Origin of the sequence: Anoxybacillus sp. ST4, from assembly GCF_019448545.1 — a bacterium.
In the GTDB taxonomy this organism is placed as follows: domain Bacteria; phylum Bacillota; class Bacilli; order Bacillales; family Anoxybacillaceae; genus Anoxybacillus; species Anoxybacillus pushchinoensis.
On the sequence record NZ_JAHZOE010000002.1, the window covers coordinates 1 to 57325 of the forward strand.

Below are 57325 nucleotides of genomic sequence, written 5' to 3' on the forward strand. Positions count from 1 at the left end.
GGGTTCAGAACGTCGTGAGACAGTTCGGTCCCTATCCGTCGCGGGCGTAGGAAATTTGAGAGGAGCTGTCCTTAGTACGAGAGGACCGGGATGGACGCACCGCTGGTGTACCAGTTGTTCCGCCAGGAGCACAGCTGGGTAGCTATGTGCGGAAGGGATAAGCGCTGAAAGCATCTAAGCGTGAAGCCCCCCTCAAGATGAGATTTCCCATCGCGTCAAGCGAGTAAGATCCCTTGAAGATGACAAGGTTGATAGGTCCGAGGTGGAAGCGTGGCGACACGTGTAGCTGACGGATACTAATCGATCGAGGACTTAACTAAGCACACAAGAAAAGCAAGGACGTTAGTTCGAAGCTAGACAGCAAGAAAAGCTGAGACCTGTTATCTAGTTTTGAAGGAATAAAAAAGCTTGACAACAAAAAATATTCCGTTATAATAACATTTGTCTAAAGCATTATTGCTCGGTGACGATGGCGGAGAGGTCACACCCGTTCCCATCCCGAACACGGAAGTTAAGCTCTCCAGCGCCGATGGTAGTTGGCGGGACACCGCCTGCGAGAGTAGGACGTTGCCGGGCGAGATTAGTGATGGAGGATTAGCTCAGCTGGGAGAGCACTTGCCTTACAAGCAAGGGGTCGGCGGTTCGATCCCGTCATCCTCCACCATAGATGAATTTGTGTGTATTTTATCATCGCGGGGTGGAGCAGCCAGGTAGCTCGTCGGGCTCATAACCCGAAGGTCGCAGGTTCAAATCCTGCCCCCGCAACCAAAATGGTCCCGTAGTGTAGTGGTTAACATGCCTGCCTGTCACGCAGGAGATCGCGGGTTCGAGTCCCGTCGGGACCGCCACTATATGACTCGGTAGCTCAGTCGGTAGAGCACGACCGAGTAAGCTTCTTTGGGAAACTGCAGCGTCCGCTCGAGCCTCTGCTTGATTAATCATACTGAGAGCGGGACGAAGGACGTGTTGTTTCAAACTCATTAATAAAGGTAAGGGAATTACTTAAACGGCTCGGTAGCTCAGTCGGTAGAGCAAAGGACTGAAAATCCTTGTGTCGGCGGTTCGATTCCGTCCCGAGCCACCATGTTAAATGATGCCGGCTTAGCTCAATTGGTAGAGCAACTGACTTGTAATCAGTAGGTTGCGGGTTCAAGTCCTGCAGCCGGCACCAGCTTGTGTGAAGAGCCATTAGCTCAGCAGGTAGAGCATCTGACTTTTAATCAGAGGGTCGGAGGTTCGAGTCCTCCATGGCTCACCATTATGCGGGTGTGGCGGAATTGGCAGACGCACCAGACTTAGGATCTGGCGCCTCTGGCGTGGGGGTTCAAGTCCCTCCACCCGCATTGTGCGGAAGTAGTTCAGTGGTAGAACACCACCTTGCCAAGGTGGGGGTCGCGGGTTCGAGTCCCGTCTTCCGCTCCAATATGCCTATGCCGGGGTGGCGGAATTGGCAGACGCACAGGACTTAAAATCCTGCGGTAGGTGACTACCGTGCCGGTTCGAGTCCGGCCCTCGGCACTTTACATGCGCCCGTAGCTCAATTGGATAGAGCATCTGACTACGGATCAGAAGGTTAGGGGTTCGAATCCTCTCGGGCGCGCCATGTCGGGAAGTAGCTCAGCTTGGTAGAGCACATGGTTTGGGACCATGGGGTCGCAGGTTCGAATCCTGTCTTCCCGACCAGTAGTAAGGGGCCTTAGCTCAGCTGGGAGAGCGCCTGCTTTGCACGCAGGAGGTCATCGGTTCGATCCCGATAGGCTCCACCATCTATGTTACGATAATGGCGGCGTAGCTCAGCTGGCTAGAGCGTACGGTTCATACCCGTAAGGTCGGGGGTTCGATTCCCTCCGCCGCTACTAGCTTAGGACCTTTAGCTCAGCTGGTTAGAGCAGACGGCTCATAACCGTCCGGTCGTAGGTTCGAGTCCTACAAGGTCCACCATGTTTATATTACACGGAGGAGTACCCAAGTCTGGCTGAAGGGGTCGGTCTTGAAAACCGAGAGGCGTCGAAAGGCGCGCGGGGGTTCGAATCCCTCCTCCTCCGCCATCACTTTCGTTTGCTTATATTGTGCCGGCTTAGCTCAATTGGTAGAGCAACTGACTTGTAATCAGTAGGTTGCGGGTTCAAGTCCTGCAGCCGGCATCATTGTGGCGGCTATGGCGAAGTGGTTAACGCACCAGATTGTGGCTCTGGCATTCGTGGGTTCGATTCCCACTAGTCGCCCCATAACATCACATTTTACTTCATTATGCGGGTGTAGTTTAGTGGTAAAACCTCAGCCACGAGCGACGCTTCGTCGAGTAAACTACGAGTTGCCTCGACGCATCCATCATCTTTGAATATGCTAGTAGAGGAAGAGGCATGACTGAGCGAGATGAATGTTGTTGCTTATTATAAAATTCGACGTGCGGGTGTAGTTTAGTGGTAAAACCTCAGCCTTCCAAGCTGATGTCGTGGGTTCGATTCCCATCACCCGCTTACGTGGGCCTATAGCTCAGCTGGTTAGAGCGCACGCCTGATAAGCGTGAGGTCGGTGGTTCAAGTCCACTTAGGCCCATTTGTATTTCTAAATGTTATGTTTTTATTCCGCAGTAGCTCAGTGACGAGCGATGCTTCGTCGATTAAGCTTCGAGTTGCCTCGACGCATCCATCATCGTGGAGTATGCGAGTAGAGGAAGAGGCAGAGGCAGTAAAGTTACGCAACATGTTGATGAAGCACAAATGATTAACTTTAACGGATCATTCCGCAGTAGCTCAGTGGTAGAGCACTCGGCTGTTAACCGAGCGGTCGTAGGTTCGAATCCTACCTGCGGAGCCATTTGGAGAAGTACCCAAGTGGCTGAAGGGGACGGTTTGCTAAACCGTTAGGTCGCTTTTTGCGGCGCGCGGGTTCAAATCCCGCCTTCTCCGCCATTGCCACATATGGCCCGTTGGTCAAGTGGTTAAGACACCGCCCTTTCACGGCGGTAACACGGGTTCGAATCCCGTACGGGTCACTAATAAAAGTAGGGCTAACCTTGCAAGGTTAGCCCTACTTTTTTGTATTAGATGCATCGTTTTTCTAAACAAACTGACTTTAAAAGTCCGCTAAGTTATCCTCATTTTCGTACGGTTCACTCACGTCATTTCTCTTTTCTAAAAACTTTTTTCCATACTCGCCATGTTGATGAATAGATGGATGTTCCACCTGAACAGTTACATGAGAGAGATTGTATTTTTCCTTTAGCAGTTCATTAATAGCTAAAATGATGCAAAATGGCTGGATGCATTCGTTGATAAGAACATGCGCTGTTAAAGAATAATGATCGGTTGAAATGGCCCAAATATGCAGTTCATGTACATCTTCAACCCCTTCAACAGCGAGAATATCGGTGCGAATACGCTCGATGTCAAATTGAGGGGGCACGGCATCCATTAAAATAAAATATGATTCACGAACAATTTTTGCACCGCCTATAAAAATAATAGTACCAATCACGATGCTAATAAGCGGATCGAACATATATAGCCCTGTAAAGTAAATGAGTATGGCTGAAATAATGACACCGATGGAACTTAATAAATCACCAATGAAATGCCATAATGCGCTTTTTACATTTAAATTTTCTTCTTCCTTTATGCTCCTACTTAAGACGATGGTTAATATGAGATTAACGACAAAACCGATCGTTGCGATCGTTAACATGAGTGAAAACTGAATGTTTTCAGGATGAATAAAACGACGAATCCCTTCAATGAAAATCCCAATAGCAATAATCATGAGTGCTAGGCCATTCAAAAATGACGCAATAATTTCAAAACGTAAATAGCCAAACGTAAATCTTTCATTGGGTGGACGGGAAGCTAAGTAAATCGCAATCATGCTTAAGCTTAATGCAATGACATCAGAAGCCATATGTGCTGAGTCTGACAACAAGGCGAGGGAGTTGGATAAAATGCCTCCAATGATCTCCACAATCGTGAAAAAAGTTGTTAATATCAATGTCGTCCAAAGCGCCTTTTTTGACGCAGTTTGTGCTTTCATATGTGGCAAGTGATGATAATCGTACATTATGCATTCCCCTTATTTAAATTTAATATTAAAAAATATAAATAATAATTACTATAAACTATTTTATATAATTATCATTTGCTACTCAAGTGATAATTATATGAACGTTCATATTGATTTTCATTTCGTCACATTTTTTATGTGATTTGTTGAACAATGTCGAAAAATATCTTAATTTTCTTACAGGAATTTTATATAGCCTTGTGTAATATATTCAGTACGTAATTGTTTTTGAACATTTTATTTCAGAAAGGGTGAGAAGGCGCTTGTTAACGATGAGTCCAACTGATTTGCAGATGCATTTATTCCATGAAGGAACATTTTATCAAAGTTATCAATTATTTGGCGCGCATTTAGTGAAACAAGATGGAACAATTGTCACTCGTTTTTGTGTATGGGCTCCACATGCTAAAGAAATTCGGCTTGTTGGAACGTTTAACAACTGGAACGGGGAACAACATAAATTAACAAAAATAAATGAACAAGGAGTATGGATGATTGTTGTCCATGAAAATTTAGAAGGGCATCTATATAAATACGAAATTATAACAAGAGATGGACGCACCTTTCTTAAAGCTGACCCATACGCGTTTTATGCAGAAGAACGCCCCAATACTGCCTCTATTGTATATGAATTAGATGGATATAAATGGAATGATCAGGCGTGGCAAAGGAAGAAAAAACGTAAACGGGTTTATGACCAACCTATGTTTATTTATGAAGTTCACTTTGGTACATGGAAAAAGAAAGATGATGGGCAGTTTTATACATATAGGGAGATGGCAGATGAGTTAATTCCTTATGTTGTTGAACATGGATTTACTCATATCGAGTTGTTACCACTTATTGAGCATCCGCTCGATCGCTCGTGGGGATATCAAGGAACAGGTTATTATGCTGCAACAAGTCGGTATGGAACGCCACACGATTTGATGTATTTCATCGATCGGTGCCATCAAGAAGGAATTGGTGTCATTTTAGATTGGGTTCCTGGACATTTTTGTAAAGATGCACACGGATTGTATATGTTTGATGGTGAACCGACGTATGAATATGTGAATATGCAAGATCGCGAAAATATTGTTTGGGGAACGGCGAATTTTGACCTAGGAAAATCGGAAGTGCATAGTTTCTTAATTTCAAACGCTCTGTTTTGGCTGCAGTATTATCATATTGACGGTTTTCGTGTCGATGCTGTTGCGAACATGCTTTATTGGCCGAACAGCGATGTGCTGCATCCAAATCCATATGCGATTTCATTTTTAAAAAAGCTGAATGAAGTTGTATTTGCTTTTGAGCCAAGCGTGTTAATGATTGCAGAAGATTCAACTGATTGGCCGAAAGTAACAGCGCCGACGTATGATGGCGGGTTAGGATTTAACTATAAATGGAATATGGGCTGGATGAACGACGTGTTAAGTTATATGGAAACGGGCATGAGTGAACGAAAACATATGCATCACAAAATGACATTTTCTCTACTTTATGCTTATACGGAAAACTTTATTTTACCTTTATCTCATGACGAAGTAGTACATGGAAAAAAATCGTTGTTGAATAAGATGCCCGGCGATTATTGGGATAAATTCGCCCAACTTCGCTTGCTTTACGGCTATTTTATGACTCATCCAGGAAAAAAACTATTATTTATGGGTGGAGAGTTCGGGCAGTTTGATGAGTGGAAAGATTTAGAACAACTCGACTGGGTGCTATTTGATTTTGATATGCATCGAAAAATGAATGATTACGTGAAATCCCTCACGTATTTTTATAAAAAACAAAAGGCACTATATGAATATGATCATGATCCAAATGGGTTTGAATGGATTGATGTGAACAACGCTGAACAAAGTATTTTTTCTTTTATTCGGCGCGGAAAAAAAGAGGAAGATACGCTAATTGTTGTTTGTAACTTCACAAATGTTGTATATGACAATTACAAAATTGGTGTGTCATTTCTGACATCATATCGGGAAGTATTCAACAGCGATGATGTGATGTACGGTGGTGCGGGACATATAAACAAAAAGCCACTTAAGGCATGTGAAGAACCATATCACGGAAAGCCGTACCACATTCGAATGACGATTCCGCCGTATGCTATCACTATTTTACGGCCAACTAGAAAAAGAGAAGGGAAGGAAAGCTATGGTACGAAAAAAGTGCGTCGCTATGCTGCTCGCAGGGGGACAGGGAAGTAGGTTAAGTTCATTAACAAAAAATTTAGCTAAGCCCGCTGTGCCGTTTGGGGGAAAGTATCGCATTATTGATTTTACATTAAGTAATTGCGCCAATTCCGGTATTGATACAGTTGGCGTGCTGACTCAATATCAACCGCTAGAGTTAAATACGTATATTGGAATTGGTAGTGCATGGGATTTGGATCGGAAACATGGAGGGGTGGCCGTTCTTCCACCGTATGCAGAATCTTCTGAAATGCGGTGGTATAAAGGAACGGCAAACGCGATTTATCAAAATCTAAACTATTTAGAGCAATACGATCCGGAGTATGTGCTCATTCTTTCAGGTGACCATATTTATAAAATGAACTATGCGCATATGCTACAATACCATATCGAGAAAAAGGCAGATGTGACGATTTCTGTTATTGAAGTGCCATGGGAAGAAGCGAGTCGTTTTGGCATTATGAACACAAATGAGGAGATGGAAATTGTTGAGTTTGAAGAAAAGCCAGCTCATCCGAAAAATAATTTAGCCTCCATGGGCATTTATATTTTTAAATGGTCTGTTTTAAAAGAATATTTGGAAATGGACAATCGCAACGATCGTTCGAGTCATGATTTTGGCAAGGATATTATCCCTTTACTTATCGATGAAAAAAAGCGACTTGTTGCCTATCCATTTAAAGGATATTGGAAAGATGTCGGTACAGTAAAGAGTTTATGGGAAGCAAATATGGATTTACTCGAAGATACCCCGGCATTAAACTTATTCGATCATACGTGGCGCATTTATTCTGTCAATCCGAATGAGCCACCGCAATATATTGCTCCATATGCGCAAGTAAAAGAATCTTTAGTGAATGAAGGATGCATTGTTGAAGGGCATGTAGAGCATTCTGTATTGTTCCAAGGGGTGCACATTGCACAAGGTGCAACGGTAAAAGATTGCGTTGTTATGCCCAATGCGGTTATTGGGAAAAATGTATACATTGAAAAAGCGATTGTTCCACCGAACATAGAAATTCCAGACGGAACTTCCATTTATGCTAGTTCATCTGAAGGGGAAGTCATTCTTGTAACAGAGGGGCTTTTGGGACATTTTTCAGAGAGAGAGGATGAAAAGCTGTGGGAAAATTAATGCTTGGGGTCATTGATGCTACAACATATAAGAAGGAAATGAACGATTTAACGCTCCAGCGTTCGATTGCGGCTGTCCCGTTTGCTGGGCGTTACCGATTAATCGATTTTGTTTTGTCGAATATGGTAAACTCAGGTATTGAAAGTGTCGCTATTTTTCCAAAGTATCAATACCGCTCGTTAATGGATCATCTTGGTTCGGGGAAAAATTGGGATTTGAACCGAAAACGTGATGGATTATTTTTTTTTCCTTCGCCTGATCTTCCGATTTCCCATATAGGCTCGTTTCAACATTTTCAACAACATATTGACTACTTTTTGAGAAGCACGCAAAAATACGCTCTCATTTGCAATAGCTATACAGTGTGTAACATTGATTATGAAGAAGTGTTAAAGCGTCATATTACCAACCATTGCGACATTACCCGCATATGTCATCGTGGTCAATCACTTGATATGTTTATTTTAGAAACATCATTGTTGCTTGATTTAATTGCAAATCAACAAAACAATCGCTACCAAAGTATTGTCGACGTCGTCAATGATGAAACGAACGGATTAACGGTATGCGACTATGAATATAATGGGTACGTTGCGGTCATTGATAGCATCGAGCGTTATTTTCATCATAGTTTGGAGCTTCTTCAACCAGATGTGTGGAAACAATTGTTTTTAAAAGGGAGACCTATTTATACGAAAGTAAAAGATGAGCCACCGACAAAGTATACATCGCACGCTTGCGTTCGTAATGCGATGATTGCGAACGGATGCATCATTGAAGGAAAGATTGAAAATAGCATTATTTCGAGGGCAGTTAAAATCGGAAAAGGAACCGTTGTCCAAAATAGTGTCGTCATGCAAAAAAGTCAAATTGGAGAAAATTGTTACCTCGAGTATGTCATCATAGATAAAGATGCTCGTATTGGCGATGGCGTTCAATTGATCGGGACGCCGAAGCAGCCAATCGTCATTCGAAAAGGGACAATACAAGGAGCGCTGATGAAATCGTGAAAGTGTTATTTGTTGTATCAGAATGTGTACCATTTGTGAAAACAGGCGGTTTAGCCGATGTTGCTGGTGCGCTACCAAAAGAGCTGAAAAAGCTCGGAACCGATGTGCGTGTCATGTTGCCGAAATATGGATTGATTCCGCAACATATGCGTCAAAAAATGAAAAAAATAGCTGAACTCGTTGTTCGCGTTGGCTGGAGAAGGCAATATTGTGGAATTGAACAGTTAGAACATGAAGGAATCACATACTATTTCGTCGACAACGAATATTATTTTAAACGCGATTCATTGTATGGGCATTACGATGATGGCGAGCGTTTTTCATATTTTTGCCGGGCCGTTCTGGACTGTCTTCCGGTCATCGACTTTCAGCCAAATGTCATTCATTGTCATGATTGGCATACAGGAATGATCCCGTTTTTGTTGCGTGAAGAATATATGAGAAATTCATTTTACGCACAGATGAAAACGGTATTTACAATTCATAATTTGCAGTTCCAAGGCATTTTTCCACGCGAAATTTTGGGGGACTTGCTAAATTTAAGCGACCGCTATTTTTCAATTGAACATTTAGAGTTTTACGGACATGTCAGTTTTATGAAAGGGGCGCTCGTCTCCGCACATCTGATCACTACTGTTAGTCCGACGTATAAAGAAGAGATTCAAACACCGTATTACGGTGAGCGGCTTGACGGACTGTTGCGTGCGCGAAGCTCACATTTAGTTGGTATTTTAAATGGGATTGATGATGAAATATATAATCCGAAAAAGGATCCATATATTGCAGTGCCATATGATGTGACGACGATTGCGCGAAAAAGCATAAATAAACGGGCGCTTCAACAACATTTTTCGTTACCGTCAGAGGAAGATGTTCCGGTAATTGCGATCGTTTCGAGATTAACAAAGCAAAAAGGGTTGGATTTGGTCAAATGTGTATTTCATGAAATCATTGCTGAACACGTGCAAATGATTATTCTCGGAACAGGAGAGTGGGAATTTGAACATTTCTTTCACGAAATGGCAATGACGTATCCGGATCGTGTGCGGGTATATATCGGCTTCTCGGAGCAGCTTGCCCATCAAATTTATGCCGGTGCTGATATGTTTTTAATGCCATCTCAGTTTGAGCCGTGCGGTCTTGGGCAGCTCATTGCGATGCGTTACGGGGCCGTGCCGATCGTCCGAGAAACAGGTGGATTAAACGATACGGTGCAGTCATTTAACGAATTCACGAAAGAAGGAACAGGTTTTACGTTTAAAAACTTTAACGCCCATGACATGTTATATACGATTCAACGAGCTCGTTCATTTTATGAACAAAAAGAAATATGGGAAAAAATTGTAGAGCAGGCGATGAGTCGCGACTACAGTTGGGCCAAATCAGCATTTAAATACAATCAACTATACGACGAACTAATGGCTGGGAGTGGCATCTATGTTCACGAATAAAGAAGAGTTTAAACAGACATTTTTAAAACGATTAGAAATGATGTACGGAAAACGTTTTTGGGAGTCAACCGTTCTTGATCAATACAATACGTTAGGTCATATGATTCGAGAGTATATTAGCAAACATTGGATTCAGACGAACGAACGATACCGTGCTGAGCATAAAAAGCAAGTATATTATTTATCGATTGAATTTTTGTTGGGACGGTTGCTAGGAAGTAATTTAATGAATCTTGGCATACGAGATGTTGTCGAAGAAGGGTTGAAAGAACTAGGGATTGAATTGAGCCACATTGAAGAAGTCGAAATCGATGCGGGACTAGGAAATGGAGGGCTCGGGCGCCTAGCTGCTTGTTTTTTAGACTCGCTTGCTTCGCTTGACTTGCCCGGGCATGGTCAAGGTATTCGATATAAGCATGGGTTGTTTGATCAAAAAATTGTAAATGGTTATCAAGTCGAACTCCCGGAACAATGGTTGCGTCATGGAAACGTTTGGGAAGTGAAAAAAGAGGATTTAGCGGTAGAGGTCAATTTTTGGGGGAAAGTGGAATGCTACGAACAAAACGGTCGGTTAACGTTTCGACATTATGATACGGAAAAAGTGATGGCCGTCCCTTACGATATGCCTGTTATCGGATATGATACGACGACTGTAAATACGTTGCGACTATGGAGTGCCGAGCCTGCCAAATTTCCGCTTCATAAGCATGTGATGCAGTATAAAAGGGAAACGGAAGCAATTTCTGAATTTTTATACCCTGATGACACGAATGATGAAGGGAAAATTTTAAGACTAAAACAACAATATTTTCTTGTTGCTGCAAGTATCGGGAGCATTGTACGTGATTATCGTCAGCGGTACGGACATTTACATCATTTCCATCGCCACGTAGCTATTCATGTGAATGACACGCATCCTGTATTAGCGATTCCAGAACTTATGCGCATCTTGCTAGATGAGGAAGGAATGGGATGGGACGAAGCGTGGCATATTACGACGAATACGATTTCTTATACGAATCATACAACATTATCTGAAGCGTTAGAAAAATGGCCAATCTACATTTTTCAACCACTTTTGCCAAGAATTTATATGATTGTGCAAGAAATTAACGAACGGTTTTGTCGTGATTTATGGAATCGATATCCTGGTGATTGGAAAAGGATTGAGGAGATGGCCATCATTGCTCACGGATTAGTGAAGATGGCTCATTTAGCAATTGTAGGAAGTTATAGTGTAAATGGGGTCGCGAAAATCCACTCTGAAATTTTAAAGCATCGCGAAATGAAATGGTTTTATGAGTATTTTCCAGAAAAATTTAATAATAAAACGAACGGTATTACACATCGACGTTGGCTATTAAAAGCGAATGATCAGCTTTCCACACTCATTAGCGAAGCCATTGGAACGGAATGGATAAAACAACCAGATCAGCTCATTCAACTAAAAAAGTATACAACGGATCGCTCGTTTCAAGAGCAATTGGCAAAAGTGAAGCACTTCCATAAACAACAATTAGCAACATATATTCAAGAAAAAACAGGGGTTATTGTGGATGATTCGTCGATTTTTGATGTGCAAGTGAAGCGGCTGCATGCATATAAACGGCAGTTGTTAAATGTGTTGCATATTATGCATTTATATAATCGTCTAAAAGAAGATGAGCATTTTGACATGCATCCGCGCACGTTCATTTTTGGCGCAAAAGCATCACCAGGATATCATTATGCGAAACGAATCATTAAGTTAATTAATTCCGTGGCGCAAAAAGTGAATGGTGATGAGCAAATTAACGGGCGATTAAAAGTCATTTTTTTAGAAAATTACCGTGTTTCGTTAGCAGAAAAGATTTTTCCAGCTGCTGATGTGAGCGAACAAATTTCGACAGCTAGTAAAGAAGCATCTGGAACGGGAAATATGAAATTCATGATGAACGGAGCGATTACGATTGGAACACTTGACGGGGCAAATATTGAAATTTTGGAGCGTGTCGGTCATGATAATATGTTTATTTTTGGGTTAACCGCGGAAGAAGTGTGGCATTATTATGTAAATGGCGGTTATCATTCGTATGAATATTATCATCATGATCAGCGCATTCATCAAGTGGTCAACCAACTTGTGAATGGCTTTTTCCCTGATGCATACGACCATTTTGAACCGATTTACGATTCGTTGCTCGCCCATAATGATCAATATTTTGTTTTGCGCGATTTTGCATCGTATGCTGATGCGCAACAGCGGGTTGGGACAACGTATGAAAATCGCAATAAATGGCTAGAAATGAGCGTCGTAAACATCGCTTGTTCGGGATATTTTTCAAGCGACCGAACCATTGAAGAATATGCTCACGACATTTGGCGCATTCACTAGCAAAAAGGGATTGTGGCATTAGCCCACAACTTTCCGAAAGTAGCCGGCATCCGTCAGCTACTTTCATTAAACATCGAGAAAATATAAAAGCAAGTGGAGAGAAACGAATTGTTTTTCTCCACTTGCTTCATTTTAGGGACTTATCGGACAGTCCTTTTTTAAGAAGTATAAGGATCTTTCTCATAAGCAGGAAGATCACCGAGCGGGGACATAAGCTGTTCATCATCAAGCATTTGTTCGTATTGCTCGTGGACGATATTTGGATAAATGGTAATACCTGTTCCGTAAAGGTCTGTTGCTGCAAATGTTTCAAATGGCTCTACGTATCCAATTTGTTCCCCTGCGTCGATATACATTCGATCATAATGTTCCGCATCTTCTTGCACGTCGGAAGGTGTATCGGACGTACCGAAGCGAGCAACCTTTTGCCAGCTATCTTCGGCATCAAATGTTTCTGCGTCTTCATGAACGACAAATTCGCCGAATGGGGGAGACAGCACGCTTTCTTCAATGGGACGCTGTTGTGAAACGGCTTGATCGGTGCTATGTTCTTTACAAAACGTCGTTGTTGGAATGGCTTCAAGACGCTCCAATGGAATTGGTTTTCCACATACTTCACAAATTCCATATGTCCCTTCTTCCATCGCTTGTAATGCGCGCTCGATATCGTGAAGTTCTCGTTCCGTATGCTCGTTTAATGCGAGATCTTTTTCCCGCTCATACAGCTCTGTTCCGCTATCTGCGGGATGGTTATCGTAATTCGATAACTCCCCAACGGAATCATGGGCAGACGTTTTTGTGAGCCCGAAATGGTCGTTTTGCTTTAGTCGCTGTTCGATTTGTTGTTTTTCTTGCAATAACCGTTTACGCAAAGCGGCTACATGATGCAATATCATCCCTCCTTAACGTTTCGCTACGTATAGTATTTACTAAAAAGAAAAAACCATAGCGCGAAGGCTATAGTTTTTTTAGCTAGCTATTGTATCCAGTAATGAATGAATAGACCGACGACAAGTAAAAAGCCGAATTGTGTATTTGTTTGAGCTGTTGCTTTCATGGCTGGCATCATTTCGATTGGTTTTGTTTTTCCAACAAATCCTTTCGTCGCTTGCCACGCCTTTGGTACGCTGAAAAATACGAGCAACGTCCATGGAGAGATGGTTTTGCTAAAAACAAGCGATGCGATCCATAAAAACGATGCAATAAACATGCTACCTAATAGCCAAATGGCGCGTTGTCTTCCAAGCAAAATAGCTAATGTTTTCCGACCGCTTTTTTTATCCCCATCTAAGTCGCGAATGTTATTGGCTAACAAGATGGCTCCGACTAAAATAGAGATAGGGACGGAGACAAGCATAGGCGTCGTTGTAATCGTGCCTGTTTGAATAAAAAATGAAATTAAAATAATAGTAAATCCCATAAAGAAGCCTGCCGCTAACTCTCCAAACGGCGTATAAGCAATTGGAACAGGTCCCCCCGTATAAAAATATCCAGCAGCCATGCAAACCGTGCCGATGACAGCTAGCCACCAACTGCTATTGGCGCAAATGTAAACGCCGAGTAGCATAGCGATCGCAAAGAAAGACCAAGCGAGCAATAAAACAGTTTTTGGTGAAATGCCATCGCGAACAATAGCTCCACCGATCCCGACAGATTCGGGTGTATCGAGCCCTCTTTTATAATCGTAATATTCATTAAACATATTTGTTGCAGCTTGGATAAATAATGAGGCAACGAGCATGGCAATGAATAAAGGGAAGTGAATTGGTGCTTCATCTACGGCAAGCACCGTACCAATGGAAACAGGAACGAACGCCGCAGTCAGCGTATGTGGTCGCAATAGGCGCCACCAAACGCGCCAGTCTCGTTTATAGCGAACAGTTCCGATATTTGAACGTACTGGTGTTGGCATACCCTTCTTCTCCTTTAAGTAAAATGTCGTTCACAATAAGTTTAGGGAAGAGGGGAAAATGTGTCAATGTCTTGACAACATAAATTGTTTCCTATCTCTAAAAAACAATATTATAATGGAAAAGGGATAAAAAGTTTAAGTATAGGCGTGATACAAGGTGGTTACTTTATATCAAAGCAAAGTTATTGACCAAGTGCGTGATGCGTTAAACAAAAAAAGGCATATGGCTAGTGTCGCTGTAAAAATAGAACAAATCGACCCACTCACCTTTTTTGAAGCTGGCGCAAAGTTATTCCACGGTCAGCGTTTTTACTGGTCAGATTGTTTGCGTGAACAAACGTTTGTTGGGCTTGGACATGCGTACGTCATAAAAAGCGAAGACAAGACGAGTGAGCGGTTTCGTGAAGTGGAATATGCATGGAAACAAATGGTGGAAGGCGCTTTCATTCAAGGTGAAGGACCGCTTATGTTTGGGGGATTTGCTTTTGATCCGATGAAGCGATCAGCTGAACATTGGGATAACTTCCCTTCTGCTCAGTTTGTTGTGCCTACATTTTTGTTGACGAAGAAACAAGATGAAACGTGGCTTACAGTTAACGTCGTTCATGAATCCCTTGAACAAATCGAGCATATGATAGATTCGTTATTTGCACAGCACGAGGAAGGGGAATGGGGCGGCTCGTACGTTGTAAAAAAAGAGGAAGTCGCGCGCGATCATTGGCTTCATGCTGTTCATCATGCAACGCGTCTCATTCAGCATGGAGTCATTGAAAAAGTTGTTTTAGCTCGTGAACTGTTTCTTTCCTTTTCTGAGCGGCTAAACTATGCTCATGTGTTGCGCTCGTTGCGCGAACAACAGCCGATGAGCTATATTTTCGCATTTGAAAACGGATTAGCTTGCTTCATCGGGGCATCACCGGAACAGCTTGTTAAAAAGAACGAAGATATATGTGAAACAGCTTGTTTAGCAGGGTCTATCCGTCGTGGGCATACGATAAAGGAAGATGAAGAGCTTGGTCGATGGTTGTTAAGAGATGAAAAAAATCGTCACGAGCATGCGTTTGTAGTCGATATGATTGAACGTGCGATGAACGAAGTATGTGCGGAAGTCATCGTTCCGAGTGAGCCGGTTCTCTTAAAAATGCGACATATTCAACATTTGTACACACCTGTTCGTGCGAAAGTTCACGATGACGTTTCTATTTTTTCTCTTGTTGAACGACTACATCCGACACCAGCGCTCGGAGGATTCCCAAAAGAAAAGGCAGTGCAAACGATTCGGGAGATTGAGCCGCTCGATCGCGGATGGTATGCTGCTCCAATTGGTTGGGTTGATGCTAAAGGAAATGGAGAGTTTGCGGTGGCGATTCGATCGGCATTACTTCATGATCATGAAGCCCATTTATTTGCTGGATGTGGTATTGTTGCTCACTCTAATCCGCGTAGCGAGTACGAGGAAACGAATGTAAAGTTTAAGCCGATGTTATTAGCGTTGGAGGGGAAATGAAGATGAATGACATGACGGTATACGTTGCAGCGTTTGTTGAGCAATTAGCTCATATGGGGATACAGCAAGTTGTAGTTAGTCCAGGTTCCCGTTCTACCCCTCTTGCGATGATTATGGCAGAACATCCAGCTTTAAATATTCACGTCCATATTGACGAGCGTTCTGCTGCCTTTTTCGCATTAGGCATCGCGAAAGTTTCTGGGAAGCCAGTCGCTCTCGTTTGCACATCTGGAACGGCAGTAGCCAATTATTACCCAGCAATCGTTGAGGCATATTATGCCCGTGTTCCGCTTGTCGTTATTACAGCTGATCGGCCTCATGAACTGCGCGATGTCGGAGCGCCACAGGCGATTGATCAACTGCATATGTACGGTTCGTATGTAAAATGGTTCGTTGATATGGCTCTTCCAGAAGGGAGTGAGCAGATGATTCGCTATGCGGAAATGGTAGCTGCCCGTGCAGTATGTGTTGCATCATCTGTTCCGAAAGGCCCGGTTCACATTAATGTTCCGCTACGCGAACCGCTCGTTCCTAAAATCAACGAACCATTATTTTCGTCATCTTCTTCCGCTCGTGCTGTCTACAAAGGAAGTAAGCATCTGAGCGAAGACATGATCGATGAATTGTATGAACAACTGCACAATGTCGAAAAAGGGGTAATTGTATGTGGAGATTTGCATGTAGAAGGGTTTTCTGAAGCGGTTGTTCAGCTAGCTGAAGCATTGCAATATCCTATTTTAGCTGATCCGCTCTCTTCCTTGCGAACAGGTGTACATGAAAAGCGGTTCATTATTGAATCGTATGATGCGATGTTAAAATGTGAATCGTTTATGAAACGGTTCGCTCCAGATGTAGTGATTCGTTTCGGAGCAATGCCTGTATCTAAATCGCTTTACATTTGGTTACAACATCATAAACAAACGAAACAAATTGTCGTCGATGAAGCAGCACAGTGGCGAGATCCGACATTATCACTTCATACGCTTGTTGAGGCAAATGAAGTGCAATTTTGTTATCAATTAGCTGAACGTGCTTCTACTGCGAACCGTTCGTCACAATGGGTCAATGAATGGAAAAAAATGAATGAACAAGCGAAGCGAATATTGTTGCAAGCAAAAGAAGAAGAGGATATGTTCGAAGGAAAAGTGTTTATTGAATTATGTGAACTATTGCCTGATGGGGCGACTCTTTTCGTCGGAAACAGCATGCCGATTCGCGATGCGGATACATTTTTTATGTCATCGAATAAACGAATTCGCTTATTAGCCAATCGTGGGGCGAACGGAATTGATGGGGTTGTATCGAGCGCTCTCGGGGCAAGCTATGTTGCCCAACCGCTTGTGCTAGTCATTGGAGACTTGTCGTTTTATCACGATGTAAATGGTTTACTTGCGGCTAAATTACAAAAGCTACATGCGACAATCATCGTATTAAACAATAACGGTGGAGGCATTTTCTCCTTTTTGCCACAGGCGAATGAACGAAAGCATTTTGAACGGTTATTTGGAACGCCGACGCATTTATCATTTCACCATGTTGTCGACATGTATGACGGGCATTATGAAAAGGTAGAGACGTGGGAACATTTCCGTCAAGCGTTAACAAATGCATTTTCCCGTGAGACGTTAAATGTCATTGAAGTCCCTTCTTCACGCGAATATAATGTCAAAATCCATCAAAAATTGTGGAAAGATGTTTCCCAGGAAATGTGCAACTTGTTGAATAAAGGGGAATGGGCATGAAGTTTGTCATTCATGGGCAAACGTATTATGTAGAAATGTACGGAAGCGGGCAGCCGCTCTTATTGCTGCACGGCTTTACAGGTAGCTGTCGCACGTGGCATCCGTTTGTTGAAACATGGGGCGAGCATATGCAATGCATAGCGATCGACATCGTTGGTCATGGACGGACAGATGCCCCTTCTTCTGTCGAGCGATATCATATTGAAACGGTCGCGAAACATATTGCTACATTGCTTGAGCAATTGGAAATAAAAAAAGCTCACGTCTTAGGCTATTCCATGGGTGGGAGGCTTGCGCTAACGTTTGCGGTTCGTTATCCGCATCTTGTTCAAACATTAATATTGGAAAGCAGCTCTCCGGGATTAAAGACGGAAAAGGAGAGAATAAAACGGCGCGAAGAAGATGAGCGATTAGCACAGTTTATTGAACAACATGGGGTGGCGTCGTTTGTTGAGCGATGGGAAAACATCCCGTTGTTTTCTTCGCTTCAACGTCTTCCATTAGATGTACAACAACAATTGCGTGAAGAACGTCTGCAGCATCAAGCGATCGGGTTAGCGAACAGTTTACGTGGCATGGGAACAGGAGCCCAACCTTCTTGGTGGGACACGTTGCACCAATTGACAATGCCAACATTGTTGATTTGTGGAGAAAATGATGAAAAGTTTTGTCGAATCGCGTCAGAAATGGTACAATTATTACCAAACGGAACGCTCATTACCGTTCCGCATGCTGGGCATGTTGTGCATATTGAACAGCGTGAACGGTTTTGTACACTTGTTCAACAATTTGTGTTAAGAGGAGGCTTGTTGCATGGCGATTGAATGGGTAAAAGAGAGGGAATATGAAGATATTTTATATGAAACGTATAACGGCATTGCGAAAATTACAATTAATCGCCCAGAAGTACATAATGCGTTTCGCCCGAAAACGGTCATGGAGTTAATTGATGCATTTGCTTATGCCCGTGACGACTCGAATATTGGTGTGATTATTTTGACGGGAGCAGGTGGCAAAGCGTTTTGCTCTGGCGGTGATCAAAAAGTGCGTGGGCATGGGGGATATGTCGGCGACGATCAAATTCCACGCTTAAACGTGTTGGACTTGCAACGTTTAATTCGCGTTATTCCAAAACCAGTCATTGCGATGGTCGCTGGTTATGCAATTGGTGGAGGTCATGTGCTACATGTCGTGTGTGACTTAACGATTGCAGCAGATAACGCGATCTTCGGACAAACAGGGCCGAAAGTTGGCAGCTTTGATGGCGGGTATGGAGCTGGTTATTTAGCACGTATTGTCGGCCATAAAAAAGCGCGTGAAATTTGGTATTTATGCCGCCAATACAATGCTCAAGAGGCGTTGGAAATGGGATTAGTCAACAAAGTTGTTCCGCTTGAGCAACTTGAAGAAGAAACGGTGAAATGGGCGGAGGAAATTTTAGAAAAAAGCCCGACAGCGATTCGTTTCTTAAAGGCGGCATTTAATGCCGATACAGATGGACTTGCAGGTATTCAACAACTTGCAGGAGATGCAACGCTACTTTACTACACGACAGATGAAGCAAAAGAAGGACGCGATGCATTTAAAGAAAAGCGGAAACCGGACTTTAAACAATTCCCACGTTTTCCGTAAACACGACAGCAGCTTGATGTGTGCGCATCAAGCTGTTTTTTTGAAGGAGTTGTTACGATAGATGATTCCAAATTGGTTGCTTCAACGTGCACATATCACGCCGAATCGCATAGCACTACATGATGAAACAGAAGCGGTTTCATTTGTGGAACTTCATGAACGAGCGGTAAAACGGGCGCGGCAACTCGCGTATCTCGGTGTAAAAAAAGGCGACGTTGTAGCTGTTTTAATGAAAAATAGTGTGCATATGGTCGAAATTATTCACGCTATTCAATATATTGGCGCTATTGCTTTATTGCAAAATGTTCGGTTGTCAGTCGAGGAAGTAAGGTGGCAACTTGAACATAGTGGAGCCCGTTTCGTTGTTTGTGATGAATCGTTTCCTGATGAACGAGCGGTCACATGGAATGAGTTTGTTCATATGAATGAACGAGATGGACAATGGCAAACGATGTACAATTTTGAAGATGTAGCAACGATTATGTATACATCAGGAACGACAGGGAAGCCGAAAGGTGTCATGCAGACGTATGGGAATCATTGGTGGAGTGCGATCGGTTCTGCCCTTAACCTCGGATTGCGTGAAGATGATTGCTGGCTTGCAGCAGTTCCTTTTTTTCATGTTAGCGGTTTATCCATTTTAATGCGTAGCGTGATTTATGGAATTGGAGTGTACATCATGTCTTCGTTTGATGCGAAGCGCGCGAACGAACTCATTGCTCAACGGAACATAACGATCATGTCTGCTGTGAGTACAATGGTGCAACAAATGGTTAAGGAATTGAAACAGCCGTATCCTTCGTCTTTTCGTTGCATGCTCGTTGGTGGCGGTCCAGTGCCGGCGCCTTTATTGCAAAGGTGTGATCGCTTGAATATACCTGTATATCAAACGTACGGAATGACGGAGACAGCTTCACAAGTTGCTACATTATCCCCGGAGGCGCGCCATAAACATGGTTCAGCAGGAAAGCCGCTTTTTCATATGAACATTCGGATTGAAAAAGATGGGGAAATCATGCATGCAAATGAAGCGGGAGAAATTGTTGTCAAAGGCCCGAGCGTGATGAAAGGATATTGGCGAAACGAGCAGGCGACGGCCGCTGTTTTAAAAGACGGTTGGTTATATACCGGGGACATCGGATATATTGATGAAGAAGGATTTTTATATGTGCTCGATCGTCGCTCGGACTTAATTATTTCCGGTGGTGAAAACGTATATCCAGCTGAAATTGAATCCGTACTTTTGCAACATGAAGTTGTCAAAGAAGCGGGAGTGGTCGGTGTAGCAGATGAAACATGGGGACAAGTGCCATATGCGTTCGTTGTGTTAAATGATGAACACATAACAGAAGAGCAATTAAAGCAATTTTGTATGAATAAACTCGCAAAATATAAAGTGCCAAAACGAATTCAAGTTGTTGACCATTTGCCGCGCAACGCTGCGAACAAGCTGATGCGTCATGAGCTAAAAAAGTGGGTGAAACAATAAAGGAGGCAAGGGTGCCTCCTTTATTGATATCCTTTTGCTGTTTCTTTCGTAATTTTTTCTTTGAACAACTTGTAGCTCCAAAGTTGGTAACTAATGACGATAGGAACCATAACGATCGCAACACCGAGCATAATTTTTAAGTTTAGTTCGCTTCCCGCTGCTTCAAAAAGTGTTGTGCTATATTTCTCATCGACGCGCGAAGGAAGCATGTTTGGGAACATACCGATAAAGCCTGTTGCCATAAGTGTGAAAATAGTTAAGCAAATGTTTGCAAATGCAAGCCCGATTCGTTTTTGCCATACGAACAATAACATAAGCAACGCACATACGAAAGTAAGGGCAGGTATGATCCAAAGAATCGGAACTTTCGTAAAGTTATCAAATAGTGTTGTCCGATTGCTTGTCGCCACAAAGAAAAGGGACAGTACGACAGCAGAAACAACAGAAGCTGGCCGTGCAATTTCATATGCTCGTTGTGCCACATCACCAACAGTTTTAATCATAATCCATAAAGCGCCAGATACAATGAATAAGCTTGTGAACAACAATCCACCTAATAGCCCGTATGGATGTAGCAAGCCGAGAAATGTTCCTTCATACCCCGAAGGTCCGATTTTTAAACCGTAAAATAAATTAGCAAAGGCGACGCCAAATAAAAGTGCTAAGGCAAAACTGCTAATTGTAAATGCCCACTTCCAACTTGTTTGCCAATGTTTCGACTCGTCTTTATGCATAAATTCTAATCCTGCTGCCCGGAAAAAGAGAGCGAATAAAATAAGCATCATTGGCGTGTACAAGAAGCTAAATAAGTCCGCATAAACGGCTGGAAACGCGGCGAACGTCGCCCCTCCTGCTGTAATTAACCATACTTCGTTTCCGCCCCAAAAAGGTCCAACGGCTTCTTGAAGCTGATTTCTTTCTTGACGGTTTTTCGCTAAAAACGGGAATAACATTCCTGTACCGAGTGTGTACCCATCTAAAACAAAGTAAACTGTCCAAATCAGCCCCCACAAGCCGAACCAAATGATCGCAACTGTTTCATGAGACATGTTGAATTTCCCCACCTTTCGTAGCTGTGGATGCATACGGTCCTTTTTTTGCATATTTCAACATTAAATACACGTCAGCAATAAGCAAAATCGTATAAAACACGACTAAGCTGACGAGCGAGAAAAGGATTTGTGAGAGCGAGATTGGCGATACTGCTTCAGCTGTACGCATGAGACCGTAAACAGTCCACGGTTGGCGACCGACTTCCGCCACGACCCATCCAGCATTAATCGCAACGTACGGTAACAAAACAGAATACATGACTACCTTTAAGAAACGTTTTGATTCAATTAATTTATTTTTACGATACAAGTAAAACCCATACCAACATAAAGCGACGAAATATAGTCCGAGGGCGACCATTAATCGAAATGAGTAAAACACAATGTTGACGTTTGGTCGTTCGTCTTTCGGAATTTGGTCGAATCCAACGACTTTTCCATCAAACGAATGAGTATAAAAGTAACTTCCGAGCTTCGGAATCGTTAAAAATTCAACGATATTTCGTTCGTTTTTTGGATCGGGAATTTGAATAATATGAAAAGGTAACCCCTCTTTCGTTTCCCAAACCGCTTCTAGTGCTGCCCCTTTAGCAGGCTGCATTTTTGCCGCAAACGATGCTGATTTATGACCGATAAATGGTGTTGCTGTTGTCGCGATAAGACCTAGAATAAGTGCATACTTAAACGATTTTTCGAAAAATACGACATGCTGTTTACGCAACAAATGCCATGCGCTAACAGCCATCACAAAAAACGCCCCAACGATATAACAGCTGATAACGGTGTGCACAAACATATGCCAAGCATACGGATTCGTCACAACTTCCCAAAAGTTTTGTAGTTCAATGCGACCGTTTCTTTCAATATACCCGACCGGATTTTGCATAAACCCGTTTGCCGTAATAATCCAAAGCGCTGAAATGTTTGTGCCGAGCGCAACCATCCAAATCGAGAACGCACGAAGTTTTGGTGAAATTTTGTCCTTCCCAAATAGCCAAATCCCCATAAATGTCGATTCTAAAAAGAAGGCAACGAGCGCTTCAATAGCGAGCGGAGAGCCGAAAATATCCCCCATATATTTCGAGTACTCCGACCAGTTTGTGCCAAATTGAAATTCCATTGTAATGCCTGTGACAACCCCGAGAACGAAATTAATTGCAAATAGTTTCCCCCAAAAGTCTGCCATTTGCCGATAAAGTGGATTTTTTGTTCGTACATGTTGTGTTTCCATCCATGCAATTAAAACAATAAGTCCAATCGTTAATGGAACGAATAAAAAATGATAAAAAACCGTAATGGCAAATTGAAAACGGCTAAGCAAAAGGACGTCGCTCATCTATCTCCCTCCAAGACGTTAAATATTTTTATATGTATAAGAGTAACCGCAATAAGTGAGAAAGGAGTGAGGGAAATGTTGCAAAGCTGTGACGATAATTTTAAAAAAATGTGTCTATTTACTATGATTAACGTGAAAAAAGGGAAAACCTCCTTGCAATGGGCAAGGAGGTTATTTTCACTCGTTCGGCTGGAACGTTTTACAGTCCGTTTCTGTTGAGCTCGTCGCTGTGGAGCCAGCGTGGCTTACGACGTAAATGGCGTCTGCACTACATCGATTGCCTTGCGACCAAAACTGACAGTTTTGTACTTCACAAAGTACATCTTTTGCCATGACCATTCCCTCCTTTCGATATGCTGATGTTAGTGTTGACAAAAGATTCACAAGGCATAACATGAAAAAATGAGCAAAAATAGTGAGAATTTTTATCATTAAATATTGACATAGATAATCATTCTCAATTAGAATGAAATTGTGCAATATAAAACAAAAAGTCGGAGGGAATGAGATGTCATCGTTATTAGTTGTCGGAGCTGATCATTTAGGAAACATTACTGATAAATTAAAAAGCTCAGGGTTCAAGGAAATTATTCATTTAGATGGAAGAAAAGTGAATATGGTGAAGCGACAAATTCCGGAGCACGTTGATATCGTATTCGTTATGACTGATTATATTAACCATAATTTAGCGAAAGTCATTAAACAAAAAGCGAAAGATCAGCATAAGCCGATTTATTTTGTGAAGCGTTCATGGAGCTCGATCCAAACGGTTATTCAACAAATGGGGGATGAACTAAGGGGGAAATGACATTGTGGCAATCGTTTTTAAATGACGTGCTAGCTTATCATTACAATATATCTCCATCTCATCGTTCATCGCTTACGTTGCTAAAAGGGATTGAACGGGCAACATCATCGTTTTCAATCGCTTCTTTTGACTCTCCCGTTACATATTATAAAACGATTGCGCAAATGACTGACTATTTGCTTCGTTTCGTTGCTCATGATCGGTCGTTTGTTCACATATTTGACGAGCGTGCAGCATTTATAACTGCATCTTGTACGTCTGAAACATGCGTTGTCCCATCATGTATGAATGTTTTCATTTTTGATTGCACCCCATCATTGCACGTATGTCGTCAATTTGAAGAGCGGTTCGGACAAAAACCGAGAGCAGTGCGAATGTATTACGTCATGAAAAATCGTTTATTTCACGTCGTATTGAAAAACGAAGCATCTTTTACACACTTATTATAAAAAACCGGGCGACTACCCGGTTTTTTATAATTCATCAAATCCGTTTATATCTGTTGTTTTTGTGTATGACCGTGGGCGCGCTTCAAAAAAGTCAGTCTTTCCTAAGTTTACATTTTCGTCGCTAAACACGCGAATCCATGGCATACAATTTTCATCAGCATCGTATCGGTCATCTAGCCCAAGCATACGTAGCCGTTTATTTCCGAGATATTCGATATATTTTTCCATCTCTACTACATCAATCCCATCTATATCGCGTAACACGAAGCGCGACCATTCTACTTCATAACGGATCGCTTCATCGACGTAATCATATATCCATGCAGAAAATGATCCATCTTCATCAATATGTCGATTTTCCCATAATACAGCGCGAACAAGTTGAGAAATAAAGTAGCTATGGCATAGTTCATCTTTGTTGATATAGCTAATCATTGTAGATGTTTTTAACATTTTTTCATTTCTCGCCAAGTTATAGAAAAAGGCGAAACCGGAGTAAAAATTAATCCCTTCTAACACGAGTGAAGCGACAAGCGCCTGACAAAACATTTCAACAGTTGGTTGTTCACGAAATGCTTCATATACGCGGATGACATGTTCATTTCGTTTATAAATATGTGGGTTCGTGCGCGCCATTTCAAAGGCGCGATGTTGCTCAGACAACTTTTCTATAGAAGCAAGAACGTAAGAATAAGATTGGTTATGAACGACTTCTTGTTGTTCAATAATGGAAAAAATAGCTTTTACACTCGGATCTGTAATGTATTCTTTCATTGCTCCAATAAAGTTCGGCTGAACGGAATCTAAAATGGAGAGCAAACCGATAATGTGTAAAAATGCATCACGTTCACGTTCGCTTAAATGACGCCATTGTTTAATGTCATCAGACATGTTAATTTCAAATGGTGTCCAAAAGTTTCCAAGTAACATTTTGTATATATCATAAAAATGATTATATTTAATATCGTTCCAATTTAAAATGCCGCTTGCTTTTCCATTTATAATGCTCGTTGCTTTATTTGGATGCGACGGTTCCAACAATTTCACTTTCGTCAATAACAAAACGTTCGACCTCCTGCAATAGTTGTTGTACGAAAATAGCTGGCAAATGTTTTTGGTGACCGCGCGGCGATTGCTCAATTTTTAGCATACCAAGTACCGATGTAACTTTTTGTAAATGGTATGCCATCTCATCGACGGCCCGGCAATAGTACGTCCACATTTGATCTCCTGTGCCAAACAGCGCCACAGGGGGCAAAGGAAGTTTTCGTTCTTTAATGAGAAAACGTAACAGTTTTCTCATCTCATCTGGAAGTTGTCCATTCCCCCACGTATATGAACCGAATAAAAGAAGGTGTGCTTCACGGATGAGCGACTCGATTGCAAATGTGTGTTGAACATCGATCGTTTTTACAGCATGTCCGTACGATCGAAAAGCTTGTTCAATCAAAAGGGCGACTTCTTTTGTGTTACCAGTTTTTGATGTATAACAAATAAGGACGTTCATTTGTTTCTCTCCCTTATGATGAGCAAACGTCACATTCTTCAATTGTTACTGCTGTGCTACGAACGTAATATGTCGATTTCAATCGTTCTTTCCATGCGGTTAAGTGCAAGTCAAGAAGATCTTTTGCTTTAATTGTGTTGTATACATATAAATTAAAGCTTAAAGACTGATCGACATGTTTTTGTCGCGCTGCATTTTGACGAATGCTCATTTTTTGATCCACTTCGTAAGCGTTATCGTAATACCAATACGTTTTGGCACATAAATCAGGTACAGTCACCGGAATTTTATAATTCTTTTTTTCTTCAAAATATAAACGGTTAAATACAGGGTCGCATGACGCTGTTCCGTTTGCTAAAACGGAAGTCGAAGCATTCGGTGCGGGTGCCATTAAATAGCCGTTTCGTACACCGTGCTCCATGACTTGTTGTTTTAAATCGTCCCAATCTAACTCATCATGCGATGTATAACCACGAAGTTCAAAGTATGTGCCTGTATGCCAATCCGAGCCTTCGAAAGCAGGATACGCTCCTTTTTCTTTCGCTAATTCCATGCTTGCCTTGATTGTGAGATAAGCGATTTTCTCAAATAATTTATCAGCAAATTGAACGCTTTCTTCACTATCCCACTTGATGCCTTTTAACGCTAATAAATGATGCCATGAGAACGCTCCTAGACCAATTGCTCGATATTTTTTGTTCGTTATGACCGCCTGTAACACTTCGATGCGGTTTTCGTTTAAGTCGATGACGTTATCTAACATGCGAACTTGAATAGGAATCAACCGCTCTAATACATCGTCTTGTACCGCACGAGCTAAATGAATGCTTGATAAGTTACATACGACAAAGTCGCCCGGTTTTTTATGGACAATAATTTCTCCATCTTGTGTGTATTCTTTTGTTACTGTAGTAGCTGACATATTTTGCATAATTTCGGTGCACAAATTAGACGAATAAATCATTCCTGCATGTTTATTTGGGTTCATGCGATTCGCTTCGTCGCGATAAAACATATACGGCGTTCCTGTTTCTAATTGTGATTTCATGATACGTTTCATAATTTCAATGGCAGGTACACGCTCTTTACTCAAGTCAGGATGGTTGACACATTCTTCGTATTTTTCTCGGAATGAGCCTGAACCACGTTGTTCATCGTAAAAATCTTCAAGTCCTAATGGGTTTCCGTCTTTGTCTTTCCAACCCATCACTTGTTTCACTTCATGCGGGTCGAATAAATACCAATCACCACGTTTTTCGACTTGCTCCATAAATAAATCAGGAATGCATACACCGTAAAATAAGTCATGGCATTTTTGTCGCTCATCGCCATTGTTCAGCTTCGCATCTAAAAAAGAGAAAATGTCTTTATGCCAAACGTCTAAATAGACGGCAATCGAACCTTGACGTGTTCCTAATTGGTCTACGGATACCGCTGTATTATTTAATTGTCGCATCCACGGAATGACACCAGATGATACACCTTTAAATCCTTTAATATCAGAATTTCTTGCACGAATTTTCCCTAAATACACACCAATTCCACCGCCGCCTTTAGATAGGCGTGCAACGTCTGTATTCGATTCGTAAATGCCAATAAGACTGTCATCGACTGTATCAATAAAGCAGCTTGAAAGCTGTCCATAAGACTTTCCTGCGTTTGCATACGTTGGTGTCGCTACTGTCATATATTGATTAGATAATGCCCAATACGCTTCTTTTACAAGTTCCATGCGCTTTTCTTTCTTTTCGTTAGCCATGAGTGTTAGTGCAATCGTTAAAAAGCGCTCTTGTGGCAATTCGTAAATCTCACCATTGTAGCCTTTTGCTAAATAACGATCAACTAATGTTTTTAAGCCGATATATGTAAATCGTTCATCTTTTTTCGGATCGATCCATGCGCTCGCTTCTTGTAACTCCTCTTTCGTATATTGTTCAAGTAAAAATGAATCGTAAATGCCAAAATCGCAGAGCGTTGTTTGCAATTCATAAAAGTAGCGGTATGTTTCGGATGCATTGTAGCCGCGGTTTGTAGCTGCTTCATCGTATAGTTGTTGTAAATAGAGGCGAGCCGCTACAAATGTCCAATCTGGTTGTTCGACGGTGATTTCATCAAGTGCATTTAAAATGAGTTTGTTCATCATGTCGTCGTATTTTCGTGTGTGCGCAAGTGCACGCACGGTACGCTCGATGTACCGCTCACTCGATAAGTGTGGAAAGTCTTTGAAAATATGAGACAATAGTGTGCGAATCGTTTCTTCATTTACTTCAGTTCGTTCTTTTATGTGCATCATGTAAAATCCCTTCCCCTTATAAAATAAAAAACATCCGCTTTTGTTGAGCGGATGAAACGATGGAAAAAGGCACGCTTTCACCATCGTTTCATCTTCTCAATCCCCGAAGAATATGAAACGATACAAGCAAGGCAGGTCTCCTGACTCGCGCTTCATCCTACTTTGGATTCCTTCCCATATATGCGCCACAAAAGCTGACATATACAGTGGTGTTGTTTCCATTTCGTCTGCGCACACAGTTGCGGGGACAGTTCTGGATTCGCACCAGATTCCCTATTAAGTCCGTTCGGACACCTTTGCTTGTTGGTTACAATATATAGTTATTATATTGTTTATATATCACAATATGTTGTATGAAAAACGTTTACGTTTAAAACTATAGCGAAAAATCTCAACATTTGCAATCATTATTTTTCATCATTTGCTAAATAACGACGATCTTTCATAAACAGACGCCAAAAATAAATGAAACCTGGAAATAAAATTGCAAAGCCGACGATATATGTGATGAAAAGGGCGCGAAACGTATTGGGATGCGTAAATCCCGATTCGATCGTCACATCTGGATAAATCATATACGGTAAGTGGGCTTTCCCGTACGCGTAACTTGCACAAAAATATTGTAATACAATTGCTACAACCGCAAGACGCGGCATTCCGCGCACCGTTTTCTGCTTCCGTGAAGGAAGAAAAAGCGCTGCACCAGCTAGGAGAAATAGAACGACGGAAGCGGCAAGCCACGGCCAATGCGTTATCATTCCGTCGTATAACCAACGTGCTTCATGTCGCATCGTGACCATAATGAACAGCGAAGAAAGAAGGGCAAACGGTCCGATAATCAGTGCATCTCGCCGATAAATTGCATATGCTTCTGCTTCGTTAGCTTCGTTTGAGTAATCCGCAAGCAAAAGGGAAGAAAGAAAAAGTGTACTCGTAATCGCAAAAGCGATAAACGCATATTCATGCGGGCTTGTAAATAAGCGATCAAGGCGAAGACGACTGACGCCATCTATTGTTTCGACGAAAGATCCGTGTGTAATCGGCAAGACACTAATTAAAAACGCAGGGATCAATAAGCCGCTCATACCAGAAATGTAAACAAGCACTTTTTCATACTTAGGAGCAACGTGCGAAAAAACGAGAAAGGCGCTACGAACGGTAAGCAAAAGTAAAATGATGCTGCCGGGTATGAGTAAAATCGTCCCGAGTATAAACGTTGCCCCTGGGAAAAAGCTGACGAGTGCCACGACGATAGCAACGATAAATACGTTTGTTACTTCCCATGTCGGAGACAAATATCTATTGGCGATTTTTGTAGCTTTCGTCTGCGGGCGATGAATGTAGATCATCGACCAGAAGCCAGCTCCAAAGTCCATTGTCGCCATGACTGCGTAAATAAAAATAAATCCCCATAAAATCGAAATAGCAATTAATTCATCTGTCATCGTCTTGCTCCTTTCTACATGTGCGCACATAAGTCGTGCTCAATCGGGTGGCGGCGGAAATATGAACGTAAGACGAGAACGACCGCGATGAGTAAAAATACGTAAATGGACGTAAATAAAAGAAAGAGCGTCCCTAAATTCGTTGCTTGCGTCACAGCTTCTGCTGTTGTCATCATGCGATAAATAACCCATGGCTGTCTGCCTGTGCAAGCGAAAATCCAACCAAATTCAATGCCGAGTAAGGCAAGCGGGCCAGCGGTCACAACTGTCCACATAAACCAGTTTGGAAATCCTTTTTCCCTTCTCATTCGATGCCAAACAAATCCAACGATCGAAAGGAGGAGAAGAAACATGCCGATGCCAACCATGGCGTTAAAGAGAGTATGGACGAACAAAGGTGGCCACCATTCTTCTGGAAAGTCATTTAATCCGACAACGACAGTATCAAACCGATTGCCAGCTAAAAAGCTAAGTAGCCAAGGAATTTCAATCCCCCATTTGACTGTTTGTGTTTCGCGATCTGTAAAGCCACCAATGACGAGCGGAGCGTGCGACTGTGTTTCAAATAATCCTTCAGCAGCTGCTAGTTTCTCTGGTTGATATTCATGGAGAAGTTGAGCTGATTCATGCCCGTTAATCGCTGTAAGCAATGAAAAAATCCCCCCGACTGTTAATCCGAGTATGAGCGCCTTTTTATGAAAACGTTGAAGGCGTTCGTGTTGTTTATTTTTCAACATGTTATATGCTGCGATTGAGGCGATCGTAAACGCGCCTGTCATATAAGCGGATAAAACGACGTGTGTGGCGGTGACGGCGAAGCTTGGATTAAAAAATGCTTTCCATGGATCGACATCGACAATTTGTCCGTTTTCGATGCGAAAGCCTGTCGGTGTACCTTCAAAGGCGTGCACGTTCGTAATTAAAATGGCAGAAGCAGCCGCTCCGATCGCAACAAACGTCAAGCTTACGATGCGCATTGTCGGGGAAATGCGATTAGCTGCATATACATAAATGGATAAAAACAACGCTTCTACGAAAAAGGCATAAATTTCAATTTGGAAAGGAAGTGCCATCACTTTTCCGATTACTTCCATAAAACCTGGCCATAGAAGGGAGAGCTGCACTCCTGCAATCGTACCGGATGGAATAGCTACACCAAGCAAAATGGCGAGCGCTTTTGTCCAGCGATTAGCCATAAGAGCATAGTCGTTATCTTTCGTTTTTTGATACATGAGTTCCGCAAGTAAAATCATAAGTGGAATGCCGACGCCGAGCGTTGCGAAAATAATATGAAACGCCATTGTAGTTCCAAACAACGTTCTTGCTGTTAATACGTGATCCATACCGAAATGTTCATTCCTTTCCATACAATGTCGTTTCATAGTTTGATGTGGAGAGGGAAAAAATATACAAAAAAATAAAGCGACCGTCGTAGTCGCTTATTGCAATGCTTTTTTTAATGCTAATATGTTTTCATTCATAATCGCAAAGTAATCTTTGTTATTTTTTATATCATCGTTTGTACGTGCTTCTAGGTTATGAAGAATAAGCACATCTGCTCCGATTTCATTTTTGACAACTTCAGCAATTTTAGAAGTGACATTTTGCTCAAAGAAAATGTAACGTATGTTGTGCTCTTTTGCTGTTTGAATGATTGAAGCGAGCTGCTTTTGCGATGGTTCATTTGTTGGTGACAATCCTGTTACGCTTATTTGTTTAATGCCGTATCGTTTTTCCCAATAGCCGTATGCCGCATGAGCGACAAGAATATCATTTCTTTTCGCTTCCTTCATTAATTGCTGGAACTCACCATCGAGCTGTTCGAGCTGTTGTTTTAGCGAAGTAAAGTTTTGCTCAAAATTTTCTTTTGCTTCAGGCTTTAGCTGGATAAATGTTTGTTTAATCGTCTCAGCCATTTGAATGGAATAGATTGGATCGAGCCAGACGTGCGGATCTACATCGCCATGATGGTGTTCATCTTCATGGGCATGTTCATCTTCATGGGCATGTTCATCTTCATGAGCATGTTCATCTTCATGAGCATGTTCATCTTCATGAGCATGTTCATCTTCATGGTTATGATTTGCCGGAAGTAGTTCCATCCCTTTCGTCGCTTCGACAAACTCCACTTTCTCATTTTGTAGCGTCTGAATGATGCGATCGACAAATCCCTCCATCCCTTGTCCGATGTAGATAAAAGCGTCCGCATCAGCAATTTGTTGCATCGTTTTTGCTGTCGGTTCATATGTGTGTGCATCTACACCAGGAGGGTATACGCTTTCGACTTGAACGTGCTCGCCACCAATTTGTTGTGCGAAATGTTGAAGCGGATATACCGTTGTATAAACGATAAGCTGATCATTCTCTTCCTCACTTTTCGCTTCGTTCGTCTGTTCTTGTTTGGAGCATCCAAACAATGTTAATGTACTCGCAAGTGCGATGGATAAAATGTTTTTTAACTTCATTGTTCTCCTCCTTCCAAAAAAGAAAGATGTTTTCTGTTGCCAGATAACATCTTTCCTGTTCCTGTTTTATTATATCGTAATCGTTACGATTTGAAAACTATGAAATAGTCGTAAATGGTGGAAGTGGATCGACAAAAGTAGACCAATCTTCTTCCATTTCTTCGTCTGTTAACAGGCACGTATCGAGTGAAGAAGAGATGACCTTTTCATCCATATCGACACCGATAAACACGAGTTCTGTCATACGATCTCCATATGTCTCGTCCCATTTAGCACGCAATTCACGTTCTTCTTGCAATATTTGCTCGCGCTCATGCGGAGGGTACGTAGCAATCCACTCACCTGCTCCTTGCAACATAATGGACGGACCAGCTTGTGAAAGAAGACCACACATATTGTTGCGCGAGGCAAGCCAGAAAAAACCTTTCGCTCGAACGATTTCAACAGGCCAGTTTTCAAGCCAATGCATAAGCCGCTCAGGATGGAATGGACGACGGCGGCGATAGACGAAAGAGGAAATGCCGTATTGTTCTGTTTCCGGTGTATGTTCTTCATTTAGCTCTTTCATCCATCCAGCAGATTGGTTTGCTTTTTCAAAGTCAAATAAACGTGTGTTTAAAATGTGATGAAGCGCTACTTTTCCGTATGTGGCACGAATGATGTTCGCTTCCGGATTCAATTTGCGCAAAAGGGCTTCCAATTCGTCCGCATCTTCTTTAGAAATGCAGTCGACTTTATTTAAAATAATGACGTTTGCAAACTCAATTTGGTCAATTAATAAATCTACAACTTCACGTGTATCTGTTTCATCCACCGCCTGCTTGCGATCTAACAACGTTTCACCAGAAGCAAAATCATGCCAGAAGCGATTTGCGTCCACGACGGTAACCATCGTATCCAACCGACATGTTGACGTTAAATCGATTCCAAACTCTTCATCCATATATGTGAACGTTTGAGCGACAGGAATAGGCTCACTAATACCGGATGATTCGATAACAATATAATCGATGTTTCCTGTCTTGACAAGTTTCTCGACTTCTTTCATTAAATCTTCACGCAATGTACAACAAATACAGCCGTTTTGAATTTGCACAAGCTTTTCTTCTGTACGTGAAAACCCACCTTGTTTAATTAATTCCGCATCAATATTTACTTCACTCATGTCATTCACAATAACAGCAATTTTTAACCCTTCGCGATTGTTTAAAATATGGTTAAGCAACGTTGTTTTTCCTGACCCTAAATATCCACTCAATACCGTAACAGGCACTTTCATTTGCCGTTCTCCTTTCACAAAGCGTAATTATTACGATTTACATTGTTTATCATAACGAAAAAAAAGAGAAAGAACAACTATTTTTGCTCTTTCTCTGGGACAGGATCAAACCCTCCAGGATGAAATGGATGACATTTTAAAAGGCGTTTGATCGTTAAATAGCCACCTTTTAAAGCGCCGAAGCGGCGAATCGCTTCTAATCCGTAGTGTGAACAAGTTGGGTAGAAGCGGCATGTTGGCGGTTTCAGAGGGGAAACGAAGCGTTGGTAAAAACGAATGAGCAAAATAAATATGTATTTCATGAGATACACCAACCCCTATTTTTGTTTATTGTAACATAGTTGTTTGAAGTAATTCCAATAAAAAAAGATGAAAAAAGTCGGACTTTTGTGTATGATAAAAACGTGACAATTGAAAAAGAGGTGAGAAATATGCCTTCAGTAGAAAGCTTTGAACTGGATCATTGTGCGGTTAAAGCACCGTACGTTCGCCATTGCGGCGTTCATCAAGTCGGTAGCGACGGTGTTGTGAATAAATTTGATATTCGTTTTTGTCAGCCGAATAAAGAGGCGATGCAGCCAGCAGCTATTCATACGCTCGAGCATTTGCTTGCGGTACATATTCGCAAGCATGCCGAGAAGTATGACCATTTTGATATTATCGACATTTCCCCAATGGGATGTCAAACGGGCTACTATTTAGTAGTTAGCGGTACGCCAACAGTCGAAGAAATTATTGATTTGCTAGAAGCGACGATGAATGAGGCGTTAACCGTGACAGAAGTACCAGCCGCAACAGAAAAAGAGTGCGGTCAAGCAAAGTTGCATGATTTAGAAGGAGCGAAGCGATTGATGCGCTATTGGCTATCACAGCCAAAGGAAGAATTGAAAAAGGTGTTCGGTTAAAAAATAAAGGTTCAGGCGCTATACGTCTGAACCTTTATTTTTTCAGTTGGCAATTTATCAACTATGCTTTCGAAGCGGTCACTACCAATACAATGATGGTTACATGTCTCTCTACATTGTTCATGCAAAAACGTATCATTTTCCAAAAATTTTTTTGTTTGCTACAATGAAGGAGGGGAGAAGTTATGATTGAGGAGGGAACGAGGATGAAAGAAAAATTAATTGACATTGTCAACAAACAAATTGCGAACTGGAATGTGTTATACGTAAAATTGCACAACTACCACTGGTATGTGAAAGGACCGCAGTTTTTCACGCTGCATACGAAATTTGAGGAACTATACAACGAAGCAGCTCTACATATTGATGAGCTAGCAGAGCGTTTGTTAGCGCTAGATGGAAAACCGTTAGCGACGATGAAAGATTATTTAGCGGCAGCTTCTGTACATGAAGCAAAAGGGAATGAAACGGCAGAAGAAATGGTAGAAGAAATTGTTCGTGATTTTGAAACGATGATCCGAGAGCTAAAAGAAGGTATGAATTATGCCGGGGAAATTGATGATGAAACGACAGGGGATATGCTTTTAGGCATTCATCAAAGCTTAGAAAAACATGTTTGGATGTTAAAATCTTTTCTCGGATAAGGCGGATTTACCGCCTTTTTTGTATAAAAAAAGAATACCGACTCACACTAACCGTAAATGAACGGAAAAGAGGTGGGGCGATGAAAAAGACGTACTATATTTCGGTGGCGCGCGGCGAAATTTCGCAAGTAAAAACGGCTTCACCGTGGGATTTTCGCATTGAAGCGACGGACGAACAAATTATTCAGTTGCGTGAATATTTTGATGAGATGTATTCATCGGATTGGCAATCATTTTGGCGTGCGCATGTGCCATATGTACAATATCATTATGACCGCCCAAATGACGGTTATGATCACGCGATGAAAAAAGTGTATGGACTTATTTATGAGCTTGGGGATGAAGAAGCAAAACAACAAATTGAAACAATGGGGATCATTGAACATTGAAAGCTGTCGCCAATTGTTCTGTATGGTACAATGAAGAAAACATGCAGTTGAGGGTAGACGGCGATGATTATATTTCAAGATTATTATGGATATGATGTTCGACTGTCATTTTCTGACCATCCTTTTTCACGACGTCCAAAACATGTTTTTGTCATTTGTCGTTACGGTAACCATTGGTTACTGACAAATCACGCAGTACGTGGATTAGAGTTTCCAGGTGGCAAAGTAGAAGAGGGAGAGACGGCAGAGGAGGCAGCTATTCGTGAAGTAAGGGAAGAAACTGGCGGCATCGTTCAAAAAGTGACGTACGTTGGACAGTACGAAGTAAACCGCCCGAATGAAACGATTGTAAAAAATATTTACTTTGCCTATGTTCGTACGATTGAGCAAAGGCAATCGTATTTTGAGACGAACGGTCCTGTGCAAATGAAGCATATGCCAGATGACATCGTGGCTGATGAACGATTTAGCTTTATTATGAAGGATAAAGTATGGGCATGTACGAAGCAGGAGTTAAAACGGCGAGGTTTGATTTAAAAAATCCCCTCGCCGTTTTAACGTGTAGCGAGAGGTTACGAGCGTTTGACTAACTTTTTCTCGAGCCAGCTGACAAGTTGGTACATGATGCTCGAAAGTAAAGCAATCATAAGTAAACTTAATAAAACGAGTGTGAAATTAAACACTTGGAACCCGTAAATTATCATATAACCGAGTCCTTGTTTAGAGACGAGGAATTCACCGACAATGACACCGACCCAAGATAAACCGACGTTTACTTTTAACGTTGAAATGATTGTAGGAAATGAAGCGGGTAAAATAGCTTCTATGAACCATTGTCGCTTCGTTGCGCCGAATGTTTGGAGCACTTTTATATAATTTGCATCGACTTCTTTAAACGATGTATAGACGACAATGGTTGTAATGATGATCGAAATGATCGCCCCCATAGCTACAATTGATGTCATATTCGGTCCGAGTGCGACAATTAAAATTGGCCCAAGCGCCACTTTTGGCATCGCGTTTAAAATGACTAAATACGGATCAACGATTTTTGATACACGCGGAAACCACCAAAGCATCGTAGCGAAACAAACACCGATAATTGTACCAACAATAAAGCCGAGTATAGTTTCTGTCAATGTTACTGTTGTATGCGCAAGCAACGTATGATCGCGTAGTTTGGTAATTAACAAATGCCAAACTGAGGATGGCGAGCTGAACAAGAGAGGGTCGATCCAGCGAAGGCGGCTCGCTATTTCCCATAAGCTAAAAAATAAAACCATAATCATTATTTGAAAAAGACGGACGATTCGTTTTTCTCGTTTTTCATGTGATAGATGTTGATCATATATGCGTTGTAGCCATTCATGTTTGTTCAATGTTCTCTAACTCCTTCCAAATCATTTGAAAGAGCGGTGGAAAATCTGGATGTTGGCGAGCTTGAAACGGTGTGCATGCTTTTAATGAATCTGGAACGGTAACGATTTTTTGAATTTTTCCCGGCCTTGCGGTAAATAAAACGATGCGATCGCTCATCGCAATAGCTTCGCCAATATCGTGCGTGACGAGAAGGGCAGTTTTTCGATATTGTTTTAACGTCTCCCATACGAGGTCTTCAAGCTTCAGTTTTGTTTGATAATCAAGCGCTGAGAATGGCTCATCGAGCAATAATATTTTCGGATCGGTTGCGAGTGTTCGTACGAGTGCGGCGCGCTGGCGCATCCCCCCCGATAATTCATTCGGATAGCGGTCGTCGACGTCACGCAACCCGATTTGATGTAAAAGAGCGAGTGTTTGTTTTTTTGTTTTCTCACTATATTTTCCAGTTAGCTTTAATCCGAGTGTGACGTTTTGTTTGATCGTTTTCCAAGGGAATAAATAATCATGTTGTAGCATATATCCGATCGTTTGACGCATTGTGTGTATTTCTTTTCCTTCAATCAACACTCGTCCTTTTGTCGGTTCAATCAATCCAGCAATGATGGAAAGGAGCGTCGTTTTTCCACAGCCGCTTGGGCCAAGAAAGGAGAGAAATTCTCCCCTCTCGACGTTTAGCGACAAATGATCAAGAGCCAATATCGCAGACTGATTCGTGACGTAGGCGTGCATCACTTGATCAACCGTTAAAATGGGCATTATGTTCACCTCTTTTTCGCATTTTCGGCAAACGATGTATTGACTAAAATAGAGTGATCAACGTACGACGGCAACTCATTTGCATCTTTCATGATGTTTTGCAGATGGTTCCACTCTTCCTCATCTAAAATCGGATCTGTAGCGTATGAGCCTTGTTTTTTATAGCGATCGACGACTTTTTCAATGAGCGCAACATCCGTATTTTCAAAGTACGGTTGAATGACCGTTGCAATCTCTTTGGCGTCATGTGTTTGCACCCATTGTTGAGCTTTATAAAGAGCCCGTGTGAATTTATCAATCACATCTTTATTTTTTTCAATGAAGCTTTGTTTCGCCATAAATGTTGTGTATGGGAGATGGCCAGACTCTGTTCCAAATGAGGCGACAATATATCCTATTCCTTCTTGTTCAAACATGCTAGCAGTCGGTTCAAATAGCTGGACGAAATCGCCTGTTCCGCTCGCGAACGCATTAGCAATATTCGCAAATTCGATATTTTGAATAAGGTTTAAGTCTTTATGTGGATCAATTCCGTGCTGTTTGAGCACATACTCTCCGACCATTTGTGGCATCCCGCCTTTTCTCTGCCCTAAAAATGTACTTCCTTTCAATTGATCCCATGTGAAGTTGGCAATCGGTTCGCGTGAAACTAAAAATGTTCCGTCTGTTTGTGTCAACTGGGCAAAGTTGATGACCGGATCAACAGCACCTTGGCTATATACGTAAATGGACGTTTCCGAGCCGACGAGCGCAATATCCGCTCCGTTCGATAAAAGGGTCGTCATCGTTTTATCGCCGCCCCACGTTGTATTTAGCTCAATATGAATCCCTTCTTCAGCAAAAAAACCTTTTTCAATAGCAACATATTGTGGTGCATAAAAAATGGAACGGGTTACCTCTGCAACGCGTAACGTTTTTACATCATTTGATGAGCAAGCTGTAAGTAAGAACATGAAAATAATGAACAAAAATCCCCATTTTCGCATGCGTTTCCCCTCTTTCCTTTCGTTTGCTTTATCGTATGCGCCTAACGAAAATGTGTGAATGCCCTAAAAAGAAAACCGTCGAGCACGCGTAGCCCGACGGTTTAGTTAATCGAATGCAAGGCGATTAATTCATATGTAACGATCGTTGTCCTGTTTTCAAGAACGAGTTTTTTGACGACAGCTTGTCCTGTCGCTTCTCCGTGCTTTGTCCGTCTTATTTCTAACGGAACATCCATTGGATATAAGCGATATCCTTCCTTCTCCAAAATAAATAAGTTATGCTCGATCCGTTTTTCCTTTCCGTTCGTGACAATCATCGTTTGTACCTCTAATGGCATGCCCATGTATTTCACCCCATACTGTGCGCTTTTACCTTCATTGAAACATATTTATCACGAATGTACAACTACATCGTACAAGTTGATACCAAATCGTAAAAATAAATCATATGATCAGGTAATAAATTTTGTTGACAGGACGAGAATGTAAATGATACGATGGCAATAAGCTTAAAAGAGAAATGTATGAATATTCGTTTCTTTTAAGTGAAGTTTTTACGTATGAGGGGAGTTTTTTATTACATGAAACAATTTCATTCATTCGGGTGGTATGCAGCTCGTATTGCTCCATATTTGCCCGAAGAAGCGTTTCGTCCTGTTCCGTCTCGATTGCTTGGTGGGCTTGCTTACATGTTCGTTTTAGTCAGTAGCATCATGACGATTTCTCTACTTGATCTTCATTGGGCATGGAACGGATTGCTTTCTATCGTTATCGGTTTTTGTTTTGCGGGTTTAGGTTTTCTAGGGCATGAAATTTTGCACGGGACAGTTGTCAAACGGGCATGGCTTCGTGATTTGTTAGGAGGAATTGCCTTTTTGCCGCTTTGTACAGGACCGAAGTTGTGGAGAAAGTGGCATAACGCCACACACCATGTGCATACACAGCATGAGGAGCTCGATCCTGATGCATGGCCGACGATCAAACGTTTAGCTCAAAGTCGTTTTCTCCGTTGGATTTATCGCATTCCGTTTCCTATTCGTGCGTTTTTCTCGTTTTTGTCATTAGCAGGGATGTTTACCGTTCATTCGCTTCATATGCTTCTTCATTTTTGGAAGGAGTTTGAGCGCGGAAGTCGTCGTGCTGTATTTTGGCAGTTTGTATTGCCATGGTCGGTATGGATTGGTTTGCTTTTTGCGATTGGCATTGAGAAATGGATATTCGCGTTTGTTCTTCCTTTGCTAATTGGCAATGCGATTGTTATGGGATACATTTCAACGAACCATCGTTTAAATCCGCTCGTTCCGGTCAACGATCCGTTAGCGAACAGTTTAACAGTTATCGTTCCGAAGTGGGTAGATGTGTTACATTTTAACTTTTCCCACCATACAGAACATCACTTATTTCCAGCGATGAGTTCAAAATATTATCCGTTAGTGAAGCAATATATTAAACAACTATGGCCGGATCGTTATCATGAAATGCCGATGACGAAAGCGTTAATTGCGCTATGGAAGACACCGCGGCTTTATCATGAACAAACGGAGCTGATCGAACCACGCGAGGGGCATGTGTACGGAACGCTTGGAAACGGATTAAATATAGATGACATTTCATATAAAGGAAAAGAAGAAGATATCACTATAAAAAAAATGGCTAAGCAAAAATAAAGCGTCGTGTATCGGCGCTTTTCTTATATGTTGAGAGACGTGGCAAAATACGCCACGCCTTATTTTTTTCGTTGGAACATGAGGGGGAGTTCCAAATGGTGTTCGTGTAAAAACGGTTCGTTCGTTAATATTGCTTCTGTTTGGCCGTCGTATACGATCGTTCCATCAGCGAGTACAATTGTTCGTTCACAACATTCAAGCACAAAGTCAAGATCATGTGTTGTAACGATTTTTGTGTGAGGTAATGATCGAACGAGTTGAATAAGTGCTCGTCGTGCTTTCGGATCTAACCCAGCTGTTGGCTCGTCCATGAGCAATATGTTCGGTTTCATCGCAAGGATAGTAGCGAAAGTGACGAGACGTTTTTCTCCTTCTGATAAACGATATGGTGGTCGGTCTTTCACGTGTATCGCTCCGACGCTTGTTAAAGCATGTATGACTCGTTGCTTCACTTCTTCCTCATCCATACCTTCATTGCGAAGCGCAAAGGCGACATCATCGTAAACGGTCGGCATAAATAATTGGTCGTCCGCCTGTTGAAACGTAAAGCCGATTGTGCGACGAATATCGCGCATCGTCTGCTTAGATAGGCGCATATTGTTGATGATGATCTCTCCTGCTTGTGGCATATACAGTCCAACAAGCAACTTTAATAGCGTTGATTTTCCTGCCCCGTTTGCTCCGATCACACCAATGCATTCCCCGGGCTGAACGGAAAAGGAAACATTACGGATGGCTTCATGACCATCTGGGTATATGTAGCAAATATCCGATACGTTTATTATCATATGATCACCAACCGATAAACGATGAACAATCCAACCAATATACATGTATATACGATGTCTTTCATTGTCCATCGTTCTATTTTGATATGGAGGCGTTGAATCGAAAAGCCGCGCAATGTCATCGCCTCATATACGCGCTCAGCACGTTCAAATGTTCGCAACAGCAAGTGTCCAACAAGCGATCCCCAAACGGATAACTTGATCGCACGATGTTGGGGTGCGCGCAACATATACGCTTGACGAAGTGTTTTTGCCTCTTCTAAAAATAAAAAAATGTAGCGATATGTTAAAAGTAATTGTATAACGAGCAAACGAGGAACGCGTAACGAAAGAAGCGCTCCTGCGAGTTGCTCGATCGGGATCATGAAAAATAATAGTGCTGTCGTCAGTACTGCAAGTACATTTTTCAGGAGAAGTGTAGCAAACGCCACCCATCCTGCTTGAATACGCCAATGAAATATGGAAATATGCTCGTCTATAAAAAGTAATTGAGACATGCCAACTGCTATGACGAAAGGTAACGAGACGAGCAACATGTTTTTTATACGGCGGATAGAAAGGCGATAAACAATGATCATGACGGTCGGGTAGAGCGATAACGGAATGAGTTCTACAAACGCGTACGAGTGGAACGAGGCGACGATGACGATATACGTAAATGTCGCAGTAAGCATGCTTAGCGGATGCATCATATGTCGTCGCGTTTCAACACTTGTTATCATGTTCATCGCGTTTGCTTTCTCCATTTTTTCATAATGTACGGTATGATGAGCACGAATGCAACGATACATGCACCGATGATGCCAGAAATGCTTGTCCCAATGTTTAGCCATCCGATCGATGCGTCTGCGCTTTTCAAATTGTAATCGGGCAACAATGCAAATGATTGTTGGATCGATTCAAATGCGCCATGAATGGCTGTTGTTGCATGTAGTTCGTCTGTGCCAGCCGTGTGAAAAATGGACCATTCTAATCCATCAGGTTTGGACGAAGCTATAGATGAAAAAATTCCGCCGACTATTAAAGCAAGCAAACCAATAGTTGCAATCATTCGATTGACCGGAATATATGTCGTTGTCGAAAGCTCCGGCTTTGCTTTCATCATGAAAGTGATGACAGCAGCAGTAGCTATGCCTTCAACGACGCCGATCGCCAAATGAATCGGTTGCATAAATAATGTGAAAGTGATAAAAGGCAATTCGACTTTCCCGGACAGCAACGTTTGCACAACGACGCTAAATGAACCGAGTTGCAATCCGATGACCGCGGCGATAATGGACGAAAACCATACGTTCATTTGACGAACAAGTCGTTTGTATAACGGATACGCAATGAAGCATGTGTAAAACCCAAGATTGAACACATTGCATCCGAACGCTAACAGTCCACCATCTGCAAAAAAGAGTGCTTGAATAAACAAAATGACTGCCAAAGTTAAAAACGCTGCATACGGACCGAGCAACGCTGCAAGCAGCAATCCGCCGCCTAAATGTCCACTTGACCCTGTACCCGGGATGGCAAAGTTAATCATTTGCGCCGCAAATACAAATGCTCCGAGCACCCCCATAAGAGGTAGCTTTTTTTCATCCGCTTCGATGTTTAACTTTTTTAATGAATAGCTCGCTATTCCCGCGGTAGCCCCCCACATCGCTATTCCTACCGCAGGTGAAATAAGCGCATCTGCCATATGCACCACAAATCCCCCCCTTATGTCTTATTATAGGGATATGTATCATTGAAAGCCATTTCATTTTTCTTTTTCGTTTGCTTATGATACAACGTTTCTTTTTTTGTCACAAATCCCGCTTTTATCTTTGTCGTTTGTGCGAGATCACAAAAATGAAAAAGCTGCCGATGAATAGGCAGCTTTTTTTGTTATGCAATTGGTCCACCGAGTTGTTCAATACGCGGATCAACATTCGTAAATTTTTTAAAGTTTTCGCGGAATTTAGCCGCGAGTTGTTTAGCTTTTTGTTCATATGCTTCCTTGTCTTCCCATGTGCTTTTTGGCTGCAACACTTCATCAGGGACACCTGGGACATGGAGAGGAATATGCAAGCCGAAAATTGGGTCTTGAACGGTTTCGACGTTGTTTAATTCTCCTTCTAACGCTGCTTTCACCATGGCGCGCGTATAAGATAGCTTCATTCGCTCGCCAACCCCGTATCCACCACCGGTCCAACCTGTGTTTACTAAAAATACTTGAACGCCATGGGCATCGATTTTTTGCCCGAGCATCTCGGCGTAACGCGTTGCAGGAAGCGGTAAAAACGGTGAGCCAAAGCATGTAGAAAACGTTGCTTCAGGCGATGTTACTCCGCGTTCCGTACCAGCGAGTTTGCTCGTGTAGCCGCTTAAAAAATGGTACATCGCTTGTTCTTTCGTTAGTTTGCTAATTGGTGGCAATACACCGAACGCATCTGCTGTTAAAAAGACGATTGTATGTGGATGACCCGCCACGCTCGGTTGAACAATATTGTCCATCGCTTCGAGCGGATACGCAGCGCGCGTATTTTCGGTAAGTGTCGCATCATCGTAGTTTGGTATGCGCGTGTCTGGATCGACGATGACGTTTTCTAATACAGAGCCGAAGCGAATGGCATCGAAAATTTGAGGCTCTTTTTCGCGCGATAAATTGATGCATTTTGCATAGCAACCGCCCTCGATATTAAAGACGCCGTTGTTCGACCACCCGTGCTCATCATCGCCGATTAAGCGACGGCTTGGATCAGCAGAAAGAGTCGTTTTTCCTGTGCCGGATAAACCGAAAAAGAGTGCGACATCTCCTTCTTGCCCTACGTTTGCTGAGCAGTGCATCGGGAAAATTCCTTGTTCTGGTAATAAAAAGTTCATTACAGAGAAAATGGATTTTTTCATTTCGCCAGCATACTCTGTTCCACCAATGAGCACTGTGCGACGTTCAAATGAGATGATAATAAACGTTTCTGAACGTGTGCCGTCTACAGCTGGATCAGCTTTAAACGTTGGAGCAGAAATGACTGTAAATTGCGGCTCGTGCGTTTTTAGTTCCTCTGCTGTTGGACGAATGAATAATTGATGAGCGAATAAATTATGCCAAGCAAACTCATTCACTACTTGAATAGGTAAACGATAAGCTGGATCGGCACCCGCAAAACCGTTAAATACGAACACTTCTTCTTTTGTCATTAAATAATCAACGACTTTATTGTAAAGACGATCAAACACTTCTTCAGAAATTGGTTGATTAACTGTTCCCCAGTCAATTTTATGTTTAACAGATAGTTCTTCAACGATATATTTATCTTTTGGGGAACGGCCTGTATATTTTCCGGTCGTTGCGCAAACAGCACCGGATGAAGTGAGAATGCCTTCTTGACGAGTTAACACTTTTTCTACTAATCGTGGTACAGATAAGTTATGAAAAACCCCATCCCTTTGCAAGAGTGTTGATAATTTGTTTGTCAGTTCAATGGAATTCATTGGACAAAACCTACCTTTGTTTGATTTATTCTTCATGTAAAAAGTATAACACATTTTAATAAATAATCCATACTAATTCATGTATTTTTCTTGAATTTATTTTCAAGATCGTTGTGGCATAAAAAACATTGACTCGCTTCATACAGATGTGATATGATGCTGAAATGAACGGATACTCTTATCCCGAGTTGGTGGAGGGGGACAGGCCCGATGAAACCCAGCAACCGTCACATGCGTGAAAAGGTGCTAACCTGTGGCAAGGGAACGCCCTTGAACGATAAGAGTGAAAGGCGCAGACAAATGCAAAAACCTTTCCTCTGAGGGAAAGGTTTTTTTCACGATAGACCATAATAAGAGGGATGAGTACCGTATCATTTGCCATTATACTGAGGAGGAATGTTTAAATGCCTAAACGTCGTCTGTTTACATCTGAATCTGTAACGGAAGGGCATCCGGATAAAATTTGCGACCAAATTTCCGATGCGATTTTAGATGCGATTTTAGCAAATGATCCAAATGCGCGTGTTGCATGCGAGACGAGCGTAACAACAGGACTTGTTTTAGTGAGCGGAGAAATTACGACATCTACATATGTAGATATTCCGAAAATTGTTCGCGAAACGATTCGTGAAATTGGCTATACGCGTGCGAAATACGGTTTTGACGCAGATACGTGCGCCGTATTAACGTCAATTGATGAGCAATCACCAGACATTGCGATGGGTGTTGACAAAGCGTTAGAAGCGCGTGAAGGACAAATGACAGACGAAGAAATTGAAGCGATCGGTGCAGGGGACCAAGGATTAATGTTTGGCTTCGCGTGCAACGAAACGAAAGAGCTTATGCCGCTTCCAATTTCGCTCGCCCATAAACTTGCGCGCCGTTTATCAGAAGTGCGTAAAGAAGACATTTTACCTTACTTACGTCCGGACGGAAAGACGCAAGTAACGGTCGAGTACGATGAAAATGGTAAGCCTGTGCGCATCGATACGATCGTTGTTTCTACACAACATCATCCAGAAATTACACAAGATCAAATTGTGCGCAACATTAAGGAGCATGTCATTAAGCCTGTCGTTCCAGCAGAATTGATCGACGAAAACACAAAATATTTCATCAACCCAACAGGTCGCTTCGTAATTGGTGGTCCACAAGGCGATGCAGGCTTGACAGGACGTAAAATTATCGTTGACACGTACGGCGGTTATGCTCGTCACGGTGGTGGAGCGTTCTCAGGAAAGGATCCAACAAAAGTGGACCGTTCGGCAGCATATGCCGCTCGCTATGTAGCGAAAAACATCGTTGCGGCAGGTCTTGCGGATAAATGTGAAGTGCAGCTAGCGTACGCGATCGGTGTTGCGAAGCCAGTATCTATTTCGATTGATACGTTCGGAACAGGTAAAGTATCTGAAGATATTTTAATCGAAGTTGTTCGCAATAACTTTGATCTTCGCCCAGCAGGCATTATTAAAATGCTCGATCTCCGTCGCCCGATTTATAAGCAAACAGCAGCTTATGGTCACTTCGGTCGCACGGACATTGATCTTCCTTGGGAGCGTACAGATAAAGCGGAAGCATTAAAACAACAAGCGTTACAGTTAGCGAAGTAAGCAAGAGAAGAGGGTTACATCATGTAACTCTCTTTCTTTGTTAAAAAAGTGGGGTGGCATAATGTGTGGATTCGTTGGTTGCATTTATGATCGACCGAAGCAAGCATGTGATGAATGGAAAAAGACGTTCCAACAAATGAATGATATCATTACTCACCGCGGACCAGACGATGAAGGATATTTTTTTGATGAGCATGTACATTTCGCATTTCGACGTTTAAGCATTATTGATTTAGAAGCAGGCCATCAGCCGCTCTCATACGAAAACGACCGATACTGGATCATTTTCAATGGAGAAATTTACAACTATATTGAACTGCGTGCACAGCTCGAGCAGAAATATACGTTTGCGACGCACTCAGATACGGAAGTGATATTAGCGTTATACGCTGAAAAAAAAGAGGCATGTGTGCAACAATTGCGCGGTATGTTCGCTTTTGTTATTTGGGATAAAGAAGAAAAAACGGTATTTGCTGCGCGCGATCCGTTCGGGATTAAGCCGTTTTTTTATGCTGCCCAAGGTGATCGTTTCCTCGTTGCTTCGGAAAAGAAAAGCCTTTTGTTAGCAATAGACGGGGATATTAACAAAGAAGCACTTCACCATTATTTAACGTTTCAATATGTTCCAGAGCCGTTGACGATGACGACAGGTGTCTATAAGCTAAAGCCAGGTCATTACATGGTAAAAAAAATCGGCGAACTACCGATATTTGTTCGCTATTTTACTCCATCGTTCACGCCGACAAATCAAATGGAAGAAAAGTGGATTGTCGATATTCGAAACGCTCTTATGAAGTCTGTTGAAGTGCATATGCGCAGCGATGTACCAGTCGGCTCTTTCTTATCTGGGGGAATCGATTCTTCGCTCGTTATCGCCATGGCGAAACAATTTCATCCTCATCTTGAGACGTTTTCAGTCGGGTTTGCTCATGAAGGATTTAGTGAGATTGATGTAGCAAAGGAAACAGCTGAAAAGCTAAATGTTCGACATTATAGCTATATAGTTTCCCCAGAAGAATATGTACAACATTTGCCGCACATTATGTGGCACATGGATGATCCTCTCGCTGACCCAGCAGCTGTGCCTCTTTATTTTGTTGCTCGTGAAGCAAGAAAGCGTGTTACCGTCGTATTATCAGGTGAAGGGGCAGATGAACTGTTTGGGGGATACAATATTTACCGTGAACCACATTCGTTACGTTTCTTTACCTATCTTCCGAAGCCGATGAAGCACATATTGCGCGTACTCGCCCGTCTTCTTCCAGAAGGGATGAAAGGAAAGAGCTTTATTGAGCGTGGTACGACGCCATTACGTGACCGATATATCGGCAATGCGAAAATGTTTGAGGAGAAAGAAAAAGCTCTTATATTGAAAGAATACAAGAGTCATTGGGCATATACGAGCATAACGAAACATTTATACGATGAAACGTCTTTGTATCACCCGGTCGAACAAATGCAATATGTTGATTTGCATACATGGTTATGCGGTGACATTTTATTAAAGGCTGACAAAATGACGATGGCTCATTCCCTCGAATTGCGCGTCCCATTTTTAGATAAAGAAGTGTTCGATGTTGCTAAGCATATTCCTGCTCATTTGAAAACGAAGAATGGGACGACAAAGTATATATTGCGAAAAGTGGCAGAAGGACTTGTACCAGATCACGTATTATACCGTAAAAAACTCGGTTTCCCTGTTCCGATTCGCCATTGGTTAAAAGATGAATTGTACGATTGGGCAAAAACGACGATTCAACAAAGTGAAACGGATGACGTATTCTATAAGCATGTTCTTTTACAGTTACTTGATGAGCATGCGACAGGAAGAGCTGATTATAGTCGGAAATTATGGACGGTGCTTATGTTCATGATTTGGCATGCCGTATACGTAGAGGAGAAGTATGATTTCTTCAAAGAACACGTTGCTATCCGCTCTCATGCGTAATGAGAGTGACGCGTGTGAATGACTTGCTCGTAGTGGGAAAGAAGTTCGCTGAATATGTTTTCCCAGTCTTTCGTCTGGGCATATTCGCGAGCGGCTTTCCCCATTTGTTTTCGCTCCTGTTCACAAAATAGCAGAAAATGAAGCAATACCAAATAGCGTACCGAGCATACAACCGGCAAGCACATCAGAAGGGTAATGAAGCCCTAAGTAAATGCGCGACACGGCAACGCTAACAGCAATAGGTAAAAGACAAACCGCAAGCGCTGGAGCGTATAGTAAAAACGGAACGATGACAGAAAACGCGGCTGTTGTATGTCCAGAAGGAAATGAATGATCGGTTAATGGATTTTTTGTTACTCGCGTATGGCGAAGGGAAATATAAGGTCGTTTACGTGGGTACATTTTTTTCATGACTGCCACAGGGATATGACTAAAAGCTAATGCAGCAGCACTCGCTATGGCGGCATCTCGCCATTCATCCTGCAGCAGCCAAATGGCTAACAAGACGGCTGTAATTGAAAAGGTTGCTCCCCCGACATGTGTAATGGAACGAAAGTATATATTCAACCATTTGCGGTCGAAATAACGATTAATGCTGTAAAATAATTTACATTCCCAATCGTACCACTTTTGCAACATAAGCCATTCCCCCTAACTTTATGATAAAATACGTATGTTAAGTAAATAATAAAACAATGTAAAAATACCACGCTTATTTGCTGCGTGGCTTGCTAGCTTGAAGCGTCTTGTAATATTGTCCTTTTTCTACGTACTCACGGCGAATGCGAGCCATTTCGCGCTCGTCTTCTTCTGTTAATGGCCGGATTACTTTTGCTGGGCGTCCGAACGCAAGAGTGCGTGGCGGTATTTTCTTTCCTTGTGGAACGAGGCTACCTGCACCGATAAAAGCACCTTCACCAATTTCGGCGCCATCCAAAACGATCGACCCCATACCAACAAGGGCACCTTTTCGCACGATTGCGCTATGTAAAATGACTTGATGACCAACGGTAACATCATCTTCAATGATGAGCGGATTGTTTGGACTTTGATGCAGGACAGAATTGTCTTGAATGTTCACGCGATTGCCGATGATCGTTGGTGCAACATCCCCACGAATGACGGTGTTGAACCAAATGCTCGTTTCTTCTCCGATCGTTACATCGCCTGTAATAGTAACGTAATCTGCAATAAAGGCGGAAGGTGCAATGTTTGGTGTATGTTCTTTATATGGATAAATCATTTCACTCGTCCCTTTCAGTTCAGTTTGTTATATTTAGTGTACAAATTTTTCGTCTATTCGTAAACATAAAGGAGGGGAAGTATATGTGGAAATGGGAAGGAGAAAACGCAAAAGGAACGATCGTAATCGTTCACGGTGCCGCTGAACATCACGGTCGGTATAAATGGCTTATTGAAATGTTTCGCACGCACGGTTTTCATGTCGTTGCGGGAGATTTACCAGGGCAAGGAACGACGTCGCGCAGTCGAAGAGGACATATCGATTCATTTGACGAATATATCGAAGCAGTTGCAAGCTGGGTGCATGAAGCAAGCGTGTATGAACAGCCAATTTTTTTACTTGGTCACAGTATGGGGGGACTTGTTGTCATTCGCACATTACAAGAAAAACGTCTTCCCGTGCGCGGCGTTATTTTGTCTTCTCCTTGTTTAGGGCTTGTTCATTATCCATCGAAAGCGCTTGAGATCGCCTCGCGCATTTTAAATGTTATTCATCCGAAAAAGCGATTTCCATCGGGGTTAACGGTAGAAATGGCGACTCGAAACGAAGAAGTGCGAGAAATGGATAAAAACGATTCATTGTATGTCACAAAGGTGTCTGTTCGTTGGTATCGTGAGTTAGTGAAAGCCATTCGTATCGCTCATGAAAAAATTGCCGACTTACGAGACGTGCCAATACTCGTCATGCAGGCGGGGGATGATAAAATTGTCGATAAACGTGCAGTCAAATCATGGTTTGATCAGTTGACGGTGAGCGAAAAAGTATATAAAGAATGGCCGAAACTATATCATGAAATTTTTAACGAACTTGAACGTGAACAAGTATTTTTATATGCCCATACGTTTTTAACTTTGCAGTTGCAAAGGGGTGAGATGATTGAACGTGCCAACCAATCCTTTTAGTTTAATGCGCGCTGTATATCGTCGTGTATTTCCGCTTGTGCATCGCGAATTAGCTGTTTGGAAAAAAAGAGCTGAAGCTATTCCGAATGAAGAATTGCGAAAACAAGCGTTGGCGAGCATCGCAACAAAAACGTTCCATTGTGAAGGGGGAGCTATTTTATCGTTGCTTTCAGGGAAAGAATTGGAGCGATGTGTTCGCTTTATCGTCGCTTATCAAACGATTAGCGATTATTTAGATAATTTATGCGATCGGAGCACGTCACTTGATCCGAACGATTTTCGCGCATTGCACGATTCGATGATGCACGCATTAACTGTCGGAGCAAAAAAAGAGGCGTATTATCGCTATCGGACGGAGCAAGATGATGGGGGGTATTTGCATGCTCTTGTCGATACGTGCCAAGAAACGTTAGAAGGAGTTCGTCATTATGAGTTGATCGCTCCATTTTTACACGAGCTCGCATCATATTATTGTGATTTACAAGTACATAAACATGTAAAAAAAGAGGAGCGAGTCCCTCGACTTAAACAATGGTTTGCTCAATACGAAGCATCGTTGCCGAAAATGGAATGGTATGAATTTTCCGCTTGTTCTGGTTCAACGCTCGGCATCTTTTGTTTAGTTGCTTACGCCTGTAATGATGCGTTCGATCAGCGTCTTGCCCAACGTGTGCGCGACAGCTATTTTCCGTACGTACAAGGGCTGCACATTTTGCTTGATTACTTCATTGATCAAGAGGAAGATCGGCAAGGTGGGGATTTAAATTTTTGTTTTTATTATCCGAATGAGGAGGCGCTATTTGCCCGTTTGCGTCATTTCATTGAAGAAGCAGATCGCCATATCGCACAGTTGCCACATCGCGAATTTCATCGCTTCATTCATCGTGGTTTGCTCGGATTATATTTATCAGATGAAAAAGTACACGAGCAAGAGGGTATTCATAAGCTAGCGAAACAATTGTTGCGCTCCGGTGGCATGACGTCCCACTTCTTTTATTGGAACGGCAGAATGTATCGAAAATGGCAAAAATGGATGTATGCGTGAGAAGGTGCGAGAGACGGACACCTTCTCATTTTTACTCCCCTATGCCATTTAGGTTAGGGGGGAGAGCTATACCTATTTTGGAGTCAAGGCTTTCGTTTAGCTGAAAGTTCAAGTCATTGCAAAACAATACATGATACGTCCAAACTATTTAAGCATTTGTAATTTTTGTTTTTTTGTACTAATTACGATGATCGGATTCTTTTTTTGATCGAGAGCTTTCATTATTTTTAATACATTGGCTTCAGATGTAGCAATACAACCAAGTGTATGCCCGGAAGTTTTGTTCCAAATATGTATAAAAATAGCACTACCTCCTCCTTTTACAACAGGTTCATCATTATAACGAATAACAATAGCATGCTTATAGAGAGGGTGAGTCAATCGTTCAAACGATTTCCAACGTTTTTTGGGGTTCCCGCGATAATGGATCCAGCGGTTATAGTCCGGTGATGAAGGATCATCGACCCAATAGTCGTACTTTGTTGTTTGGCGATAGGGTATTTTTAATGATGCTGGTTTTTTACCCGTCCCAAATGCAGTGCCGAGTGGGAAGACGCCAGAAGGAGTTTTTCCGTCACCTTCTTTTTTGTTTTTAGTCATTCCATTTCTCCCAATAACGACGGGAATATCAGGAAACACTTTTTTCCAAACCCCTTTTTCTTTCTCATAAAAAGCGAGTATTCCGCTCTTTAGGTTTTCATTATCAGTTGTGACAACGATTACTTGTTCATTGCTCTTGAGATTGTTGAGTTTGTTATACCATTCGTTTTCTTCGGAAGACGAATTTGCAAGGGCCGGAGTTGATAAACTAGCTATGAACAATAAGCTAAGTAGTAACAGAAAAACATTGCGCATAAGCCTCTCCCCACCTTAATAAATATTTGTTGCTCTGAATTATATTTCATATATTAACATATTTCTATCCAAATGTGTTGTTTATTTGAATTTTACCTCTTCTCAATCGCGACGATAAACGGCGGATGATTGATTTGATTCATAAATTCATATCGAATGACGTGTGCGCGCTGTTGATCGATTGTTGAAACGTATTGTAAAAGGGCATCACGCTCGATTGCTCCTTCGGGATGACCATGATAAATGACGAGGACAATGATTCCTTCCGGAGCCATGATCTCAAGCAATTGTTCGATGGCAGCAATCGTTGAGTTTGGTTTTGTAACAATTTGTTTATCTCCCCCAGGCAAGTAACCGAGATTAAACATCGCACCAGTAATGCGTCCTTTATACTGCGAAGTGATGTGGTCATCGAGTTCCGCGTGGCTCGCTTGTACGAGCGTGACCCATTCTTCCATACGATGTTCACGTAATCGTTTTGTTGTGTTCTCAATTGCTTGTGCCTGAATATCGAAGCCGAACACATGCCCAGACGGCCCGACACGTTCAGCTAAATAAAGCGTATCATGACCGTTGCCAACCGTTGCATCGACGACGATATCGCCCTCTTTGACAGCTAAGTCGATGAGCGAACGCGTAAACGGCAAAATGCGCATGAGTTTCATCATCTTTCTCCCTTTCGTACATATTTTTTCCCTTGATAACTATTACGTCGCTCTAATTCGGCATCGATGGCGTTTAACACTTCCCATTTGTTGACGCTCCACATCGGACCGATCATTAAATCGATCGGACCGTCTCCTGTAATACGATGAACGATCATCTCTGGCGGCAATACCTCTAGCTGATCACAAACGAGTTGCACGTATTCGTCGAACGTTAAAAAGCGAAGCATTCCTTTTTCATATTGCTTCACCATCGGAGTTCCCTTTAGCAAATGTAGCAAATGAATTTTAATGCCTTGCACATCTAAATGAGCGACCGTTTTTGCTGTTTCCATCATCATGTCGTACGTTTCAAGCGGTAATCCGTTAATAATATGGGCGCACACGCGAATGCCGTGTTTGCGTAGCTTCTCTACACCTTCCACATAGCACGAAAAGTCATGCGCGCGGTTAATTAACGTAGCGGTTTGTTCATGAACGGTTTGCAAACCAAGCTCGACCCATAAATATGTTCGTTTATTTAGCTCGGCTAAATAGTCCACGACATCGTCAGGCAAACAATCAGGACGTGTAGCGATCGACAACCCGACGACTCCTTCTAAATGCAACACGGTTTCGTATTTTTTACGCAAGACGTCAACGGGTGCATGTGTATTTGTAAACGCTTGAAAATAGGCGATATATTTGCCGTCTTTCCATTTCGTATGCATTTTTTCCTTAATTGCATGAAATTGCGTCACTAAATCGTCTGTTCGCCTACCTGCAAAATCACCGGAACCGGCTGCACTACAAAATGTACAGCCACCGTATGCGACTGTACCGTCGCGGTTTGGACAATCAAATCCGGCATCAAGCGACACTTTGAACACTTTTTCACCAAATGTTTGACGTAGGTGGTAGTTCCATGTATGGTAGCGCTTATTGTCATTTGTATATGGAAAAGGATTCATGTTCATCACCTCGCATCATTTTAGCATTGTAGCACGTTTCGAGTGAGAAACTCAACGGGATCGTGATAAACGTCAAAAAAATGTACAAACTATAAAGTGATCGAGAAGAAAGGAAGGGATGCGTATGGCAACAAGACAGTCGATGGACGAGTTTTTGCAACATTGTGAAGATGTACTTCGCTATGCAAAGGAGCAATATACGGAAGCAAGCAAGCTTGAACATTATAACGATACAGAATATGTAAAAGCTCAGCAAATGCTTGAACATGCGGTAACTGATTTGGCACATTTTTCATTAAGTTGCAATGCCCAACAACGTGAGCAATTACATCGCATGCGGCTGCAACTTGAACAATTACAAAACGATATGATTTTACTTCGTCATTAGGAGGAAAAAAGGTGAGAAAACGTTCGAAACAAAACAACCCAGAACAAAAAACGTTGCATGCGAAAGATTTTGGTGATCCTGTCAAAGAAGTGAAACAAAGAAATGCGAAAAAAGGTCAAGAAGCAAAAGCAGAATATCATGATGAAACGTAATCGCCCCACTCGGAAATGCTCCGAGTGGGGAATAGCTCAGTTTTTCTTCAACATATCGTCTAGTTTTTCTGGGGTAAGGGTTGTCACCTCGTAAAAAACAGGGTCAATATATGTGCTTGATGCTTTTTCTGCTAATTCATATTCAATTTTTGGTGTAACAATATAAAAGTCAGCTTTTTGTTCTGATTTTTCAGCGAGAGTAAAATAAATATTTATTGTTTCGTTTGCCCCTACGCTCTGTTTTTCTGATTTATCGTTTATCTTTATATCTTTTATCTGTAAAAAACTGTTTTCTACAGTTACACGCTTTATTTGAATCGTGTGCTCTGAAATGTTTTTCAGCTTTGCTTGAAAAAATTGCGTATTTGGATAAGCTGTCACATACTCATTTTGTGGAGTAAATATCCCCTTCTCGCCTACAACTAACTTGATATGACCGATCGGGAATGTCTCTTTGTATTTTTGATCAAATATGAGAGTTATTTTAGATATTGTCGTGCTACTTACTTCTTTTAAATGTAAATTGACAGCGATATTAAATAATTGAAAGTCTTTGTATTTATCACCTTCGATAAGATCATATTGCATGTCATCAATTGCATGTGCGATTTCGGGAAAGTCGATAGATGTTACGTTCGTTAGAGGGCTGTCACTTAGTAAAATAAAATTAAGAACGAAAGGATCATCTTTTTTTGCTACATATACACCGTCCCATTTCCCAAAAACAATAAATCCTTTTATGCGTTCCGACTGGCATCCGGAAAAAAGAAAGCTGACGAGCGCACAGAAAATGAGAAGAGACTTTCTAATCATAACCACTACTACCCTTTAGCTTAGTGTTTGAAACTTTTCAGTAACAAGAGAAGGCCCACTAATTTTTGTAACTTTATATGTTGCTTCACCACAAACGATACAATCTGAGTCATCTCCTTGGGGCTTCTGAGCCAATGAAGAGATTGGGAATATAAAAACAAGGATGAAAAATAAGAAGAATAGGTACAAATTTTTCATTATTTATCCTTCCTTTCTAAAATTTATTATAAAACATCTTAATTATAAAAAAAAAAAGTAATAAAAAGTAAATAAAATTTTGAATTTTTTATTTATATAGAAATTGTTTGTAACTATTCATCCCAGTGCTAGTGTATAAAAAAGCCCAGCACAAATAGGGCATTTCGGTCATAGAAAATGCCCTAGGTAGCGGAAAGAACTCGATCGATCGTTTCCCCTGCCAACAGAAGACATAACGAGTTCCACACGTTTTTTTCGTGTTTCGTTAGTGTAGCAACGATGCTTCTTGCGATGCAAAAAGACTGGGCGAATGTTTCTTCTCGAAACGTGCCCGAGATGTTCTCTTTGACTTTAACCATGCGAAGATCGCGTTCGGCTTGGTTGTTGTCAAAGGGAACATGCACTTCACATAAGAAACGCAGCGCTTCTTCCTTTCGTTTTTGAAGCCGTCGAATAAAAGCGAGTGCTTTGTTCGGAAGAGGTGTCATCGTTTCCAATCGGTGCTCTGCTTTCGCCAGGATACGATCATACACTCGTTCCCATCGTTTCGCCTCTTCTTCGGAAAGTGCACCGTGATGAGCTTCGACTACCTGTTTGGCGGCTAACAGAAACTCATGTGCGATGCCCATGTATGGCCTTGTTCGATGAAGCCTTTTAGCTCACGTAAATGATGGGCATGACAAAGAGCATGTGTGGCTTTCGTGTATCTCGGATACGTACCGAACGCATCATGCATCATCGTTCCTTCATATCGGGGAAGAATCCCAATGTCATCGGTCGCTTTCTTCCCACGAGAAGCGTGAAAAGCCAAGTACGTATATGTCGACGTACATGCGACATGCACCCATGCGAGTTTACCATTGATGCGCAAACTCGTTTCATCGACATGCAAGATGTTAGAGTCAAGTAAGGCGTCTTCGATCATGTCCATATTGGATTCCAGCGCTTCGCGTCCTCGTTTCACCATATTGGCAAGGGTTCCTGTACTAACCGAGTGTTGATATAACGCTTCGATTGTATCACTTAAACGCTTGTAAGGGATCAATTGGATATGATGCAAATAAACAACGAGCGCAGTAAGACGTGGACCGTATTGCACATGATTAAAGGGAGAGGATGTTTAGTGCCATTAAAAAATATAAAGTAAGACGTGAACCGTATTGCACATGATTCGTGACATGTGGTGGAAACTCCGCTTGTTGAACACATCGGCAATGTGGACAGGATTTCACTTCACGCTCATGTTGTGTCACTTCAATCGACACGGGAGGCAGATCAAACACTTGACGGACATCGACTTTGAACGGTTTGACGTCACGCAAAGAAGCCCCACATCCTTGACACGTATGTACGCGATGGACGACACGATGATGTGGATGTTCCACTTGACGGAGCGTCGTCCCCTCATGTCCCTCTTGCCCACCAGGCTTTTTGCCAGACGGCTCGCGGGAGGAACGCTTTTTCTCAAAACGGTCAGAAGATGGGGGCAAATGGCTATTGGAGCTGTTTTTTTTCGTGCGTGCTTCCAGCTCTTGAACGCGATGCTTGAGTTGTTCATTTTCTTTGCGTAGCTGTTTGTTTTCTTGGCGCAAATGTTCATTTTCTTGAATGAGTTGATGAATGAGCTGTTTTTGTTGTTGGACTTTGCCGATTAAGCCCTCAACTGTAAATACAGCTTGTTGTACCGTCAACATGTGATTCACCTCCTTGTCTATCAATATTCACATCATAGACAGGAAAAGCAAAAAAATATTCAGCTCACTTTATGATGTGGCTGAATAGTTACAATTAAACATATCGTTCCATACGTGAATACACTTGCAACGAGGGCGTAAATTTTTTAAAATAATGTGTATAATGAAATAATGGAAAATGACGGTGAAAAGGAGTAGTAGTAAACAAATGGTCGACAGAGAGTTGACGGATGGTGCGAGTCAACCGAAATTTGTTTACGAACTCGCCTTGGAGTCGCGTATGCGAATGAAGTAGCGTGCGCCGTGAATCTGCGTTAATGATGAAAGTGAGTGCACGATTCGTGCGCTAACAAGGGTGGTACCGCGGGAGAATCCTCTCGTCCCTTTTCGGGATGAGAGGTTTTTTGTTTTTCATTTTTGTTAAAAATGAACAAAAAGGAGGTTTGTCACGTGAGTTTTAATCATCGTGAAATCGAAAAAAAATGGCAAAAGTATTGGGAAGAAAATAAAACGTTTCAAACGACAGAAGATGACGGGAAGAGAAAGTTTTATGCGCTCGACATGTTTCCATATCCGTCAGGGGCAGGTTTGCATGTTGGCCACCCTGAAGGGTATACAGCGACAGACATTTTAGCGCGCATGAAGCGCATGCAAGGATATAACGTGCTACATCCGATGGGGTGGGATGCGTTCGGGTTGCCAGCTGAGCAATATGCGCTTGATACCGGAAATGATCCAGCGGAATTTACGGAAAAAAATA

At 42.0% G+C, this 57325-nt stretch carries 52 protein-coding genes, 22 tRNA genes, 2 rRNA genes, 1 pseudogene, 2 riboswitches and 1 other annotated feature (1 of these 80 cut by a window edge); of the genes and pseudogenes, 48 read left to right on the forward strand and 29 right to left on the reverse strand.

Features of this window, described 5'->3' with window-relative positions:
• From K1I44_RS02115 to K1I44_RS02230, 24 genes are all read left to right on the forward strand, one after another.
• Positions 1-320, forward strand: a 23S ribosomal RNA gene (locus K1I44_RS02115); the annotation flags it as partial.
• A gap of 139 nt (positions 321-459) precedes the next feature.
• A 5S ribosomal RNA gene (rrf, locus tag K1I44_RS02120) occupies positions 460-576 on the forward strand.
• A 12-nt stretch (positions 577-588) separates the two neighbouring features.
• Positions 589-664 (forward strand) — tRNA-Val (locus K1I44_RS02125).
• 27 nt (positions 665-691) lie between these two features.
• Positions 692-768, forward strand: a tRNA-Met gene (locus K1I44_RS02130).
• 4 nt (positions 769-772) lie between these two features.
• Positions 773-848, forward strand: a tRNA-Asp gene (locus K1I44_RS02135).
• 160 nt (positions 849-1008) lie between these two features.
• Positions 1009-1084: transfer RNA gene (locus tag K1I44_RS02140), tRNA-Phe, on the forward strand.
• A gap of 11 nt (positions 1085-1095) precedes the next feature.
• Positions 1096-1171: transfer RNA gene (locus K1I44_RS02145), tRNA-Thr, on the forward strand.
• 11 nt (positions 1172-1182) lie between these two features.
• Positions 1183-1258, forward strand: a tRNA-Lys gene (locus K1I44_RS02150).
• A gap of 4 nt (positions 1259-1262) precedes the next feature.
• A tRNA-Leu gene (locus K1I44_RS02155) sits at positions 1263-1343 on the forward strand.
• 4 nt (positions 1344-1347) lie between these two features.
• Positions 1348-1422: transfer RNA gene (locus K1I44_RS02160), tRNA-Gly, on the forward strand.
• A gap of 10 nt (positions 1423-1432) precedes the next feature.
• Positions 1433-1518: transfer RNA gene (locus tag K1I44_RS02165), tRNA-Leu, on the forward strand.
• Between the two features lie 8 nt (positions 1519-1526).
• Positions 1527-1603: transfer RNA gene (locus K1I44_RS02170), tRNA-Arg, on the forward strand.
• A gap of 3 nt (positions 1604-1606) precedes the next feature.
• Positions 1607-1683: transfer RNA gene (locus K1I44_RS02175), tRNA-Pro, on the forward strand.
• Positions 1684-1690: 7 nt separating this feature from the next.
• A tRNA-Ala gene (locus K1I44_RS02180) sits at positions 1691-1766 on the forward strand.
• Positions 1767-1782: 16 nt separating this feature from the next.
• Positions 1783-1856, forward strand: a tRNA-Met gene (locus K1I44_RS02185).
• Positions 1857-1864: 8 nt separating this feature from the next.
• Positions 1865-1941, forward strand: a tRNA-Ile gene (locus K1I44_RS02190).
• A 14-nt stretch (positions 1942-1955) separates the two neighbouring features.
• A tRNA-Ser gene (locus tag K1I44_RS02195) sits at positions 1956-2048 on the forward strand.
• Positions 2049-2071: 23 nt separating this feature from the next.
• Positions 2072-2144 (forward strand) — tRNA-Thr (locus K1I44_RS02200).
• A gap of 8 nt (positions 2145-2152) precedes the next feature.
• Positions 2153-2228: transfer RNA gene (locus K1I44_RS02205), tRNA-His, on the forward strand.
• A 181-nt stretch (positions 2229-2409) separates the two neighbouring features.
• Positions 2410-2480, forward strand: a tRNA-Gly gene (locus K1I44_RS02210).
• A gap of 5 nt (positions 2481-2485) precedes the next feature.
• Positions 2486-2559 (forward strand) — tRNA-Ile (locus K1I44_RS02215).
• A gap of 186 nt (positions 2560-2745) precedes the next feature.
• Positions 2746-2820 (forward strand) — tRNA-Asn (locus tag K1I44_RS02220).
• Between the two features lie 3 nt (positions 2821-2823).
• Positions 2824-2915 (forward strand) — tRNA-Ser (locus K1I44_RS02225).
• 11 nt (positions 2916-2926) lie between these two features.
• Positions 2927-2998, forward strand: a tRNA-Glu gene (locus tag K1I44_RS02230).
• Between the two features lie 80 nt (positions 2999-3078).
• Here K1I44_RS02230 and K1I44_RS02235 read toward each other — a convergent pair.
• The gene (locus K1I44_RS02235) at positions 3079-4053 is read right to left on the reverse strand and encodes a cation diffusion facilitator family transporter (protein ID WP_003397725.1); all 975 of its coding nucleotides are present in this window, start codon (positions 4051-4053) and stop codon (positions 3079-3081) included.
• Between the two features lie 275 nt (positions 4054-4328).
• On the opposite strand from K1I44_RS02235, the gene glgB reads away from it, so the two are divergent.
• From glgB to K1I44_RS02260, 5 genes are read left to right on the forward strand one after another with little or no spacing between them, the layout of a single operon-like run.
• A complete protein-coding gene (gene glgB / locus K1I44_RS02240) occupies positions 4329-6254 on the forward strand; it encodes a 1,4-alpha-glucan branching enzyme (protein WP_219985128.1) in 1926 nt (641 codons plus the stop codon).
• Positions 6202-7374, forward strand: coding sequence for a glucose-1-phosphate adenylyltransferase (locus K1I44_RS02245; RefSeq protein ID WP_003397727.1), 1173 nt, complete (start codon positions 6202-6204; stop codon positions 7372-7374). Before glgB ends, K1I44_RS02245 begins: the two co-directional genes overlap by 53 nt.
• Entirely contained in the window at positions 7362-8384 is a 1023-nt protein-coding gene (locus K1I44_RS02250; protein WP_003397728.1) for a GlgC family sugar phosphate nucleotidyltransferase, read from the forward strand. Before K1I44_RS02245 ends, K1I44_RS02250 begins: the two co-directional genes overlap by 13 nt.
• Complete coding sequence (glgA, locus tag K1I44_RS02255; RefSeq protein WP_219985129.1) at positions 8381-9835, forward strand: glycogen synthase GlgA; 1455 nt, start codon at positions 8381-8383, stop codon at positions 9833-9835. The genes K1I44_RS02250 and glgA overlap by 4 nt, the downstream gene beginning before the upstream one ends.
• On the forward strand, positions 9822-12209 hold the full coding sequence (locus K1I44_RS02260; RefSeq protein ID WP_219985130.1) for a glycogen/starch/alpha-glucan phosphorylase: 2388 nt from the start codon (positions 9822-9824) through the stop codon (positions 12207-12209). Before glgA ends, K1I44_RS02260 begins: the two co-directional genes overlap by 14 nt.
• Before the next feature lie 158 nt (positions 12210-12367).
• Here K1I44_RS02260 and K1I44_RS02265 read toward each other — a convergent pair whose 3' ends face one another.
• Positions 12368-13105 carry a yteA family sporulation protein gene (locus K1I44_RS02265; protein WP_035045125.1) on the reverse strand — a complete coding sequence of 246 codons (738 nt, stop codon included), beginning with the start codon at positions 13103-13105 and terminating at the stop codon, positions 12368-12370.
• 80 nt (positions 13106-13185) lie between these two features.
• Positions 13186-14121: a 1,4-dihydroxy-2-naphthoate polyprenyltransferase gene (locus K1I44_RS02270; RefSeq protein WP_219985131.1), complete on the reverse strand. Its 936-nt coding sequence runs from the start codon at positions 14119-14121 to the stop codon at positions 13186-13188.
• A 157-nt stretch (positions 14122-14278) separates the two neighbouring features.
• Here K1I44_RS02270 and K1I44_RS02275 point away from each other — a divergent pair, with 157 nt between their 5' ends.
• The 5 genes from K1I44_RS02275 (at position 14279) to K1I44_RS02295 (ending at position 20491) form a co-directional block, all read left to right on the forward strand.
• Entirely contained in the window at positions 14279-15628 is a 1350-nt protein-coding gene (locus tag K1I44_RS02275) for an isochorismate synthase (protein WP_219985132.1), read from the forward strand.
• 2 nt (positions 15629-15630) lie between these two features.
• The gene (gene menD, locus K1I44_RS02280) at positions 15631-17370 is read left to right on the forward strand and encodes a 2-succinyl-5-enolpyruvyl-6-hydroxy-3-cyclohexene-1-carboxylic-acid synthase (protein WP_219985133.1); all 1740 of its coding nucleotides are present in this window, start codon (positions 15631-15633) and stop codon (positions 17368-17370) included.
• Positions 17367-18194 (forward strand): 2-succinyl-6-hydroxy-2,4-cyclohexadiene-1-carboxylate synthase, encoded by an 828-nt coding sequence (gene menH, locus K1I44_RS02285; protein ID WP_219985134.1) that lies wholly within the window; start codon positions 17367-17369, stop codon positions 18192-18194. Before menD ends, menH begins: the two co-directional genes overlap by 4 nt.
• A complete protein-coding gene (gene menB, locus K1I44_RS02290) occupies positions 18184-19002 on the forward strand; it encodes a 1,4-dihydroxy-2-naphthoyl-CoA synthase (protein WP_003397737.1) in 819 nt (272 codons plus the stop codon). Before menH ends, menB begins: the two co-directional genes overlap by 11 nt.
• A 61-nt stretch (positions 19003-19063) precedes the next feature.
• Positions 19064-20491: an o-succinylbenzoate--CoA ligase gene (locus tag K1I44_RS02295; protein WP_219985135.1), complete on the forward strand. Its 1428-nt coding sequence runs from the start codon at positions 19064-19066 to the stop codon at positions 20489-20491.
• 20 nt (positions 20492-20511) lie between these two features.
• Here K1I44_RS02295 and cydB read toward each other — a convergent pair whose 3' ends face one another.
• From cydB to K1I44_RS02310, 3 genes are all read right to left on the reverse strand, one after another.
• The gene (gene cydB, locus K1I44_RS02300) at positions 20512-21540 is read right to left on the reverse strand and encodes a cytochrome d ubiquinol oxidase subunit II (protein ID WP_219985136.1); all 1029 of its coding nucleotides are present in this window, start codon (positions 21538-21540) and stop codon (positions 20512-20514) included.
• The gene (locus tag K1I44_RS02305) at positions 21530-22879 is read right to left on the reverse strand and encodes a cytochrome ubiquinol oxidase subunit I (protein WP_219985137.1); all 1350 of its coding nucleotides are present in this window, start codon (positions 22877-22879) and stop codon (positions 21530-21532) included. The genes cydB and K1I44_RS02305 overlap by 11 nt, the downstream gene beginning before the upstream one ends.
• A gap of 177 nt (positions 22880-23056) precedes the next feature.
• Positions 23057-23212: a DUF1540 domain-containing protein gene (locus K1I44_RS02310; protein ID WP_077429356.1), complete on the reverse strand. Its 156-nt coding sequence runs from the start codon at positions 23210-23212 to the stop codon at positions 23057-23059.
• Between the two features lie 175 nt (positions 23213-23387).
• Here K1I44_RS02310 and K1I44_RS02315 point away from each other — a divergent pair, with 175 nt between their 5' ends.
• Together K1I44_RS02315 and K1I44_RS02320 are read left to right on the forward strand one after the other, a co-directional pair.
• Positions 23388-23687 carry a DUF2325 domain-containing protein gene (locus K1I44_RS02315; protein ID WP_219985138.1) on the forward strand — a complete coding sequence of 100 codons (300 nt, stop codon included), beginning with the start codon at positions 23388-23390 and terminating at the stop codon, positions 23685-23687.
• Entirely contained in the window at positions 23684-24136 is a 453-nt protein-coding gene (locus tag K1I44_RS02320; protein WP_219985139.1) for a diverged REC-like domain-containing protein, read from the forward strand. Before K1I44_RS02315 ends, K1I44_RS02320 begins: the two co-directional genes overlap by 4 nt.
• A gap of 24 nt (positions 24137-24160) precedes the next feature.
• Here K1I44_RS02320 and K1I44_RS02325 read toward each other — a convergent pair whose 3' ends face one another.
• From K1I44_RS02325 to yidD, 8 genes are all read right to left on the reverse strand, one after another.
• On the reverse strand, positions 24161-25198 hold the full coding sequence (locus K1I44_RS02325) for a ribonucleotide-diphosphate reductase subunit beta (RefSeq protein ID WP_219985140.1): 1038 nt from the start codon (positions 25196-25198) through the stop codon (positions 24161-24163).
• On the reverse strand, positions 25152-25643 hold the full coding sequence (locus tag K1I44_RS02330; protein ID WP_219985141.1) for a flavodoxin domain-containing protein: 492 nt from the start codon (positions 25641-25643) through the stop codon (positions 25152-25154). Before K1I44_RS02330 ends, K1I44_RS02325 begins: the two co-directional genes overlap by 47 nt.
• A gap of 13 nt (positions 25644-25656) precedes the next feature.
• Positions 25657-27936: a ribonucleoside-diphosphate reductase subunit alpha gene (locus K1I44_RS02335; RefSeq protein WP_219985142.1), complete on the reverse strand. Its 2280-nt coding sequence runs from the start codon at positions 27934-27936 to the stop codon at positions 25657-25659.
• Between the two features lie 114 nt (positions 27937-28050).
• A riboswitch (cobalamin riboswitch) is annotated at positions 28051-28249 on the reverse strand.
• Positions 28250-28343: 94 nt separating this feature from the next.
• Positions 28344-29381, reverse strand: a complete 1038-nt coding sequence (locus K1I44_RS02340) for a cytochrome d ubiquinol oxidase subunit II (RefSeq protein WP_219985143.1) — start codon at positions 29379-29381, stop codon at positions 28344-28346.
• Positions 29382-29395: 14 nt separating this feature from the next.
• Positions 29396-30748, reverse strand: a complete 1353-nt coding sequence (locus K1I44_RS02345; protein WP_304511205.1) for a cytochrome ubiquinol oxidase subunit I — start codon at positions 30746-30748, stop codon at positions 29396-29398.
• 72 nt (positions 30749-30820) lie between these two features.
• Entirely contained in the window at positions 30821-31846 is a 1026-nt protein-coding gene (locus tag K1I44_RS02350) for a metal ABC transporter substrate-binding protein (protein ID WP_219985144.1), read from the reverse strand.
• A 97-nt stretch (positions 31847-31943) separates the two neighbouring features.
• Positions 31944-33125 (reverse strand): GTP-binding protein, encoded by a 1182-nt coding sequence (locus K1I44_RS02355; protein WP_219985145.1) that lies wholly within the window; start codon positions 33123-33125, stop codon positions 31944-31946.
• Between the two features lie 77 nt (positions 33126-33202).
• Complete coding sequence (gene yidD / locus K1I44_RS02360) at positions 33203-33427, reverse strand: membrane protein insertion efficiency factor YidD (protein WP_219985146.1); 225 nt, start codon at positions 33425-33427, stop codon at positions 33203-33205.
• Between the two features lie 129 nt (positions 33428-33556).
• Between yidD and K1I44_RS02365 the strand changes: the two genes are divergently transcribed.
• From K1I44_RS02365 to ytkD, 4 genes are all read left to right on the forward strand, one after another.
• Positions 33557-34030, forward strand: coding sequence for an S-ribosylhomocysteine lyase (locus K1I44_RS02365; RefSeq protein WP_003397762.1), 474 nt, complete (start codon positions 33557-33559; stop codon positions 34028-34030).
• A gap of 206 nt (positions 34031-34236) precedes the next feature.
• Positions 34237-34674, forward strand: coding sequence for a Dps family protein (locus K1I44_RS02370; protein WP_219985147.1), 438 nt, complete (start codon positions 34237-34239; stop codon positions 34672-34674).
• Between the two features lie 80 nt (positions 34675-34754).
• Positions 34755-35063, forward strand: coding sequence for a hypothetical protein (locus K1I44_RS02375; protein ID WP_003397765.1), 309 nt, complete (start codon positions 34755-34757; stop codon positions 35061-35063).
• Positions 35064-35126: 63 nt separating this feature from the next.
• Complete coding sequence (gene ytkD, locus K1I44_RS02380) at positions 35127-35600, forward strand: RNA deprotection pyrophosphohydrolase (protein WP_219985148.1); 474 nt, start codon at positions 35127-35129, stop codon at positions 35598-35600.
• A 35-nt stretch (positions 35601-35635) separates the two neighbouring features.
• Here ytkD and K1I44_RS02385 read toward each other — a convergent pair whose 3' ends face one another.
• The 4 genes from K1I44_RS02385 to K1I44_RS02400 all read right to left on the reverse strand — a co-directional run bounded on the left by K1I44_RS02385 (position 35636) and on the right by K1I44_RS02400 (position 38529).
• On the reverse strand, positions 35636-36442 hold the full coding sequence (locus K1I44_RS02385; protein ID WP_219985149.1) for an ABC transporter permease: 807 nt from the start codon (positions 36440-36442) through the stop codon (positions 35636-35638).
• Complete coding sequence (locus K1I44_RS02390) at positions 36429-37199, reverse strand: ABC transporter ATP-binding protein (protein WP_003397768.1); 771 nt, start codon at positions 37197-37199, stop codon at positions 36429-36431. Before K1I44_RS02390 ends, K1I44_RS02385 begins: the two co-directional genes overlap by 14 nt.
• Before the next feature lie 5 nt (positions 37200-37204).
• Positions 37205-38185: an ABC transporter substrate-binding protein gene (locus tag K1I44_RS02395; RefSeq protein ID WP_003397769.1), complete on the reverse strand. Its 981-nt coding sequence runs from the start codon at positions 38183-38185 to the stop codon at positions 37205-37207.
• A 101-nt stretch (positions 38186-38286) separates the two neighbouring features.
• Positions 38287-38529 (reverse strand): DUF2584 domain-containing protein, encoded by a 243-nt coding sequence (locus K1I44_RS02400; protein ID WP_219985150.1) that lies wholly within the window; start codon positions 38527-38529, stop codon positions 38287-38289.
• Positions 38530-38766: 237 nt separating this feature from the next.
• Here K1I44_RS02400 and desB point away from each other — a divergent pair, with 237 nt between their 5' ends.
• Positions 38767-39852, forward strand: coding sequence for a Delta(10) desaturase DesB (desB, locus tag K1I44_RS02405; protein WP_219985151.1), 1086 nt, complete (start codon positions 38767-38769; stop codon positions 39850-39852).
• A gap of 59 nt (positions 39853-39911) precedes the next feature.
• Here desB and K1I44_RS02410 read toward each other — a convergent pair whose 3' ends face one another.
• The 4 genes from K1I44_RS02410 to pckA all read right to left on the reverse strand — a co-directional run bounded on the left by K1I44_RS02410 (position 39912) and on the right by pckA (position 44102).
• Positions 39912-40685, reverse strand: coding sequence for an energy-coupling factor ABC transporter ATP-binding protein (locus K1I44_RS02410; RefSeq protein WP_219985152.1), 774 nt, complete (start codon positions 40683-40685; stop codon positions 39912-39914).
• Positions 40637-41368 (reverse strand): energy-coupling factor transporter transmembrane component T family protein, encoded by a 732-nt coding sequence (locus K1I44_RS02415; RefSeq protein WP_219985153.1) that lies wholly within the window; start codon positions 41366-41368, stop codon positions 40637-40639. Before K1I44_RS02415 ends, K1I44_RS02410 begins: the two co-directional genes overlap by 49 nt.
• A complete protein-coding gene (locus tag K1I44_RS02420; protein ID WP_003397775.1) occupies positions 41365-42333 on the reverse strand; it encodes an energy-coupling factor ABC transporter permease in 969 nt (322 codons plus the stop codon). The genes K1I44_RS02415 and K1I44_RS02420 overlap by 4 nt, the downstream gene beginning before the upstream one ends.
• A gap of 182 nt (positions 42334-42515) precedes the next feature.
• Complete coding sequence (gene pckA / locus K1I44_RS02425; protein ID WP_219985154.1) at positions 42516-44102, reverse strand: phosphoenolpyruvate carboxykinase (ATP); 1587 nt, start codon at positions 44100-44102, stop codon at positions 42516-42518.
• A gap of 175 nt (positions 44103-44277) precedes the next feature.
• A riboswitch (SAM riboswitch) is annotated at positions 44278-44386 on the forward strand.
• 120 nt (positions 44387-44506) lie between these two features.
• Here pckA and metK point away from each other — a divergent pair.
• Both metK and asnB read left to right on the forward strand, forming a co-directional pair.
• The gene (gene metK, locus K1I44_RS02430) at positions 44507-45712 is read left to right on the forward strand and encodes a methionine adenosyltransferase (RefSeq protein WP_003397777.1); all 1206 of its coding nucleotides are present in this window, start codon (positions 44507-44509) and stop codon (positions 45710-45712) included.
• Between the two features lie 61 nt (positions 45713-45773).
• Positions 45774-47660 carry an asparagine synthase (glutamine-hydrolyzing) gene (gene asnB, locus K1I44_RS02435; protein WP_219985155.1) on the forward strand — a complete coding sequence of 629 codons (1887 nt, stop codon included), beginning with the start codon at positions 45774-45776 and terminating at the stop codon, positions 47658-47660.
• A gap of 120 nt (positions 47661-47780) precedes the next feature.
• Here the strand turns inward: asnB and K1I44_RS02440 are convergent, their stop codons facing one another.
• The gene (locus K1I44_RS02440) at positions 47781-48299 is read right to left on the reverse strand and encodes a phosphatase PAP2 family protein (protein WP_219985156.1); all 519 of its coding nucleotides are present in this window, start codon (positions 48297-48299) and stop codon (positions 47781-47783) included.
• A 73-nt stretch (positions 48300-48372) separates the two neighbouring features.
• Positions 48373-48903 (reverse strand): gamma carbonic anhydrase, encoded by a 531-nt coding sequence (locus tag K1I44_RS02445; RefSeq protein WP_091700237.1) that lies wholly within the window; start codon positions 48901-48903, stop codon positions 48373-48375.
• An 83-nt stretch (positions 48904-48986) separates the two neighbouring features.
• Between K1I44_RS02445 and K1I44_RS02450 the strand changes: the two genes are divergently transcribed.
• Both K1I44_RS02450 and K1I44_RS02455 read left to right on the forward strand, forming a co-directional pair.
• Complete coding sequence (locus K1I44_RS02450) at positions 48987-49805, forward strand: alpha/beta hydrolase (protein ID WP_219985157.1); 819 nt, start codon at positions 48987-48989, stop codon at positions 49803-49805.
• A complete protein-coding gene (locus tag K1I44_RS02455) occupies positions 49780-50850 on the forward strand; it encodes a tetraprenyl-beta-curcumene synthase family protein (RefSeq protein ID WP_003397784.1) in 1071 nt (356 codons plus the stop codon). The genes K1I44_RS02450 and K1I44_RS02455 overlap by 26 nt, the downstream gene beginning before the upstream one ends.
• A gap of 144 nt (positions 50851-50994) precedes the next feature.
• Here the strand turns inward: K1I44_RS02455 and K1I44_RS02460 are convergent, their stop codons facing one another.
• The 3 genes from K1I44_RS02460 to mnmL all read right to left on the reverse strand — a co-directional run bounded on the left by K1I44_RS02460 (position 50995) and on the right by mnmL (position 53320).
• Positions 50995-51705 carry a L,D-transpeptidase family protein gene (locus K1I44_RS02460; protein ID WP_219985158.1) on the reverse strand — a complete coding sequence of 237 codons (711 nt, stop codon included), beginning with the start codon at positions 51703-51705 and terminating at the stop codon, positions 50995-50997.
• 92 nt (positions 51706-51797) lie between these two features.
• Entirely contained in the window at positions 51798-52370 is a 573-nt protein-coding gene (gene mnmM, locus K1I44_RS02465) for a tRNA 5-(aminomethyl)-2-thiouridylate-methyltransferase MnmM (protein ID WP_219985249.1), read from the reverse strand.
• The gene (gene mnmL / locus K1I44_RS02470; RefSeq protein WP_219985159.1) at positions 52370-53320 is read right to left on the reverse strand and encodes a tRNA modification radical SAM protein MnmL/YtqA; all 951 of its coding nucleotides are present in this window, start codon (positions 53318-53320) and stop codon (positions 52370-52372) included. The genes mnmM and mnmL overlap by 1 nt, the downstream gene beginning before the upstream one ends.
• Before the next feature lie 124 nt (positions 53321-53444).
• On the opposite strand from mnmL, the gene K1I44_RS02475 reads away from it, so the two are divergent.
• Positions 53445-53708: a YtzC family protein gene (locus tag K1I44_RS02475; RefSeq protein WP_003397789.1), complete on the forward strand. Its 264-nt coding sequence runs from the start codon at positions 53445-53447 to the stop codon at positions 53706-53708.
• An 11-nt stretch (positions 53709-53719) separates the two neighbouring features.
• Complete coding sequence (locus tag K1I44_RS02480; protein WP_219985160.1) at positions 53720-53860, forward strand: hypothetical protein; 141 nt, start codon at positions 53720-53722, stop codon at positions 53858-53860.
• A 36-nt stretch (positions 53861-53896) separates the two neighbouring features.
• On the opposite strand, the gene K1I44_RS02485 is transcribed toward K1I44_RS02480, so the two are convergent.
• Positions 53897-54673, reverse strand: a complete 777-nt coding sequence (locus tag K1I44_RS02485; RefSeq protein ID WP_219985161.1) for a hypothetical protein — start codon at positions 54671-54673, stop codon at positions 53897-53899.
• A gap of 380 nt (positions 54674-55053) precedes the next feature.
• Positions 55054-56565 (reverse strand): annotated as a pseudogene (gene tnpC, locus K1I44_RS02490) (IS66 family transposase).
• Between the two features lie 175 nt (positions 56566-56740).
• Positions 56741-56953: a binding site (T-box leader), on the forward strand.
• Positions 56954-57015: 62 nt separating this feature from the next.
• Between tnpC and leuS the strand changes: the two are divergent.
• On the forward strand, positions 57016-57325 hold the 5' end (the start) of the coding sequence (gene leuS / locus K1I44_RS02495; protein ID WP_219985162.1) for a leucine--tRNA ligase. The gene runs 2108 nt beyond the window's last position; the window shows 310 of its 2418 coding nt (coding positions 1-310); it begins with the start codon at positions 57016-57018; the stop codon falls past the right edge of the window.

Excerpts from the sequence above, each read along its gene's own strand:
- K1I44_RS02235 (WP_003397725.1), bottom strand. The coding sequence starts at position 4,053 with ATGTACGATTATCATCACTTGCCACATATGAAAGCACAAACTGCGTCA.
- glgB (WP_219985128.1), top strand. The coding sequence starts at position 4,329 with ATGAGTCCAACTGATTTGCAGATGCATTTATTCCATGAAGGAACATTT.
- K1I44_RS02245 (WP_003397727.1), top strand. The coding sequence starts at position 6,202 with ATGGTACGAAAAAAGTGCGTCGCTATGCTGCTCGCAGGGGGACAGGGA.
- K1I44_RS02260 (WP_219985130.1), top strand. The coding sequence starts at position 9,822 with ATGTTCACGAATAAAGAAGAGTTTAAACAGACATTTTTAAAACGATTA.
- K1I44_RS02265 (WP_035045125.1), bottom strand. The coding sequence starts at position 13,105 with ATGATATTGCATCATGTAGCCGCTTTGCGTAAACGGTTATTGCAAGAA.
- K1I44_RS02270 (WP_219985131.1), bottom strand. The coding sequence starts at position 14,121 with ATGCCAACACCAGTACGTTCAAATATCGGAACTGTTCGCTATAAACGA.
- menD (WP_219985133.1), top strand. The coding sequence starts at position 15,631 with ATGAATGACATGACGGTATACGTTGCAGCGTTTGTTGAGCAATTAGCT.
- menH (WP_219985134.1), top strand. The coding sequence starts at position 17,367 with ATGAAGTTTGTCATTCATGGGCAAACGTATTATGTAGAAATGTACGGA.
- menB (WP_003397737.1), top strand. The coding sequence starts at position 18,184 with ATGGCGATTGAATGGGTAAAAGAGAGGGAATATGAAGATATTTTATAT.
- K1I44_RS02295 (WP_219985135.1), top strand. The coding sequence starts at position 19,064 with ATGATTCCAAATTGGTTGCTTCAACGTGCACATATCACGCCGAATCGC.
- cydB (WP_219985136.1), bottom strand. The coding sequence starts at position 21,540 with ATGTCTCATGAAACAGTTGCGATCATTTGGTTCGGCTTGTGGGGGCTG.
- K1I44_RS02305 (WP_219985137.1), bottom strand. The coding sequence starts at position 22,879 with ATGAGCGACGTCCTTTTGCTTAGCCGTTTTCAATTTGCCATTACGGTT.
- K1I44_RS02310 (WP_077429356.1), bottom strand. The coding sequence starts at position 23,212 with ATGGCAAAAGATGTACTTTGTGAAGTACAAAACTGTCAGTTTTGGTCG.
- K1I44_RS02315 (WP_219985138.1), top strand. The coding sequence starts at position 23,388 with ATGTCATCGTTATTAGTTGTCGGAGCTGATCATTTAGGAAACATTACT.
- K1I44_RS02320 (WP_219985139.1), top strand. The coding sequence starts at position 23,684 with ATGACATTGTGGCAATCGTTTTTAAATGACGTGCTAGCTTATCATTAC.
- K1I44_RS02330 (WP_219985141.1), bottom strand. The coding sequence starts at position 25,643 with ATGAACGTCCTTATTTGTTATACATCAAAAACTGGTAACACAAAAGAA.
- K1I44_RS02335 (WP_219985142.1), bottom strand. The coding sequence starts at position 27,936 with ATGATGCACATAAAAGAACGAACTGAAGTAAATGAAGAAACGATTCGC.
- K1I44_RS02340 (WP_219985143.1), bottom strand. The coding sequence starts at position 29,381 with ATGACAGATGAATTAATTGCTATTTCGATTTTATGGGGATTTATTTTT.
- K1I44_RS02345 (WP_304511205.1), bottom strand. The coding sequence starts at position 30,748 with ATGGAAAGGAATGAACATTTCGGTATGGATCACGTATTAACAGCAAGA.
- K1I44_RS02350 (WP_219985144.1), bottom strand. The coding sequence starts at position 31,846 with ATGAAGTTAAAAAACATTTTATCCATCGCACTTGCGAGTACATTAACA.
- K1I44_RS02355 (WP_219985145.1), bottom strand. The coding sequence starts at position 33,125 with ATGAAAGTGCCTGTTACGGTATTGAGTGGATATTTAGGGTCAGGAAAA.
- yidD (WP_219985146.1), bottom strand. The coding sequence starts at position 33,427 with ATGAAATACATATTTATTTTGCTCATTCGTTTTTACCAACGCTTCGTT.
- K1I44_RS02365 (WP_003397762.1), top strand. The coding sequence starts at position 33,557 with ATGCCTTCAGTAGAAAGCTTTGAACTGGATCATTGTGCGGTTAAAGCA.
- K1I44_RS02370 (WP_219985147.1), top strand. The coding sequence starts at position 34,237 with ATGAAAGAAAAATTAATTGACATTGTCAACAAACAAATTGCGAACTGG.
- K1I44_RS02375 (WP_003397765.1), top strand. The coding sequence starts at position 34,755 with ATGAAAAAGACGTACTATATTTCGGTGGCGCGCGGCGAAATTTCGCAA.
- ytkD (WP_219985148.1), top strand. The coding sequence starts at position 35,127 with ATGATTATATTTCAAGATTATTATGGATATGATGTTCGACTGTCATTT.
- K1I44_RS02390 (WP_003397768.1), bottom strand. The coding sequence starts at position 37,199 with ATGCCCATTTTAACGGTTGATCAAGTGATGCACGCCTACGTCACGAAT.
- K1I44_RS02395 (WP_003397769.1), bottom strand. The coding sequence starts at position 38,185 with ATGCGAAAATGGGGATTTTTGTTCATTATTTTCATGTTCTTACTTACA.
- K1I44_RS02400 (WP_219985150.1), bottom strand. The coding sequence starts at position 38,529 with ATGGGCATGCCATTAGAGGTACAAACGATGATTGTCACGAACGGAAAG.
- desB (WP_219985151.1), top strand. The coding sequence starts at position 38,767 with ATGAAACAATTTCATTCATTCGGGTGGTATGCAGCTCGTATTGCTCCA.
- K1I44_RS02410 (WP_219985152.1), bottom strand. The coding sequence starts at position 40,685 with ATGTATATTGGTTGGATTGTTCATCGTTTATCGGTTGGTGATCATATG.
- K1I44_RS02415 (WP_219985153.1), bottom strand. The coding sequence starts at position 41,368 with ATGAACATGATAACAAGTGTTGAAACGCGACGACATATGATGCATCCG.
- pckA (WP_219985154.1), bottom strand. The coding sequence starts at position 44,102 with ATGAATTCCATTGAACTGACAAACAAATTATCAACACTCTTGCAAAGG.
- metK (WP_003397777.1), top strand. The coding sequence starts at position 44,507 with ATGCCTAAACGTCGTCTGTTTACATCTGAATCTGTAACGGAAGGGCAT.
- asnB (WP_219985155.1), top strand. The coding sequence starts at position 45,774 with ATGTGTGGATTCGTTGGTTGCATTTATGATCGACCGAAGCAAGCATGT.
- K1I44_RS02440 (WP_219985156.1), bottom strand. The coding sequence starts at position 48,299 with ATGTTGCAAAAGTGGTACGATTGGGAATGTAAATTATTTTACAGCATT.
- K1I44_RS02445 (WP_091700237.1), bottom strand. The coding sequence starts at position 48,903 with ATGATTTATCCATATAAAGAACATACACCAAACATTGCACCTTCCGCC.
- K1I44_RS02450 (WP_219985157.1), top strand. The coding sequence starts at position 48,987 with ATGTGGAAATGGGAAGGAGAAAACGCAAAAGGAACGATCGTAATCGTT.
- K1I44_RS02460 (WP_219985158.1), bottom strand. The coding sequence starts at position 51,705 with ATGCGCAATGTTTTTCTGTTACTACTTAGCTTATTGTTCATAGCTAGT.
- mnmM (WP_219985249.1), bottom strand. The coding sequence starts at position 52,370 with ATGAAACTCATGCGCATTTTGCCGTTTACGCGTTCGCTCATCGACTTA.
- mnmL (WP_219985159.1), bottom strand. The coding sequence starts at position 53,320 with ATGAATCCTTTTCCATATACAAATGACAATAAGCGCTACCATACATGG.
- K1I44_RS02475 (WP_003397789.1), top strand. The coding sequence starts at position 53,445 with ATGGCAACAAGACAGTCGATGGACGAGTTTTTGCAACATTGTGAAGAT.
- K1I44_RS02485 (WP_219985161.1), bottom strand. The coding sequence starts at position 54,673 with ATGATTAGAAAGTCTCTTCTCATTTTCTGTGCGCTCGTCAGCTTTCTT.